Source organism: Sinorhizobium psoraleae (assembly GCF_013283645.1).
Lineage (GTDB): Bacteria > Pseudomonadota > Alphaproteobacteria > Rhizobiales > Rhizobiaceae > Sinorhizobium > Sinorhizobium psoraleae.
Map to the genome: position 1 here is coordinate 115,506 of NZ_JABEKV010000007.1, position 56,087 is coordinate 171,592.

Sequence of the window (56,087 nt, forward strand, 5' to 3'; positions counted from 1 at the left end):
GATCTCGCCACCTTGTTCGACGAGCAGGACGAAGCCGTGAAATGGATGATCTCCAAGGTCATCACGGACGCTCGGCGGGCCGGCGCCAAGATCGGCCTTTGTGGCCAGGCACCAAGCGATCATCCCGACTTCGCAGCATTTCTTGTCGAATGCGGCATCGACTCGATCTCGGTCACGCCCGACAGCTTTGTCGCTGTGAAGCGGACCGTGGCAGCGGCAGAAAAGGGTGGGGGAGCGATATAAGAGCTGGGCAGAGCTACCGCCTCTCCGTTTTGCTTTCGGCGTCCAGTTGTTCGGCGGCGACAAACAACAGCGCCCGCATCTTTTCCTGAAGCTCTTCCCTGGTCACAGCGATTCCGGCGCTCTCCAAATCCCGGAGGACCTTGCGCAGAATGTCGTCGTCGCCGGCTTCGGCCCGTCCGGCTTCAGCGATCTCCCCCGCGTAGGCGGTCGCGTCGCCTTTATCGAGCGCGTGGGCCGCCCATCCGGCAAGCAGGCGGTCTCGGCGTTCGCGAACTCTCAAGGAGCGCTCGAAATCGAGGATGTACTTTTCTTCGAGCGCTTTCTCTGGCTCCGTCAGTTCCATGTCTTTACCTCCTGTCCCTGGGCTCGACCGGGCCTGCAACTATGGTTGCATCGCGGCTTAGGCCATTGCCTCCTTCGGCGTCTCGGGAAGCTCCGTCATCGTGGCTTCGGTCAGCAACAGCACGCTTGCGACCGAGACCGCATTTTCGAGGCCGACGCGGATCACTTTGGTGGGGTCGATGATGCCGGCCGAAACCAGATCGACATAGACCTTCTGGCCGGCGTCATAGCCGAAATTGCCCTGGCTCTCGAGCATCTTGGCAACCACGACGCCGCCGTCGGTTGCGGAGTTTTCCGCGATCTGCCGCGCCGGCGTCTCCAGTGAACGCTTGAGGATCTGAACGCCGGTGCGCTCATCGCCTTCGCAGGCTTGTTCCTCCTCTGCGAGGGCAGCGATGCACCGCAGGAGGGCCAATCCGCCACCCGGCAGGATGCCCTCGGCCACGGCCGCCTTGGTCGCGCTGATGGCGTCATCAAGCGCTTCTTTCTTCGCTTTGAGTTCCGCTTCCGTGGCTGCACCCACCTTGATCACCGCTACGCCGCCGGAAAGCTTCGCCAGTCGCTCCTGGAGCTTTTCACGGTCATAGTCGCTAGTGGTGGTCGAGATTTCCTTGCGGATCTGCTCCGCCCGGCTGCTGATGGCCTTCTTGTCTCCCGCTCCACCGATGATGGTGGTCGTATCTTTCGTAATGACGATCCGCTCGGCGCGGCCAAGTTGTTCGGGTGTAACCGTTTCGAGCTTTATGCCCAGCTCCTCGGAAATAAGCTGCCCACCCGTGAGTATGGCAATGTCCTGCAAGAGGGCTTTACGGCGGTCTCCGAACCCGGGCGCCTTGACGGCGCAGTTGTGTAGTGTTCCGCGCATCTGGTTGACAATCAAGGTCGCGAGGGCCTCGGTTTCCACATCTTCGGCAATGATTAGCAGCGGTGTCCCGGCCTTGGCGATGGCCTCCAGGAGTCCCACGCAATCCTTGAGAGAGGTGATCTTGCGGTCGAACAGGAGGATCGCGGCGCTCTCGAGAACGACCTCCATTCGTTCGGCATCGGTGACGAAATAGGGAGAAAGATAACCGCGATCGAATTGCATGCCCTCCACAACCTCGAGGACCGTCTCGGTCGTTTTCGATTCCTCGACGCTGATGACTCCGTCGTCGCCGACCTTTTCCATCGCGTCTCCGACCAACGTGCCGATCTGTGCGTCGTTGTGGGCCGAAATCGTCGCCACCTGTTCTTTTTCACGCTTCTCGGAGACGGGCCGTGAGTTTTTCTTGAGCTCGGCGACCGCTCGTTTGACGCCGCGGTCGAGCCCGTGCTTGATGTCGATCGCGCTTGCGCCGGCAACGACATTGCGCAGGCCATCGGCGAAAATGGCGTGGGCAAGAATGGTCGATGTGGTGGTCCCGTCGCCGACGATTTCGCCTGTCTTCTCCGCTGCCTGGCGCAGCATGCGCGCGCCGAGATTTTCTTCGGGATCTTTGAGGTCGAATTCCTTGGCGATCGTCACCCCGTCATTGCAGACGATCGGAGGCCCCCATTTCCTTTCGATCAGAACGGCTTTCGATCGCGGCCCGAGTGTGACCCGAATGGCATCTGCCAATTGCGAAGCGCCCTTCAAGATCTTTTCTCGGGCAGCCGAATGGAAAAGGACCTGCTTGTGAGCCATAGCTTCATCCTCCGTTCTTTGCTTTTGTAGCACAGGGCGGAAGGGACGCTTTGACGCGCATCAAACGACATCTGCAGGGCCGCTCAAGCGTCAGGCGATCATCTTTGATGCCGGTCAAGGCGAGGCGGTCGATCGATGGTTAAGTTCTCCAAAGAGAGGCTAAACCGAGGTCGCGGCCATGATTTACAACACGATACTGGTACACTTGGACATAGGCGATGGTGCAGCATCGCAGTTAAATTTTGCGCGCGACCTCGCCGCACGCTTTGAGGCAAACCTCATCGGCTTTGCCGCCGGCGACATACGCCCGATTGCGGCGCCTCCGCCCGGGGTGATCGTCGATGCCGAGTTCATGCGGCTTGAGGCGAGGGAGATCGAACGCCGCCTGGAAGCGCTCAGAAGCGATCTCGATGCCAGCGGCGAGATGGGAGGGGCCGATTCGCTGCGCACTACCGTCGGCGATCCGACAAGAGGGCTGGCAACCGCCGCGAGAGCAGCGGACCTTGTGATCGCGGGGTCGGGTGGCGACGCGGGTGGACGCGACGCCCACACCGCCATAGACCTGGGCGCGTTGATACATGCGGCGGGCCGTCCGGTCCTCATACCGCGAGATGATCTCGCACCTCTCAAGGCGAGAAGCGTCATCGTTGCCTGGAAGGATGGCCGTGAGGCAAGACGGGCGGTCGCAGACGCGATGCCCTTCCTTGTCCATGCGCGCGAAGTCCTGGTGGCGACCGTCGCGGAGCACGAACCGGATCGGGCGATGGCCAGTGCCACCGACGTTGTCCGCTATCTGATCAATCATGGTGCAAAAGCCCGCGCCGAGATCGTGGACCATCGCGAAGGCGAGGCTGGGGAGGCGCTCGTTGGCATCACCAAGCAGATGGGAGCGGATCTGATCGTCTCGGGTGGCTATGGGCATGGCCGCCTCCGCGAATGGCTGCTTGGCGGCGTCACCCGATCGCTGCTGCGCGAAGGATCCCTTCACCGCCTGATGTCGGCCTGATGATGCCTCGCGATTGCCGCTCACCGGGACTGACCACTGGAAAGCGGAATGTTGAGATGCGCCCGGATTTCAGGGTGGCACTCGCGCAGAAGGTGCGATTCCTCTCCAATCCGGCTTCCTACCCGCAGCCACCAAGCAGTATCGAGGCCAAGGAGACCCATATGTCCTGGGTCTTCATCGCGGATGATTGGGTGCTCAAGCTCAAGAAGCCGGTCTTGCGATCCCACCTCGATTTCAGCACGATCGAGGCGCGGAAATTCTTCTGCGAGGAGGAGCTTCGCCTCAACCGCCGGCTGGCACGCGAGACCTATCGCGCCGTCAAGGCGCTCTATTGTGACGACGGGGGAAATTTGACCTTCGAGAAATCCGCACACGTCGTCGATTGGCTCGTCGAGATGCGGCGATTGCCGGCGGACGACTTCCTGGATGCCCGCATCGCTGCGAACCGGGTAAGCACGGCGGAGATGGCCGCGATACCCGATCGGCTTGCCCGTTTCTATATCGGCTGACCGCCGGAGATTGCCGATGGCTCAGCATATATCCGGCACCTTCTTGAGGAACACGAAATCAACCGCGAGCTGCTGGTGCGCTCCGAATTCGAGCTCTCGGCATCGGGCGTGGCCGCCTTGCTCGACGGTGTCGGTGTCGGTCTGGGCAAGATGCGTGGTGTCATCGAATCCCGCATCGCACGTGGAAAGATCGTCGAGGGCCACGGCGACCTGCGGCCGGAGCATGTCTGCCTCGTCACCCCGCCGCAGATCATCGATTGTCTCGAATTCAACCGCTCGATGCGGATCATCGATCCCTACGACGAAATCGGTTACCTCGGGCTCGAATGCGAGGTGCTCGGGGCCGGTTGGATCCGGCCGCTGCTTCTGACTGCTCTGGAAAAAGCGCTTGGCGATCGTCCGGACGACCGCTTGCTTGCGCTTTATAGCGGCTTTCGCGGCTTGCTGCGGGCAAGGCTGTGCCTGGTTCATCTCCTTGGAGCATCCGGTTCGGGAACCGAAGAAATGGCGTCCTTTGGCGCTTGCCTATCTGACACAAGCCCGGCGGCATCTGTCAGTCATCGTCGGCTAGAAGCTCTGTTATCGAGCCACCGAAGGCGAGCCGGCGAATGGCCTCGGCGACAAGCGGCGCACTCGGGACGACGTCGACGCACGATCGCAAGCGATGTTCAGGCAACCGGAATGGCGCAATGGAATCCGTTACGATCGTCCCGTCGACGGCGGGATGGGCGAGAATTGCTTCGGCGCCCTTGCTGAAAAGGCCGTGCGTCGCCATCGCATAGACCGCCTTGGCGCCGCGCTGCCGGCAGGCTTCCGCTGCTCTCAGCATGGTGCCGCCGGTGCTGATCATGTCGTCGACAATGAAGACCGTCGCGTCTTTAACCTCTCCCGCAAAGAGCTCGCCCGAAACAACGCCGCGGCTGCGGCGCTTTTCCATGAATCCGAACCCTGCAGGCTCGCCAGACAGTCGTTCATAGGCCTCCTTCAGAAGCTGGGCTCGCTTGATACCGCCGCCATCCGGGGAGAGAATCGTAGCGGGCCTGCCTGCAGTTTTTCGGGCAATCAAGTCGGCGAGTAGCTCCTTTGCACTCAGATGAATCGTACGGCAGCGGAAGGCGTTCTGGAAAGCGGCAATGTTATGCACGTCAAGCGTCATCACCTGATCGGTGCCTGCTGCTTCGAAGAGCTGCGTCGATCGCCACCTCCAAGGCTGAACAACTCACGTCGCTACAAAGTGCCGCGAGGGGGCACGTGCGGCCCGTCGATCAGCATCAAGAACGAGTGCAGTTGCCCTTTAGGATGCTCCCATGCGCATCTTTGCACTGAATGCATCACGGGATTTTGGCGGAAAGCTTGCTTTCGCTCTCGGTGTGCCGATCGACGAACACGAGGAACGCGATTTCGAGGACGGTGAGCACAAGGCCAGACCGCTTGTCAGCGTGCGTGGCGAGGATGTCTACGTCCTGCAGCAACTGCATGGAAGTGCTCGGGAGTCTGTCAACGACAAGCTTTGCAAATTGCTGTTTTTCCGCCACGTAGCGCGTGGTCACCGGGTCCCGCGCCTTCGTCTGCCGGTCCTTGCGCGCATAGGCGAGGTAAGGAACGACAGCCGTCACGCGTGAAGCGCCTCCTTCCCGACAGCAAGCGATGATTGCTCGTGCCTTTGTAAGCGCTTCCTCCTGAGTATCTGCCAAGACGTGGTCAGGGTCAGTTGGGAGGGAGCGCGGGCCGGGTATTATGTGCACTCGCCATGCCGAAGCATAGTGACTGGCCTCCAAACCGTAGCCGCGATAGTCGATATGGTGACTCGCAATCAACTGTGACATGTGAAAAACCCCATCTGTCTGTCAAATGTCGTATTACCTGGATTAGCCTGCATTGACGCAAATCAAGGATGTGGGTGAGGTCCAGCTGTGCGTTGCGGCCTTCACGATCGCGCCAGCAGAATGTTACGGGTCTTCGCACGGAGCACACTAGACGCGGACCAGACTGAGGTGAGCACGACCTGACGCAAGCAAGCCGAACGGTTCTAGCGGCGCGGGGAGTATGGCGGCCTTGCCGCTCCCCTTATTGACCGACGTCAATCTACGCGGTCGACAAGTGAGCTATGTTTTAGGCGCCATAATTCATGGGGAGCCTCAGATGAAAGCCGCGGACATCATGGCCCGGAAGGTCATCGCCATAAGTCCCGAGCATAGCGTAAAGCATGCCGCGTGCGTAATGCTGGAAAACCACATAAGCGGCCTGCCAGTCCTTGACGACAATGGGAGTCTTGTCGGTATTCTGACCGAGGGAGATCTGTTGCGGCGCGCAGAATTGGGACCAGCCGCGTGGTGGGGTACGGGCAGCACGCACGAAGAGGCGCCGGAGATTTTCATCAAGGGAAACAGCTGGCGTATTGGTGATGTCATGACGCCAGGTGTCGTGACGGTGGGTGAAGACACTCCGGTTGACCGTATTGCTGCAGCTATGAAGACGCACGACATCAAACGTGTCCCTGTTGTACGCGCCGGCCAGATGGTGGGCATCGTCAGCCGCGGCGATATTTTGCAGGTGATCGCTGCGGCCGTGCCTGACATAACGGCTGCGGGCGACGAGGCCACGCGACGCGCTGTCCTGGCGAGGCTTTGTTCCGACGTCGGGCTCGACAAGGCGGCTATCGACGTGACAATCGAGGATGGCACAGTTTCCCTATGGGGGGAGGTCGCCAGTGAGGTCCAGCCCGAGGCGGCTCGCGTTGCCGCAGAAGCCGTGAGCGGCGTTGGGAGCGTCAAGAACAAGCTGCGTGTCGGAGCAGGCGCGACCTTATCAGAACGATCTTGAAGCACCCTGGTGGAGTGAACCATGCCTATCCTTGCAGTGGCTCTCAACCCCACCATCGACGTATGGAGTCAGGCTGAGCGGGTGCGTCCGACCGTCAAGACCCGTACGCACAGCGAGCGGCAAAGACCGGGCGGCGGCGGCGTCAATGTCGCACGCGTCATCGCCGAGCTCGGCGGCGAGCCGGAGCTCCTCGTCCTTGCGGGCGGAGCGACTGGAGCCATGCTTAGAGAGGCCCTTGCGACATCAGCCATTCGAACTCACGCCGTACAGATAGCAGGGCTGACGCGAATTTCCTTTATGGTTCGGGAAGAGGAAACGGGGCTCGAATATCGCTTCGTTCCCGAAGGGCCGGAAGTCGCGCCGGGCGACATCGCGAAGGCCCTTGCGATCTTTGAAAGCTTCAGGGGCGACTTCGTCGTTGCCAGCGGAAGTCTGCCGCGCAACGCTCCCGAAGACATCTATGCTGAAATTGGCCGCATAGCCGCGAAAACCGGCGCCAGGTTCATTCTCGACTGCCCGGGCGCGACATTGCGCAGCACCTTGGGCAAGGCACCGGTTTTCCTCGTCAAACCGAGCATTGAAGAGTTGGAAACACTGGCCGGCCGGCGTCTGGACGAGAATGGGGTCGCGCAAGCCGCATCGGCTTTGGTGAAGGAAACTGCAGCAGAGTTCGTTGCAGTCACTATGGGCCGCGAGGGTGCCCTCTTGGCTGGAGCCTTCGGCGTTTTACGCGTCCCGTCTAAGCACGTCGTCGCCAAGTCCACCGTAGGTGCCGGCGACAGCTTCATCGGCGCTCTCACATGGTTGCTGGCGGAAGGCAGGCCAATTGAGGAGGCGTTCCAGTTTGGTGTCGCCGCGGGAGCAGCCGCCGTCATCGCATCCGGAACCGAGCTGTGCCGGCGCGAGGACGTCTTTGAGATTTACAAGGGGACCGAACCGCCTCCACGCGTGCCGTCGACCTCCATGGAAAGCTCGGTTCATGAATGAATTCCTGTCCAGAGCGCGGCGGCTGTTTGTGACGACGATTGCGGTGGGATTCTGTGCGTTTGGAACGGCCGGCGTTCGGGCGCAAGATCTCAAGATTCGGATTGGCCATTTCCCGAACGTGACACATGCGCAGGCGCTGGTTGCCAGAAACCTCGAACGGCAGGGCCGGAATTGGTACGCCGATCGGCTCGGTCCGAAGATCAAGGTCGAATGGTACGCCTATAATGCCGGTCCGAGTGCCATGGAAGCGATCTTCGCTGAGAGCATTGACCTTACCTATGTCGGACCGAATCCGGCGATTAATGCCTATGCCCGTTCGGGAGGACGAGAGATTCGCATCGTCGCCGGCTCGGTCAACGGTGGTTCTGCGCTCGTCGTGCAGCCGTATGAAAGCCTTGCGGCCGCCGCGGATTTCCGCGGTAAGCGGATCGCAACTCCCCAATTCGGAAATACTCAGGACGTGGCAGCACGCGCCTGGCTCTCAGCAGGAGGCTTGCGGATAACGCAGGCAGGCGGAGACGCCCAGGTTGTTCCGACTGCCAATCCGGAGCAGCTGTCACTCTTCAAAACAGGACAGCTCGATGCCGTCTGGACTGTCGAACCCTGGGTTTCGCGGCTCGAAATGGAGGCGGGTGGAAAGATCCTCGTCGAAGAAAAGGAAGCGGTCACCACAGTGCTCGTTGCGCGTGCAGCCTTTCTTTCGGAACACCGCGATCTCGTTCGACGCTTTGTTGACGGCCATCGCGACCTTAGTGATTGGATCAAGCGTCACCCGTCCGACGCGCAGCGGATGATCCTGGACGAACTCAAGGCGTCGTTTCGGGTCAGCATGTCGCCGGAGCTCATTGCGCGCGCATGGGCGCGCATGGCGGTTACCAGCGAGATTTCACCCTCCGCATTGCAGACCTTCGTCACCAAGGCTCAGCAGGTCGGCTTCCTGCGGGAGATGCCGGAGCTTTCGAGACTGATCGAGGTGCCCTGATGCTTGATCAAGTCACCAACCAGTCGACATCGGCTCCGGTTGCCACGGCAACGAGCAAGCTCGTCGTCGAACAAGTGTCGAAATGGTTTCGCACACCACATGCGACCGTGCACGCGCTCGACAATGTTTCGATGCAGGTTGCGGCAGGCGAAGTTGTCTGTGTCGTTGGCCCGAGCGGCTGCGGGAAGTCGACCCTCCTCGACATCATAGCGGGGTTGACCGAGCCCGATGCCGGTCATGTGCTTGCCGACGGTCAGCCGGTGACCGGCCCGGGTCGGCAGCGTCTGGTCGTGTTCCAGGAGCCGTCGCTATTTCCCTGGCTCAACGTTTTCGGCAACGTCATGTTCGGCCTGAGGCTTTGTCCCGAGCTTAGCAACGGCGAGCGGCGCGAGATCGCGCACCGATATCTCGCCTTGGTCGGCCTCGAAAAATTTGAAGGCGCGCATGTGCATGAGCTATCGGGTGGGATGAAGCAGCGGGTAGCCTTGGCGCGCGCGCTGGCCCCCGATCCGCAGGTGCTGCTGATGGACGAACCCTTCGGCGCACTCGACGCGATGACCCGAGAGCACCTCTATGACGATATCCAGCGCATCTGGAGCGACAGCCGCAAGACGATCGTGTTCGTCACCCACAATATGCGTGAGGCGGCCTGCTTGGGAGATCGCGTGCTACTGATGTCGAAGGCGCCGGGGCGGATCGTTCAGCATTTCGAGATTCCGCTGCCCGCGAAACATCTACGATGCGGAACTCATCGGCCACGCCGGACGCGTTGCTGATGCGCTTCGCGGCACTATCGGAGGCGGGGTGACAGAATGAAGCGTTTCGCGATCGTGTCGAGCTTCCTCGTTATGCTGCTGGTCGGCTGGGAGTTGGCGTCTGAGAGCGGACGCTGGTCACCGGTACTCTTTCCCTCTGTCTTGAGCGTCGCGCGATATCTCTGGGGTGCCATGATGGATGGCACACTTTTTGAAGCGATCAGGGTTACCATGCAGCGGCTTCTGGTTGCCAATGGCTTGCGCGCGATAATTCGCCGACCTCCCGTCATAACGGGCTCCAGAAGCCGTCGTCCGCCAAGTCCTCATAGCTGCGGCCAATGGTGTCTCCAACCGCGGCGCCGCTACGCATGTGACGAAAGGTCTGCTTGCGCCCGGGGAGCGTGACCTTGTTCGCAGAAAGCTTCATGCGGCCAATGCCGGCGTATTTCGTCAACTTGTAGGCGATATCGAGGGCGGCCGCGTCCGGGCGACACCATCATATCCGTGCCGACGCCAAACGCGTCGATCGGCGCGCCAGCTCGCAGGAGGCTTTCGATACTCCATTCATCGAGGCCGCCGCTGGCGAAGATCTGCATGTGTTGCAGCCCGCCCTCGTCCAGGAGTTGTCTTGATTGTCGGCCGTTCGAGCAGGTCGCCGGAATCCAGTCTTATGGCTCGCTGACGGTGGTGTCGTAGGTGTCAACGAGCAACGCCGTCTGAGGAAAGAGCTCGGCCAAACACCGAAACGACTCCATCTCGTTTGGAAAAGCCTGAACGAAGTTGTGGGCGACCGTTCCAGCGACCGGAATGCCGTAGCGCCGGCCTGCCTCCACATTCGATGTCGCCGACACTCCCGCAAGATAGGCGGCCTTGACGATCCGTGCCGCTTTCGACGCGATCACGGTTTGAAAACCGATCTGAATGAGGATGAGTGTTTCGAGCAACTGTCCCTCTGCGATCGGCGCGATGACCTCCAAGATCGGCTCGTTGGCAAATACGGGGGTGCCCTCAGCTACCGCGAAAATCTCGCCGCTGAAGCGAAAGGACCTTAGCCAATCCAGGAACTCCGTCCTAAATCTGCCAAGCGAAGCGAGATGGGCGATATCATCCTCGCGGAAGTGCAACTCCTCGATGTCATCCAGGAGCTCGTCGACTCCGCAGGCGATAAGGAAATTTCTCTCCGGCGGAAGCTTTCGCACGAACAGGCTGAAGACGGCGATGTCGTCCATGCTGAGCGAATGATAGGCATCCAGCATCGTCAGTTCATAGAGATCGGTGAAGAGCGCGGTTGCGGTCATGATCTCAAGCTCGTCCTGGCGTCGCTGTCAGTTGTTCTCCGCAAAGCTGCTGTGGCCTCGTGCCGTTTCCAACTCGCCGGGGGGGGCGTCGCGAGATGTTCAGCGTACCACCAGCACGGAGCAATGTGCATGCTGTATGATCTTTTGCGACGCGCTTCCGACCAGCATACCCCTCAACCGCCCGAGCCCGCGGCTTCCAACGACGATCAAGTCCGCACCGATTTCCTCAGCGACCTTAAGAATCGTTTCAGCGTAGGCGCCGGGCTCGACGCGCGTCTCCACGCTACCGACGCCGATGCTTCGGGCAACATCGGCAGCGTCCTCGGCAATCCGGTCACCCAAGACCGAAACCATTTCTCCGATGTCGCCTTGCGAGGCACGGAACAACTCGCCCATCGAGTTGGGAACACGTTCCAACTGTGGCAGGGTCACGGCCGATACACGGCGGACGAGGTGCTCCGGCTCAGCGAGGCGGCTCGCCTCCTCAGCCCTCAGCCCATGCAGGATGATTGAAGGATCGTAAGCCTTGCTCCGAGTGCTGTGGCTATGTTCGCCGCCATCGTCACGGCTTCTCGGGCTTTGTCGGATCCATCGGTTGCGACAAGAATGCGCTTGGTCATCGCACTTCCTCCATTCGGCAAAGTATCAGGCAACTCCGGCCGAAGGCATTGACTCGCGTCAAAGGCCACGGCGGCTTCCGTCACTTTGAGCCGAGCTCTCCGAGTTTGACACGGGTCAAGGCGGCGGGCGGTGAGACATGAAAGGCTCGTTCGCAGCAAACGAACCGGAAGCCGGCCTATGAATACGAAATGGGTTTTCACTCTCGGCTATTTGCTCGCCGCACTCCTGTTGATCGGAATCTTTGAATTCTGGCTGGGCTATCGCGACGTCGCGCAGCTCAGTTATTCGGACGCTTTGCAGGCGGCGCAGGACGGCAGGCTCGCGTCCGTCGTCGTGACAGAGTCCTTGATCGAAGGAGAGTTCAAGCAGCCGCAGGACGGAAAGAAGTACTTCGTCGCGCATCGTGTCGATCCCTCGCTGGCCGAGGTCTTTGAGAAGGCAGGTGCAAAGGTGTCAGGCGGGACCGACAGGAATTGGGCGATGACGCTCCTTTCCTGGATCTTCCCGTTGCTGGTCTTCCTGGGACTTTGGTTCGTGCTCTTTCAGGGCGTCGCCGAGCGCGGCGGCCTCGTCAATATCGCAAAGTCAAAGGCGAAGGTCTATCTCGAGCGCCAAACGGGTGTGACCTTTGACGATGTGGCTGGCGTGGACGAGGCGAAGGCTGAGTTGCAGGAGGTGGTCGCCTTTCTGAAAGACCAGGCGAAATACAGTCGCCTCGGCGCGCATATTCCCAAAGGGATCCTCCTCGTCGGGCCGCCCGGTACGGGCAAGACGCTGATGGCGCGCGCGGTTGCAGGCGAGGCCGGCGTGCCTTTCTTCTCGATTTCCGGCTCGGAATTCGTCGAACTCTTCGTTGGCGTCGGCGCCGCCCGCGTCCGGGATCTTTTCGATCAGGCGCGACAGGCCGCTCCCTGCATCATCTTCATCGACGAACTCGACGCGCTCGGCCGCGCCCGCAGCCCCTTCGCCGGCTATGGCGGCGGCGACGAGAAGGAGCAGACGCTCAATCAATTGCTGGCCGAACTTGACGGCTTCGATCCGCGCGTCGGCATCGTCCTCCTGGCTGCCACCAATCGTCCGGAGATCCTTGATCCAGCCCTTCTGCGCGCAGGCCGCTTCGACCGCCAGGTCGTCATTGACCGCCCGGATCGAAACGGCAGGGCAGCAATCCTCAAGGTCCACATGGCAAATGTCGCGATCGCGGAGGGGGTGCATGCGGAGGAGATCGCAGACATGACGCCGGGATTCACCGGCGCCGATCTTGCCAACCTGGTGAACGAAGCCGCGATCGTCGCAACGCGCCGTGGTGCCGAGCGGGTGGCGATCGAGGACTTCAACAACGCGGTCGAGCGCATCGTCGCCGGTTCGGAACGCAAGAGCCGCCTGCTGAAGCCCGACGAACGCGAACGGGTAGCCTATCACGAAATGGGTCACGCGTTGGTCGCCTCGAAACTCTCGAAGACCGATCCGGTGCAGAAGGTGTCGATCATTCCCCGCTCAATCGGGGCGCTTGGCTACACGTTGCAGCGCCCCACCGATGATCGCTTCCTCATCACGTCGAGTGAACTCAAGGAACGCATGACAGCACTGCTCGCCGGTCGGGCGGCTGAAGAGCTTATTTATGGTGAAGTCTCGACCGGTGCGGCGGACGATCTTGCCAAGGCCACCGATGTGGCGCGGCAAAGCGTCGTACGCTTCGGCATGAGCCCGCAGGTTGGCCAAGCTGTCCTCGAAGAGCAAAGGCTGCAATGGCTCGGCGATGGTCCAGCTGCGCCACGGCAGAAGGATTATTCGGAAACGACCGCGCGCGAAATCGATCTTGCGGTGCGCATGATGATCGACGACGCCTACCAAGGCGCCAAGGCGATACTGCAGGGGTGCATGCGCGAGCTCAAGGCAGGAGCAGAACTGCTGCTCGAGCGCGAGACGATCACTCCACAGGACTTTCCCCCGTTACTCCGGGTGAGCGACAGGACGGCCACGGGCGGCGAAACTGTGCCTCGCGCCCGGACGGCTGGATCGAAAGCCGGCGAGCGAATGCTCGATCCCCGTTGACGCACATCAATGCGGCGCGGCGGCATTCGTTGCATCCTGACCCTTGTCGCTCCGAAAATCGCAGGGGCATATGATCCGAGCCATTGTTTGGACCGGCCCGATGACAGCACACCCATCCTGGGGCAAAGGAGGAACTCATGCCAAGCGGACATCCGAGCTTCGACCATACGACTCAGGAAGGCAATATGTGGCTGAAGGCAGTGGCTGAACGCCTGCATTTCGAAGGACGGCGACACGCTTACAGCGCGCTCAGGGCTACGCTTCACGCGTTGCGCGACAGGCTGGCCCCAGGGGATGCAGTCCATTTCGGCGCGCAGTTCCCGATGGTCATTCGTGGGCTCTATTTCGAAGGCTGGCGGCTGGCGGGAAAGCCGACAGACGAGCACTCCATTGACGAATTTTGAGAGCACGTAGCCCGGGAGCTTCCTCCTAAGTTCGGGATGGATGCCAAAACCGTCGCGACGGGCGTTTTCGACGTGATCTTCAAGGAACTTGACCCCGGCGCGGTTGCAAAGGTGATCGATCAATTGCCAGTACCCGTGAGGAGCCTGTGGCCGCAAGTCGCACGTCGCGATTAGGGTGCGATTTTCAGGCAGCATGTCGCACTGGCTCAATCGGGTAATTGGCGCCGCATTTTTTCACCTGCTGCCAGCATTATCTACCGGCGGAGCGGAACAATGTTGACAGTCTTAAACCTTTCCAAGGTGCAGTTCATCGCCCTGCTTGCCAAAGCCGCTCGCATGGAGCGTGACGCGTTGCTTGGCAACGTCCCCGAGGAGGATTTTGCTGAGCCAAAGCCGTCGCGCGGCGACCATAACGTATTGGCGAGCCTTGGCATGGAGGATATTCCCGTTGCTACGTCGCAACGCGATTTAAAACCGCGATCAATCGGCTTCCGGGGGCGGCGCTCTACGAGCTCTACGCGCTGATGCGCGTCGGGCAGGGGAGCCTCTCGGCGAAGACCTTCGAGCACGGCCTGTCGGAAGCTGAATCGCTCGACATCGCCGAATTGGTCGCAATGATCGTGGAAAATCCGGATCTACATGATCAGCTCGTCAAGGCCCTCTAGGAATGCCTCGAAAGCTGAGGATTTGAGGTCCGACGAGCCGGAGCCGTGGGACGCGGCCGCTGAAGCGGGAGGAAGCCATGGAACACTCGGAGTTTGGTTCAGCAAAAGTGCCCCGGGGTTTGCGATTAGACCCTGCGGCAAACAAACGAATCCAAACCGCCGACAAGCGCTAACGCGCTTCGCTGCGCAAGGCGGCAAGGGCGCGCCGGACCAAGGTTCGTATTCGGTGTCGATGACGTCATCAACGAGATCGAGGTCGGATCGACGCTCAGATTTGAGCCGCACCAATGATGCCTTCGAGGCCTGCTACCGTTTTGAAGATCTCTCATAGGGGAGGTGGCAACTGCTGCGGAGTTGCGAGCTACGCAGCACCCCCCCCCGCTTAAATTGGAGGATGTCGGAGATGGAACCCCATGTCGTCGACATTGACCCGAAGCAGATCGTGCCGGCTGCCGGCGGCTGGGTCTTGACTGTGACCGTCGAGGATGAAATCGGGCTTCGGCCGGCCAGGGGAGGCATGCTCGAGATCGATTTGGCGTCATTTTACGATCAGTTCGTTCGTACCGGGCGAGGGACCGCCAGCGTGGCCGCCGAGGTTGACGGGCCGGAAGGGGAGGTGCGGCTCTCGCGCCTGCTCGATGCCGTCAAACGTCGCCACCGCGGTTCTGGAAAAGAGTACACCCTGTCCATTGCCCCGTAAATTGCGCACGATCCCAGAGTCTGTCGGCATCACATTGAAGCATGCCTCGCATTACTGATAATTCGCGGGCGTCACCAATGAACGGCGGCTTCGTCCCACCTAGCGGACGCGCAGGGGCCTTCTCCCGGACGTCTGTTCACCACCCGCTACCGCCGTCGAGAGCAGCGCAGCTAAAGGTCGTCTTTGGCGCCAATTTCAGCCCTTGGCATCGGGCGGCCATGTATCCGGTTTCGTGTTGCACCTCCTAGCAGCGGACGGTCGGCAGTCGTGAAGGGTTTCGGGCGCCGGCAGGCGTACGAAAGTCACCGAGGAAGGAACCCGCGGGCGGCAGGCGATGCGATAGCTATGGGAATTTCGGACTTCCGCCTGTTTCGTCGATGGCGCGACCGTCGTCAGGAAGCGCCGTCGCTGAGGATCTTCTCGTTCGTTCTGTTCATGCACTGGATCGTTGCCGGGGTTGACCGTGGCCGTTTCCATTGGAGCGACAACGTGCCCGATTGGCTTCGGGGCGTTTGCCTGTTCACGGTCGCGGCCGGCTACGCCCTTGCACTATGGGCTATGCGTGTGAACCGATTTTTCTCCTCAGTCATTCGCATCCAGGCCGACCGCGGCCAGCACGTCGTCAGCACGGGACCTTATGCCTTCATCCGCCACCCTGGCTACACCGCTGGATTTCTGATCATAGCGGCAAGCGGACCCGCGCTCGGATCGTGGCTTGCGGCTGCGCTTGTTGTGCTCTTTAGCCTGCCGTTTCTGCTCTACCGCACCATCACGGAGGACCGAATTCTTCGCGCGGAGCTTGCGGGCTACTCGGATTACGCCACGCGGGTCCGATGGCGGCTTCTGCCGGGTATTTGGTGAGACCAAGCCTCCTTAGGAAGCGGAAGCGTGCTTCGAAGGTCGTCGCGGCCTGCCAATGCAGCTAATTTAGCCGTGGTCGCTTAGGCTCTCGTTTTGGTTCGGATTTCTGAATTGGGGCTTTTGAGACCTTGGTCTAAAGCTCAAAAATGGCGGGAAGTTGCCGTTCGTGGCCAATTCCGAAAGCGATGGCTCTTGGCAGTTGATGACAGATTAATAGGTCCTGCCCCCTAGCCAAGGGAGAACTTATATCATTCGCCGAGAGCACCCGGAATCTCCGGTCTTGACCCTTGCACGACGCCGTCCACGGTGCCGGCCGAGAGGTCACAGGCAACCTGACCCTGATCGAGCTGGGCTGGCTGTGGCTGCGCCACCAACCCTGCACTCGACACTGACGCGCTGGGTTTAAGGAGCGCATCGCCCGCAATGGCGGCCGGTTCAACAAGGCGATGATCGTCGCGCTCGCCCGAAAGCTGCTAGTCGCACTCTCGAAGTAAGTGACCGCCGGCGTCGTCATCGAGGGCGCGGACATGGAAAATGTCTGGCCCCTATAATCGTCAGTCACGAGTTGCAAACCTCCCCTTGGAAGATCGTGATCGTCCATTCTACCGCCACCGTCATCCTTGAGTAAAGCGACGGTCATGGACCAATTGGGACCTAACAGTACGTGCTCAACTCCGGAAAGTTACCGGGCTCCTGCTGCGGCTCGACATTCCGGCTTATATGCCAACGCCCGGCTCGCCGGCATGTCTTCCGTCCGGACCATAATCTCTAAATCGGCGCTCCGCGAAGACGCCGATCATTGCCAGGCCGTGTAGGATCACTTGCAGGCCGAGAGCGACCTGAGTGACGCCAAGAACAACGGCAAATACCTGAAGCGCCGTTCCAACAAATCTCAGGATGGTTTCGGCAAACAGCATCGCCGTCCAGTCCACTGCCAGGATGAGCAGCACAATGCCGCCCACCGTCAACTCGGCGTCGTATCGATTCCCGGCCAGCGTTGCGAACACGATCACCGCTGCAATCCCATAGGGCGTGACTATCGTCGGGAACGCCAGCGGCGTGAAGGCCAGTTTGAGATCGGGCAGTTGGCTGACCGGTTTCGGGGGATTTGCGGTGCCTGCAGATTGCTGCAGCACTGTTTGCAGAGCCACAAGAAACAGAATCACGCCGCCGGTCAGGGCGAGCACCGGCAATGAGATCTCGAAATTCTCGAGCATGCTGCGTCCGAGCAACCCGGCAAGAGCAAGCGCGGCTGCGGAAAACAGCATCGCTCGTCTCGCCAAAGTACGACGAAAGACTGGATCGGAATCCTGCGTCATGCCCACGAACGGAACCAGAATCTTGATCGGGCCAAGCATCAGGAACAGCATGAGAAAAATTTTGCGTGCACCAAATTCCGGTCCCTCGGGCACCGTTTTAGATGGCACTTGCGCGAATGCAGGCATCGCGAGGAGCACCGAGAGCGCCGCCATCAGGCAAAGTGACGTCAGGCGGTATCGGCCGAACCGTCGCGGCACGAAAACTTTGGATCACCGTTGCAGTCGCAGGTGGCAATCGCCATTGCTTTCACCAGAATCCATGCATCCACTGTCCGGGTAGACGGACGCCGTCACAAGCGGAACAGCCAGTAGAGAGCACTCGGTCGTGATCGCTAGCCAATCGCGATACGAACGTCGTGCGTCAGCCCGTCGTCACTGAGTGGTATGATCGCGTCAGTAAAGACGGTTCCGTCCAGCGTAACGGAGCGCACTCCCCGGCCGGCTTTCTCTGAGTTATCGAAACGGATGCGGTATGTCGCCGATCCATGCTTGTAGCTCAACTCGTAACCTGACCAACTTGCCGGAACACAGGGCTCAAACCGGAGGGTCTGGCCTTGTCGGCGCAGTCCAAGGATGGCTTCCAGCGCCACTCGATACAACCAGGCGGCTGATCCGGTGTACCAGGTCCAGCCACCACGTCCGGTGTGCGGTGGTGCGCCGTAAACGTCGGCGCTGACGACATAGGGCTCGACCATATAGTGCTCGGCTTCATGCTTTGTCGAAGCGTGATTGATCGGATTGATCAGGCTCCAAAGCTCCAGGGCGCGATCGCCGTCTCCTTGCAGTGCCGACGCGAGCACGAGCCACGCGGCCGCATGGGTGTACTGTCCGCCATTTTCTCGTATGCCGGGAACATAGCCCTTGATGTAGCCCGGCTGCAGGGACCCCCTGTCGAACGGCGGGTCGAACAACTGGATCAGCTTGTCTTGTCGGCGCACGAGCCTTTGATAGGCGGCGCTCATCGCCTTCGACGCACGCTCCTCGTCGGCCGAGCCAGAGATGACGGCCCAAGCCTGCGGAATGGCATCGATCTGGCACTCGTCGTTGGCGGATGAACCGAGAGGCGTGCCGTCGTCAAAATAGGCGCGGCGATACCAGGCGCCATCCCAAGCGTGTGCTTCCAGCGCGGCGCGCAGTTCCTCGGCCCGTTCGCGGCACCATCGGGCACGGCCTTCGTCGCCGTGCGAAGACGCGGTCGTCGCGAATGACTTCAGTACCGTTAGGAAGAACCAGCCGTTCCAGACGCTTTCGCCTATGCCGCCGGCACCGACCTTGTTCATGCCATCGTTCCAGTCGCCTGTTCCCATGAGCGGCAAGCCGTGTAGGCCGAGCCGGAACCCGTGCTCCAATGCCCGGACACAGTGCTCGTAGACGGTACCGGCCTCTTCGCTGAGTACAGGAACGCCGAAATCCTCTTCCTGATCCTCCTTCAATACTGGTGATGCGATGAAGGGCACCCGCTCCTCCAGCAGGTGGGCATCGCCAGTAATCGAAACATAGTGGTGAACCACGAAAGGCAGAAAATACAGGTCATCGGTCATGCGCGTGCGCACCCCGACGCCGGACGGAGGATGCCACCAGTGTTGAACGTCACCCTCCGTGAATTGGCGGCCGGCTGCCCGCAGAATCTGCGAACGAGTCTCATTCGGCGCACTGTGGACCAACGCCATCACATCCTGGAGCTGATCCCTGAAGCCGAACGCGCCTCCGGACTGATAGAACGCAGAGCGCGCCCAGACGCGACAAGCGAGCACCTGGTACAACAGCCAACGATTCATCATCACGTTTAAGCCGACGTCCGGCGTTGAAACCTGAACTGCATTCAGAATGTCGTCCCAATCACGGGATATTGCGGCGAAGCTTTCACGAGCACGGCCGGCTTCGGCATGCTCGTGAACAAGCCTACGCACCTCCTCGAGCCCACCAGCCTGCCCAAGGACAAAGATAACCTCCTGGCTCTCGCCGGGTGCCAATGAAATACTTACCATCAGGGCACCGCAGGGATCTTGCAGAGGACCGAAAGTCTCCGCCAGGCTGGTCCGCTCCAAGGCCGCCGGCCGAAAAACAGAACCGTATTTGCCCAGAAACGCCGTGCGATCGGACGTGGCTGAACTCGCAGCGGGACTGGCGGCCACAAATGCCAGTCTTCCAGCGAAGTCGTTGGCCCACGGGTTCCACGCCACGATGGCTCCCGAAGGGGCATCGCGTTCGCAAACGAGCTGCATCGCAGCGTCTTCACGGTGTGTCCCCAGAACCCACTCGACGAAATAGGTCGCCGACAGATGGCGGCTCTTGGAGTCATTGTTGGTCAATCCGAGACGAACGATCTTGATCTCATCGTTCGGCGGAACATGCACGGTTAACGTCTGATGGAGCTTTCGACTGTCGCTTTCATAACGGCTGTAGCCCTGGCCATGCCGAACGGTCACGAACGCTCGCTCTCCGAGTGGCAAGGGCGTCGGAGACCAGAACCCTCCGGTCTCTTCGTCCCGCAGGTAAACGACCTCGCCAGGCGTGTCTGAAACCGGGTCGTTCGACCAAGGCGTCAGCCGGTTCATCTGGCTGTTGCCGGCCCAGGAATAGCCAAGCCCGGCTTCGGTCGCCAGGCAGCCAAAACTCGGGCTTGCGATGACGTTGCTCCACGGAGCCGGGGGCAGTGCCGGCGGTTGCAAATTGACCCCGTCCACCGCAACGACGTATTCGCGCCCGTCAGGGGTGAAGCCTCCGAATCCGTTATAAAACAGCAGATCCTTCACCGGGGCGGACGCAGGTTCCTTGAGTACATCGCTTGATCGAGGCGCCCTCGCCTGGGAAGAAAGCGATGCAACCGGGTCTTGCCGATCAAACTGCTTGGCAAGTGAGCCCGATCTGCTCAACAAGACGACGCGCGCGGCGGCGGTGATCGTTTCCACTTGATCGTCCGAGACGGTAGCTGCCGACAAGACAAAGATTCCTCCTGCCTTGCCCAGCATCTCGGCTTCCGAGCCGGCTTGCAGTTTCTTGATCAAGCGCTTGGCGCTTGTGGGGCCCCGCTCATCGAACAAGACAAGGTCGAATTGCAGACCTCGGCGGCGGCTGAAGTCGTGCGCCATCGTGATCTCACGAACAAGTGCCTTGGCGCCGTCGCTATCGATGCGAACCAACACGATCGGAAGATCGCCGGAAATTCCGTGAGCCCATAGAGCCGCTCGGTCCAATCGGTTTTTGTTGAATGGACCCGCCTGCCGCATGGTCGGATTGGCAAACACGATACAGCCGGCGAGCCGGTTGAATAGGGCCACCTCGTCGGCAGTCAGCTTCAAGTCCCGATGTTCGGTTTGATGTTTCCCCAGCGCGGCGGCGAATGCCTCATCGACCGCGTCGATGCTCGCGTATTGCTTGGCGATTGCCCGGACTGCCAATTCGTCGTCGGCGGCTCCCGTCACGAAAGCCACGCGCGCCGTAGCGCCAGGCTCCAGATGGACCGTCCGTCGCAGACAGAAGACCGGATCGAGAACGGGGCCCGTCGTTCTGGAAAGTGTTGTGCCCGCGTCAAATGCTGCGGGATTTGACGGCGTGCGGCCGCGTCCAAGGAATCTCAATCGATCGGTCTCATACTCGAGTACGTCGCCGACCTGTTCGCTAGACGACGAAACATGAACTGCCCAGACTGGTCTTTCTTCTGCATGACGCGGCCTGCGACGCGCAAACAGCGCGCCCGTCACATGATCGTAGTCTGTCTCCACGAAGAGCTTGGCAAACGCCGGGTGCGCCCGGTCCGCGCGGCGATCGTTCAGGCAGACCTCGGAATAGCTGGTGAATTCGAGGCTTCGTTCCGTCTTGCCATGGTTCACGACCGTAAGCACCCGCACCTCCGCGTCGGCATTCGGCGGGACGCAGACTTTCCCGAAAATATCAATATCTTCGGCGCGACAGCGGAACTCGGCCCTGTCGCCATGGAAAGCGTGCTCGTAGATGTTCGAAGGTCGGAAGACTGGTTGCTTCCCGATGGACCACAGCGTGTTGTCTGCCAGGTCTCGAACGTAGCAAAACTGCCCCCAGCAATCTCGCGTCAGGTCCTCACGCCACCGAGTAACGTCAAGGTCCCGCCACCTGCCGCAACCGGCGCCTGCTGCAGTGACCATAAGGCTGTAGCGACCGTTGGAGAGCAATGCGATCGCATGCCCGGAGTCCATCACCTCGGGAGCGCTACTGTGTCTCGCCTTAGACACGTCCTGGCCGTCGACCGATTTTGCCATCAACGTTTTCCTACCTTAACGACAAGTCGGATCGCCGAGTCAGCCTGCGCAGAGGCGATGTCACCGGTCTGCGCACGGCGCTCCGCGGGATGCTAGCCAGCGAGGTGTCCATTCCAGATCCTCACTGCGGGTATCTCGTGGTAGTAGGCGAGAACGCTCAACGTGCCCGTATTCAGGAGAAAATGCTGTCCTGCACGCGCTGGCAGTCCGATCCACCTTGCCGCGAGCACGCGCAGCACGTGCCCATGTGCGAAGAGGGCAACATCGCCGTCAGCAGCTCGCGCCCGGGCCACGACCTGATCCACACGAGCACCAACTTGCGACGGTGTCTCGCCGCCCGGGCATCCATCCCGGAAAATCAACCAGTCCGCTCTTTTTGCCTCGATTTGCTGAGGCGTCAGGCCCTCGTATTCGCCGTAATTCCATTCCATCAAGCCCGAATCGACGATGGCCCTCTCGCCGAGGCCCGCCAAGTCACAAGTCTCCCGGGCACGCTGCAGCGGGCTTACGAGAACGAGCGCAAACGTCTGCCTGGCCAGCACTGGCCGCATCCTTTCCGCCTGTCGTCGTCCTTTATCGGTCAAGGCGACGTCTGTTGTGCCGGTGTGCTGTCCGCTCAGGCTCCACTCAGTCTCCCCGTGCCTGATCACGAATACGTTCACGTCCAGCCCTCCTGGCTCAGACGTTGCAGGGTACCGACCAGTCGGCACCGGCATGCGCGGCCAGCGGAATCACTCGTCGCACGACTGGCCGTGATACTGGTGCACTACCCGCCGGCTGATACCGCCTCCATCTGATCGGTGTACGTCCCGAGACTGGCCGCCCCGTTGCAGCGAGCCCGGTGGTAAAGAGCCTGCTGACCCAGCTTCAGGTTCTCGTCGCGCCCATGCCACGCCGTCAACGCCGGATCCTGGAGTGCGCGCCCATAGGAAAAACTAATCTTCCAGGGCTTGGGGCCGGGCAGTCGGTTGATCGCGTTGAGGTGAGTGGTGGCAGTCCGGTCGTCCTGGCCGCCCGACAGGAACACGATGCCGGGAACCGCCGCGGGGACGTGCCGACGCAAACAGCGGAGTGTGGCGACTGCAACCTCCTGCACCTTAGCCGGACGAGAGCACGCCTCGCCCGCGATCACCATGTTGGGCTTGAGCAGCATGTGCTCCAGCACGACACGCTGCTCGAAGAGAGCCTGGAACACGGCGTGAAGGACCACGCCAGTGACCTCCTCGCAGCGCTCGATTGTGTGCGATCCGTCCATCAACACTTCCGGTTCGACGATCGGCACGAGATGCTGCTCTTGACAGAGCGCAGCGTATCGGCCGAGCGCGTGTGCATTGGCACTGACGCATGCGGTGCTCGGCAGGCCGTCCGCAATGCGGATAACTGCACGCCACTTCGCGAAGCATGCCCCCATACCGCGGTACTCGGAAAGGCGGTCCCGGAGTCCGTCGAGCCCTTCGGTGATCTTCTCATCGGAGGAGCCGGCGAGAGGCTTCGCGCCGGTATCGACCTTGATGCCAGGAAGGATTTCCTGGTCGGAAAGGAGCTGAGCGAGCGGTACTCCACCCGAGCTCTTCTGGCGGATAGTCTCGTCGTACATGATGACTCCGCTGATGAACTCTGCCGCGCCCACGAAGAGCATTTCACGGTAGGTGCGTCGGCTTTGCTCGGTGGATTGGATTCCAAGCGCGTCGAACCGCTTGGTCAAAGTGGGGACGGTTTCATCCGCCGCCAGAATGCCCTTCCCCTTTGCGACTAGCGCCGTCGCGATGCTCCCCAGATCGTGGTTCATCGTACATCCTCTGGTCTTTCAAATAATATCAGTCGAGATCAGAACTGGCTATGATTTCGATCAAGAGGACGCGACTTTCGCGTGGCCAGGTCAAACGCATGCCGCGCGAGCATCAGTTCTTCGTCAGTCGGGAAATGAGCAAGACGATGCGGCTTTTCGTTCGACATCGGCAGCTCTGCCGCTGAATTGGCGGGTGGATGGATCTGGCTTCGGCATGCCAGCTTCTTTCTTCGAGCTCCGAACGCGTCTGGACGCCGCGCTTCGCGGTCCGGGTCTTGGGCATTTATGTCCGAACTGGGCAGCCGAATTGATTCAACGCAGTGCCCAGTCGATGAAATTGAAGTAAAATTCTCTTTTCGCTCCATGGCTGCCCAGCCGCAGCATGGAACGGCGCACGCTTGTCTCAGGAGGAGAGACCCATGTCTTCGACCAAGACTGCAACCGGCAAGGATCACGGCACTGTCGAGAATTCAGCGGCGACTCGTCCTCTCTCGACTGAGGAACTGCGGGCGATCGACGCTTACTGGCGGGCTTCCAACTATCTCTCGGTCGGCCAGATATACCTGCTCGACAATCCGCTGCTCAAAGAACCGCTGAAGCGCGAGCACATCAAGCCACGATTGCTCGGCCACTGGGGAACCTCCCCGGGCCTCAACATGCTCTATGTGCACCTGAACCGGGTCATCAAGCGCGACGACCTCAACATGATCTACGTCATCGGCCCCGGCCACGGCGGACCGTCACTCGTCGCTCACGCTTACCTCGAAGGCACCTACAGCGAGGTCTATCCCAATATCAGCCAGGATGCGGCGGGCCTGAAGCGGCTGTTCAAGCAGTTCAGCTTCCCCGGCGGCATACCGAGCCACGTTGCGCCCGAGACGCCTGGCAGCATCCATGAGGGCGGCGAACTCGGATACGCGCTCAGCCACGCCTATGGCGCGGCATTCGACAACCCCGACCTGATCGTCGCCTGTGTCGTCGGCGACGGGGAAGCCGAAACCGGGCCGCTTGCCACCGGATGGCAGGGCAACAAGTTCCTCAATCCGGCTCGCGATGGCTGCGTGCTGCCGATCCTCCACCTGAACGGCTACAAGATCGCCAACCCCTGCTTCCTCGCCCGCATCCCCAGGGAGGAGTTGCAGAAATTCTTCGAGGGCATGGGCTACAAGCCCTATTTCGTCGAGGGGCGCGAGCCCGAGGACGTCCACCAGAAACTCGCCGGCGTGCTCGACACCGCCATCGGCGAAATCCGGGGAATCTGGGCCGACGCGCGAACCAACGGCAATCTCAAGCGACCGGCATGGCCGATGATCGTCTTCCGGACGCCAAAGGGCTGGACATGCCCGCCGGAGATCGACGGCAAGAAATGCGAGGACTACTGGCGCTCGCACCAGGTGCCGATGGGCGAGATGGACAAGGTGGAGCATATCCAGATCCTCGAACAATGGATGAAGAGCTATCGGCCGGAGGAGCTTTTCGACGACGACGGCCGGTTCAAGGCGGAGATCGCAGCGCTCGCTCCGGCGGGCAATCGCCGCATGAGCGACAATCCGCACGCCAATGGCGGACTGCTCCTGCGTGATCTGAAGATGCCGGATTTCCGCGACTATGCCGTCGAGTTTTCCGGCCACGGTGCGACGGTCGCGGAGTCGGCCCGCGTCATGGGCATGTTCCTGCGCGACGTGATGAAGGCGAACATGGAGAGCAAGAACTTCCGGCTGTTCAGCCCGGACGAGAACAACTCCAATCGCTGGCAGGATGTGCTGCAGGTCACCAACCGCTGCTACATGGCGGAGATCTATCCGGAGGACGACCATCTCTCACCGGACGGCCGTATCATGGAAGTGCTGAGCGAGCACCAGTGCCAGGGATGGCTGGAGGGCTACCTGCTGACCGGCCGCCACGGCTTCTTCTCCTGCTACGAAGCCTTCATCCACATCATCGACTCGATGTTCAACCAGCATGCCAAATGGCTCAAGGTGTGCAACGAGATCCCATGGCGCAGACCCATCGGCTCACTGAACTACTTCCTCAGTTCCCATGTCTGGCGGCAGGACCACAACGGCTTCAGCCACCAGGACCCCGGCTTCATCGACCACGTCGTCAACAAGAAGGCGGACGTGATCCGCGTCTACCTGCCGCCGGATGCCAACACGCTGCTCTGCGTGACGGACCACTGCCTGCGCAGCCGCGACTACGTCAACGTCGTCGTCGCCGGCAAGCAGCCGGCGCCGCAATGGCTGACGATGTCGGAGGCGGTGCGGCACTGCGCCATGGGCATCAGCATATGGGACTGGGCGAGCAGCGACCAGGGCAGCGAACCGGATGTCGTCATGGCCTGCTGCGGCGACGTTCCGACGCTCGAAACGCTGGCGGCGGTGCAGCTGCTCCGCGAGCACCTGCCGGAGTTGAAGGTCCGGGTCATCAATGTCGTGAACCTGATGAAGCTGCAGCCAGAGAGAGAGCATCCGCATGGGCTGTCGGACCGCGATTTCGACGGCCTGTTTACGCGGGACAAGCCGATCATCTTCGCCTTCCACGGCTATCCGTGGCTGATCCACCGGCTCACCTATCGCAGGGCGAACCACAATAACCTCCACGTGCGCGGCTACAAGGAAGAAGGCACGACGACGACCCCGTTCGACATGGTGGTGCTGAACGAGCTCGATCGCTTCCACCTCGTCGAGGACGTCATCGACCGGCTGCCGCAACTCGGCGCGCGTGCGGCCTATTTCAAGCAGGCGATTCACGCGAAGCTGATCGAGCACCGCGAGCATATCGAAAAATACGGCGACGACATGCCTCAGATCAGCGGATGGAAGTGGGGCCCGAAAAGTGAAGCCGGCAAATTTCGGGGAACGTCTACTGAAGGGGACAATGTTTAAGGACAACTCGTGTCCGAGATTCACGCGTGATTATACCAGATAGTTTAGGCTTCCATGGACATCGACCGCATTGTCCTCAGGAGACCGCCTGACGGAGCAGAAGCCATGCCCGAGATGCTCTCGACCGACGCCGATCTCCACGGGCAGCCGACCGAGGAGAACCTTGGGCGATTACAGTTCACGACATTGCTCTATTACCTGCAAGTCACAAATCCGGACAACGGCCTGGTTCGTGACAAAACGGACCCGAGGGCCCCGGCAAGCATCGCGGCAATCGGCATGGCGCTGGCCACAATTCCCGTTGTCGTGGAACGCGGCGTCATCATCCGCGAATTCGCGGCCAAGATCACTCGCAAGCGATTGCGGTTCTTGATCGAGCTTCCACAGGGACCGGAGCCCGACTCGTCCGGCTACAAGGGCTTCTTCTATCATTTCCTCGACATCGAGACCGGCCGCCGGGTCTGGCAATGCGAATTATCGACCATCGATTCGGCCTTCCTCTTCGCCGGCGCACTGACCGTTGCCACCTATTTCGACCAGGACACGGCGGACGAAGCGGAGATTCGGGAACTTGCCACGGCGCTTTACGAGCGCGCCGACTGGAACTGGGCTCGCGATCACGGCCCCACCCTCACTCACGGCTGGCGGCCGGAAAGCGGGTTCATTCCTTACCGGTGGCGCGGATATGATGAGGGAATGCTTCTCTATATCCTCGGCTTGGGGTCGCCGACCTATCCCTTGCCCGCAGTATCCTACACCGCCTATACGGAAAGCTACGAATGGAGGAATATGTTCGGCCGCGAGCTGCTCTATTCGGGCCCACTCTTTACGCACCAGCTTTCCCATATGTGGATCGACTTCCGCGGCATCCGTGACGCCTTCATGCGCGAGCACGATAGCGACTACTTCCAAAACAGCCGACAGGCGACGTTCGTGCAGCAGGAATATGCGATTCGCAATCCGATGGATTTCGTCGGTTACGGCGAGCACTGCTGGGGGTTCACCGCAAGTGACGGGCCTGGTTGGGTCACGCGAGTGGTCAATGGCGTCAAGCGCGAGTTCTTTGATTACATCGCGCGCGGTGCGCCATTCGGGCCTGATGACGGGACGGTTTCGCCATGGGTTGTCATCGCTTCGCTGCCATTCGCTCCTGAAATCGTCATTCCGACAGCCCGCAACTTTGCCCGAATGAACCTCGGCATGACACGACTGTACGGTTTCAAGCCGTCTTTCAATCAGTCGTTTGTTGTGGAAGACAGTCCCACCGGATGGTGGGTCACTCCCTACCACTTTGGCATCGACCAGGGCCCGGTTGTGCTAATGGTTGAAAACTACCGGACGGGCTTGCTCTGGGACATCATGCGCCGATGCGGCCCCATTGTGACGGGGCTGCGCACGGCCGGATTCACCGGGGGCTGGCTGTAGGAGGCACGCTCGTGGAAGGGCGGAAGGTCTGCCGGTCGCCTTTCGTTACCCGTCCAGGAGCTGCCCGGCCGTTGCCGCTCCCGGACTTGATCATAGCGCCGGCTTTCATAAGAGGAGACATCGAGTTCGGTGTCGTCACCCAGTCCGGCGCAGCCTTCGCAATGCTGGCGGGAGCGTTCTCGCTGATCGTCAGACAGTTCAATTCGATCTCGAATTTCGCTGCCGTGGTGTCTCGGCTGAGTTCGCTGCACGAGGAGGTCGCAAGATCACACACGACGAATTCAGGCATCGAAATTGTCGAGCGGGACGGGCCTTTGACCTGCGAGGGACTGACCCTGGCCTCGTCGACGGGCGCCGAAGAGCCGCTTCTCAAGGAACTGTCGGTATCGGTCCCACCCGCCACGCGAGTATTGGTCACGGGACCCGGTGACGCGCCAGGGGCGGCGTTGTTCAGGTCGGTCGCGCATATTCCGACGCCGGGTAAGGGGCGCATCGTCCGCCCTGCCGGCACCCTGTTTCTTCCACAGCGCCCCTATCTTCCGTCAGGCGCCCTTCGCCAGGTATTGGTCGGCCCGGAACAAGAAAGCGAAGTTCCGGATCAACTCATGCTCAGCGTCTTGCATGAACTCGGCCTCGAACGGATCGTGAGCCAGGTCGGTGGACTCGATGCGGAGCATGACTGGGGAAAAGGAATTGTCCCTGAGAGAACAGCAACTCCTGGCGCTTGCGAATGTTTTCTCGCAGCACCGCGTTTCGTCATTCTGGACCGGGCCGAGATGACATTGGGTTCCGAACTGCTCAAGAAGATAATGATCCTGCTCTGCGAGCGTTCCATCGCCTGCGTCCATATCGGAAGAACCGAAGGCGAGCGCGATGTCTATCAAGCCGTCCTTGAATTCGGTGAAGATGGTCGGTGGACCTGGTCAGCGAAGCAAACATGAGCTCGACTTCGGCGATGACGGAAAGCACTCGCCATGCCGATTTGCCGAATACCGGCATGGCCTTGCCTTGAGGTTCGGCAGCAGAGACAACTGTATGGCGCTTTTGTCTGAGCAAACCCGCTTGCTCAGCGTCCCCGGCCACCACCACGCCCGCCTCCGCCGCCGCGGAAGGCTGGCCCGCCGCCCCGACCGCCACCACCGTGGAAACCGCCACGGCTGCCGCCCTGAAAACCGCCGCCGCGATAGCCACCCCGATCAAAGTTCTGGAAGTTGCCGCCAGACTCCTGATAGAGCCGGCCATAATTGCGGCTCAACTCGTTCTGATTGCCGAGCTGTCGTCCGGCCCGGTCGATGGTGAGATGATCAGGTGCCCGCTGACGGACCTGTTGATTGCGGCGTGGCGCTGGTCTCGTCTCGGCTCGATTCGGAATACGTTGCGTCGCTTGTGGCCTGTCGGATGCTGCACGCTGACCGGCATTCCTGAGGGTTTCCCCGTCCGGACGCTGAACAGGCTGCCAGCCATCCGGCGTGTGCTTCTGCCACTGCCCATCCTGGCGACGATAGACGTTGCCATCGCGACCGGCATAGACGTCACCGCCCTTGCTGCCGACGATGAAGCCTTTGTCGCCTTCCGTGTTGCGCCAGCGCAGACCGGCCGCACTTCCGGTCGTTCCTCCGCTGATGCGCGCGAACTCTCCCCCGTGCTTAACGGAAACACTGCCCCAGGAGCCGTAAACGCTCTGCCCGCCACGTGCGAGAACTGCGTTGCCGGTGCGCGGGTTGTAAGCGGAGATGAAACCTCTTTCACCGCTCGGTCCTGCTGCCGCACCGCCCCGGAACCGGGTCCCGGTAGCGGGATTGTACGCTTCGCCGAACACCAAGCCTCTCTCAGGCCCGTAGGCGTACCCATAGCGGCCAAACGTTCCATAGGCCGGGTTATATGAGGCGCCAAATCCATAGCTTATCGGAGGCGGGTAGTAGGGCCAATCGTCGTCATAGTAGTCCCAATACGGCGGGTAATACCATCCCGAACCCCAAACCACTGAGTCCCATGCAAGATAGGTATAGAGATATCCGAGGGTGTACCCGTACCAGACAGCATCGGGCTCGGTGTCATAAACGCGGACATAGGTGGCGTTGTAGACCGAAGACGACGGTGGAATCTCATAGATCTCATCCGCGACTGCCCGCGCAACAGCGAAAGGCCCGGTCGGCGTATCTCCGACGAACCAGATGCCTGCCTTGAGGACGAAGTATTTGTCGGCGACCTTTATGACCTGTTCACTCGCGTTGACGGCATAAAACAGTGAAGTGCCGTCAATCGCTTCGAATTTCGGCTCGTCGTTGTAGCTCACGTCCACCTTCAATGAGCCGTCGGTCGATACGCGCGCCAGCTTTGGGATGCTGGCCCTCAGCCGCGCCATCGCGCTCTCGGATGTGCCAGGTATCGAAGCACGCACCGCGGAGTATGGCGCTCCGTCGGGTATGTTCAGGAAGTCGTCCGGCAAGTCGGGAGTAGCGAAATTCCAGGGGCCTTCGAGAGAGGTTGATGAAAACCACCTTCCTGAGACAAGGGTGTACCAGTTCTTATTCGCCCGGTGGAAAAAGACCGAACTCGTCGTATTGGATACCCAGTCAAGGCCTGTATCGGTCACTGGTTCGAGGACCGGCTTTCCTTCAAAAATCAGAAGCTCCGCTGGCTTTTCCGAATAGAAAACTGTTGGGATCGCGTTCTCGTCAAAGCGAGACGGTGGAAGCGAGGCCTTAATCCCTTTCCAGTTCTCAATCTCCGCCAGTTTGGAAAACAGGCCCGGAACCGCTTCTGCTTCAACCCAATTTGCCTCTATCGTCTTCGACGTAAGCCAGTTCTTCTCGCTTCTAAGATAGTAAGTGCTCGAATCCTCCACTTTGAAGAGATCCCAGTTCGTATTGACCACGAATGATAGACCCGATACGCCTTTGACCGGGGCCAACACTGCTCTGCCGTCCGTCTGCAACAGGATCGCTGGCGTTTCACTTATGAAGATCGGCGGCGGATCAGCTTTGATGTCTGGAACGTCAGCGAGCCGTTCGAAATCCCCGAGGCTTGCTGCCAAACGTTGCTGGGACACAACGATCGGATCGGTAGGAATGAGCTTTCCTATGGCGAGCGCCAGATCCGCGAGTTGCTTGCGATCCAGGGAGGAGAAGTCAAGTCGTGTGGTCTTTATCTCCGTCAGCGTGACGTTTTCAGTTTCATCGTCAGCCACGGTTTTGCCAGAAAACCCGACGACCCCATAGATCGGCTTCGCGTCGGCGGAAGGTTTGAGTTCGGTGGCAACGAGTGCCTCGAGTTCCCTGAAATCCTTCCACGCCGTTATCTGCGGCTGGAAGAGAGTTATAGTCGCGCCCGCGTCGGTGGTGAAGATCCTTGGCCAGGCTGGCGCGCTGGAATCGGACTGGTTGAGATACTTACCGGCAATGAAACCATTCTCCCCGGAGTAACTCACGGCGCACCAGGAGGCTTCCGCGTCGCACTCTTTGATGTCGACTTCCTCGCCCTGAGGGATAACGCGCATCGCCTCAAATCTGGTGCCCGGACCTACCCTGAAATTCACATTTGCCGTCAGGACGGCAGGATCTGCGAAGGCAGTGGTCGAGAAGAACGAAGTGATCGTAAGGCACGCAAGAATTCTACGCATGACCACATTCTTTCATTGGATGTCTAAGGCGTCTTCAAGTGCTGTTAGCTGGAAGTTCCACTGAATTGCCGCGACACAGGCGTTTTAAGTTCACAGTAATATGTGTCGTCAATTTCAGGATCATTGCATATTCAATGACGAGTGCAACTGGCCGGCTGCCATCTTCTACCTAAGCGACGCGTTGATCGATGCCTCGGCGATCGCCAGGCGGACTGGCATCGCCCTTAATGCCGTGCGCAAATATATCGCGCGTGGACTGGATGCCTCGTACTCGAGCGTCGGATTGAAATCCGAAGCGGCCGCCATTCTTACGATTAACTGCCACGCGAAAGCAGCATTTCAAAATTCTGCAGCGAGCCGTGTGCGTTCTAATAGGACGCGCGGCGTGTAGTGAAGTCAAGGTATGGGGCAAGGTCTCGCGTCCCAGATTTCGGCCGCATATTCGGCGATCGTGCGGTCGCTTGAGAACCTTCCCGAATTCGCGACATTGAGCAGCGCTTTGCGGGTCCATGCTCGAGAATCGCCATAAAGCGACTGCAACCGCTGGTCCGCTTCCAGATACGAGGTGAGGTCCGCCAAGTGCCTGAAGACATCGCCGCTCGTCAGAAGGACATTGCGGAGCGCATCGACGACATCGGGATCATAGCGGCAAAAATGCCCGGACAGGATCAGGTCCAACACCGCGCGGGTTTCGGGTTCGTTGTCGTAGTGCCAACGCGGATTGTACCAGCCGCGGCTACCCGCGACCTCATCCGCCGTCAGCCCGAACAGGAAGAAATTCTCCTGGCCCGCCGCCTCGGCCATTTCGATCGTCGCTCCATCGCGGGTACCGATCGTCAGTGCGCCATTCATCATGAACTTCATGTTGCTGGTGCCACTCGCTTCATATCCAGCCGTCGAAATCTGGTTGGAGACATCGCTGGCGGGGATGAGACGCTCCGCCAGCGATACGCCGTAATCCGGCAGGAAGACAACCTTGAGACGCACGCGCACGACGGGGTCGGCGTCTATCGTGGCGGCGAGATTGTTGAGGAATTTGATGATGATCTTCGCCACATGGTAGGCCGGCGCCGCCTTTCCCGAGAAGAAGAAGGTGCGCGGCGCTATATCGACGCCGGGATCTTCACGGATACGGTTGTAGAACGCCACGATCCTCAGCGCGTTCAGTAATTGCCGCTTGTATTCATGTATGCGTTTGACCTGGCTGTCGAAGATCGCCTCGGGATCGACAATGATCCCGGCGCTTGCTCTCAGCCATTCGGCAAAGCTGCGCTTCGCCATCCGCTTGGCCTCACGCGCGGCATCGAGAAAACCGCTGTCGTCGACGAGCGGCTTCATCTTTTCGAGTTCCGCAAGATTTGTGATCCATCCATCGCCGATGGATTCGCTTATGCAACGGGCAAGGTCAGGATTCGACATCAGCAGCCAACGTCGGGGCGTCACGCCATTCGTCTTGTTGTTGAACCGGCCGGGGAATATCTCCGCGAGGTCTTTGACGGTCGTTTCGCGCAGCAGCCTCGAATGGATCTCGGCAACCCCGTTGGTGCTGTGCGAGCCGACAATGGCAAGATTGGCCATGCGAACCAGGCGCTCGCCACCCGGCTCGATCAGGCTCGCCCGGTCGACGCGGCCCTGGTCCCCGGGGAAACGGGCGAGGATCTCGTCCCGTAGCCGCCGGTCGATCTCGTGAATGATCTCTAGGTGGCGCGGCAGCATCAATTCAAACCAGCGCAGCGGCCATTTCTCCAGCGCCTCGGGCAGAAGCGTGTGGTTGGTGTAGGCGAGACAACGCCGCGTGAGATCCCAGGCGTCATCCCAGCCCAGGTCCGCCTCATCGAGCAAGATACGCATCAGCTCCGCAACCGCGAGGCTCGGATGCGTGTCGTTGAGTTGGATGGCGACCTTGTCGGGCAGCAGATGCCAATCGGAGTTATTCACGCGAAAGCGCCGGATGAGGTCGGCCAGCGAACATGCGACCAGGAAGTATTCCTGAACGAAACGCAGCCCCTGTCCCATGCTGGTCGAATCGTCGGGGTAAAGGACCCGCGTGACGGTCTCGGCCGTCAGCCTCCGCGCCAGCGCGCTGACGAACTCCCCGGCGCTGAAGGCCTGGAAGTCCAAGCTTTCCGGCGTTGCCGCGGCCCAAAGCCGCAGCGTGTTGATAGTGCTGCCGCCAAATCCCACGATCGGCCGGTCGTACGGTATGCCGAGCAGGTGGGACGGCGTACCGACAGACGCCCGCAAATTCCCGCCGCGAACCTCGAAGGAGCAGCCAAGCCTGATCTCCACCGCATCCTGCGGCCGGGCGACCTCCCAGGGATCGGGCCGGCGCAACCAGTTGTCCGGCTGCTCGCGCTGCCAGCCATCGACAATCGTCTGCTTGAAAATCCCAAATTCGTAGCGCAGCCCGTAGCCCATCGCCGGCAGTTGCATGGTCGCCATCGAGTCCAGGAAACAGGCCGCGAGCCGGCCAAGCCCGCCATTGCCCAGACCGGCGTCGGGCTCCTCGGCGAGGATGGCCAATTCGTCTATATGCTCCTGATCGAACAGCCGTCTGGCGAGGGGGCCGAGACCGAGATTGAGAATGTTGTTGCTGAGAGATCGCCCGATCAGGAACTCCATGGACAGATAATAGACCCGCTTGGGGTTCTCTCTGCCATAGGTGTGCTCCGTGTGGTGCCAGCGCTGCGAGAGCACATCTCTGACCGATCGGGCAATCGCCTCGTAACGCTCGCGGCTGCCTGCGTCCTCCGGGGCGATAACGTTGTCGAAGAGCAAATGACGCTCATAGAGCCCGTCGTGGCTTCCCCTGAATTTGATCGGCCCGCAGCCATAGTGTGTAGGCAGCTCGTGCGAGGTGGGAGACTTGGAGCTTTGCGGCCGGGCCTCTGCTTTCTCGTTGCTCATGGGGATGCTCCCTTAACGTCTGTAGCGGGACCGATGGTCCCGGCGGCCTCAAGTGATTGGAATTGCTTTCGGTATCACGAAGATGGTGGCGCGCTCGTCAGGAAAGCAGTGCCCAGCCCACAGGCTTCTGAGGAAAGGTAAGTGGGCGGATCCGGTGAGATCCGTGACTGCCTTCGGTCCTCTACGACTCGTGCTTTGGAAAATGATCCACAACGCCAACGACGCCGCGGACGCTTTCGGCTGCAACGCGCGCCGCCTTCCGGCACTCCTCCGTCGAGACATTGCCCCACAAATGTACCACGCCGCTAGCTACCGTCACCGTTACATCCTGCCCATCGAGACCGGTGTTCTCGCTTAGGCGGATCATGATGCTGCGACGGATGGCTTCGTCACCGGGCGCCGTTCCATCTGGCTTGGCGGAGATGATCGCCTCGAGAAGATCCGCGCGGCTCACAATGCCGACCACGGCACCAGCTCTCGTCACCGGAAGGCGCTTGATGCCGTGCTCCTCCATCAGGTAAGCGACGCGCGCCAGGGACGTGTCCTCGTCGACAGAGACCGGATTACGGCTCATCACATCGGCGACTTTCCACGCGTTGCTCTTGATGTATAGGTTGGCCCTCTCCTCCGGAGATAAGGACTCGTCGACGAGTGTCGCGATGGCTCGATGCCCTAACTCGGTCCTTCGCAACAGGTCACCCTCGGTGATGAGGCCAACGAGTTGTCCTTCATCGTCGATGACCGGGATACCACTGATATGATTGGCGATCATCACTTCTGCGGCCTGCTTGACGCTGTTGTCCGGCGAGACCTTGATAACTCTTATCTTCATCACGTCTCTGACCAGCATCGCGCGCCAACTCCCAAGTAGAATAGGGCCACAGCCTTGCCTTCCACAAAATAGCTCTCCGGCAATGCTTAGACAACTCAGGCACTCGGCGGGTTGCGTAAGCTTCTTTTGGGCCAGCCCTCGCAGGTGGCTCCGTGGCAGCGAGGTTGAATTTCCGCTGGCCAAGAGCCGTCGCCGCGCCGTCGCGGAACGCAAGCCTGGAACAGGCCCTGACATCGCTGACTGGGGTCTGATCGAAGGGTCGGCTAAAATAGACGTCTGGTCTCCATTCAAAGGAGGGACACGGGATGAAAGTCGGTATTGTCGGAACCGGCATGGTCGGCAGTGCGACTGCCTACGCTCTCGGCCTGCGAGGCGTGGCAAGCGAGATTGTGATGGTTGATCTCGATCCAGCACTCGCCGGAGGCACATGCCCTTGATATCGCACATGCGATGCCATTTGCGTCGGCGACGTCGATCGTCCACGGAGACTACGCTCACCTCCGAGATGCCGGTGTCGTCATCATCGCCGCGGGGGTCGCCCAGCGACCCGGCGAAACGCGGACCGACCTGCTGGATCGCAACGCCGCTGTCTTCCGCACCGTGGTCGGCGAGATCATTCGATTTTGCCCAAATGCAATTCTGCTCGTCGCATCCAATCCGGTCGACATCATGACCCAAATCGCCACGATTTATTCGGGGCTGCCGACCCAGCGGGTAATCGGCTCGGGTACGATCCTCGACACCGCGCGCTTTCGCAGCCTGCTCGGGGCTCACCTTCGCGTGTCGCCCCGATCCATTCACGCCTACGTGCTAGGCGAACACGGTGACAGCCAGGTTCTGGCCTGGTCCGGTGCTAGGGTCGGCACCGTTCCGATTGCTCTCTTCAGTGCACGGGTCGGCGCGCCAATTACGGACTCTGTCCGGGCAGACATAGACAGCAAGACCCGTAATGCAGCCTACACAATCATTAAGGGCAAAGGCTCTACCTACTACGGGATTGGAGCGGGTCTTGCCCGAATTGTCGGGGCGATAAGACAGGACGAGCAGGCGGTGCTATCGGTCTCGAGTGTCACCGCAGTGGTCGCGAGAGTGCAGGATGTAGCCTTATCGATACCCCGTGTCGTGGGTCGTGAAGGCATTACAACCGAACTGCTCCCTGACCTCGACGCACAGGAGCGCACAGCACTTCAACGAAGCGCTTCTCTCCTTCGAGGACTATTCGAGTCGGTGGCGGTTTGAAAGCGAAGGATTCTGGTGGCGCGCGAAGCTGTTATGCGGCGAAAGAATGACGGGCAATTTGGCAAAATCGGAACGGTGTTGTCGAGCACCGGGATTATCCTGATCTAATCGATGAGGGGGAAGAAAGCAGCGCGCTTTTTGAGAAGCAGGACAGGCAACCTGCGCCCGTCCAGCTCTTGCTCGGCCAAGAGAAGCTGGAGAGCACCAAGCAATGCCTCGGGATCAAGATCGCCGACACCTGGGCCAAATGTGAGTTGAATTGTGGCGTTGAATCACGCCGATTTGACGAGGCGACATTTCTCAGGTCCTGCCTGCAACCCTCTTTCTTTCTCTGATCAGGCGGTCGCGCTCGCGAATATGCGACGCGAGGCTCAGCTCAAAATTGACCAATAATATGCGAGCTGTTGTGACGTTTCGGCCGTCTCTCTCGAGTTTGGCAACGAGTTCGCGTTGAAGTGTTGCGCGCCTGGTAGCATCTTCAACATCGCGCTCCGCCGCCGCTAGATACTTCTCAATCAGAGGCAGTTCGTCCATGCCAGAGAATAGCACAGATCCTTGGTCTTCGCCTCTTTTAGGCGGCTTCTTCGACAAAGCACCACGCAGGCATCAACGCATACATCGCCAAAACGCCGTATCGCAGATTTAAGCAGAAGCTTATCGGTGTCGAAATTCTGCAAACCTAGGCGAACAAGACGTAAGCCGAGGGGCCGCTTAGCTTCCGCTATCCACCCCTGTTGAGAAGTTCAGGGAGCTTCTGGATGAGAATGGCGCCCTGGCACGGACCATATTGCCTCTGCTTGAGGCGTGGCGCGACATACGCAGACGCGCGGCCGATCTTGGTCGCCAGTTGCTCGCAGCGGCGCGGGAGAGCCAGGCTACGCGGCTGTTGCCGACAATCCCGGGTGTCGGCGCAGTCACGGCCGTTTCCTACGTCGCAGCAATAGAAGATCCAGGCAACTTCCGAACGTCGCGCTCGGTCGGCGCCTGGCTCGGGCTGACAACGCGGCGCTACCAGTCTGGCGAGATCGATTATGACGGTCACATCTCGCGAAAAGGCGACAACCGTCTGCGGGGACTGCTTTATGAAGCGGCGACGGTGATCCTCACGAGAACCAGTGCCAGGTACGAGAGCAGTCTCAGAAGCTGGGCGCTCAAACTGCGTGAGCGGGTGGGCTTCAAGCGCGCTGCGGTGGCGGTTGCCCGAAAGCTCGCGGTGATCATGCATAGCATGCTCAAGACAGGAGAGGTGTTCAACACATCGGCCGGCGCCACCGTTTAGGTGAAGCGTCAGCCTTTTCCCTCAGCGCGTCAATCTGATTTGAGGCACTGAGCGTCCCTGCTGTGGACGTGGGTTGGATCATTCCGTGCCGCGGAGGCTGCGGCTCGTTCGAGACTGCGGGCTAAACAGAGGAAGGTCCTACCTGCGAAGAACCATTATGCGGCGACTACTTGTCGACCGCGGAGACAACCCTGCTCCCCGGCACCGGACAGCTCTGAAGAAAACCTGGCCGCTGAGCCGATTGGAGCGCTGCGATGATAATGGGCCTCGCCCAGCACCATAAGCCGCGCACCACCCAAAACGTTATCGCTTTGCCCGTAAAAATCGCCACGCCAAAGGTCAGCCATATCTTCTCCGTAAACCATGGACGGCAAGAATCCTTTGAAAGCGCCAATCGATGCATACGGATACAAAAAAATCTGCACCCGGCGATGATTATCGGTTCGTCTCCTTAAGTTGCGTGCGAACCGGCTCCGGCGCTTGTCAGCGTGTGATCGATGCGCTTGTCCGAACTGCGTCCTGGTCTGCACCTGGCTGTTATACTAGATCTGCGAGGATGTTATAATTGCGTTCGGGAAATGGCGATCTAAGAGATGGAGGCTGTCTCGTGATGGCCTTGGTTGAAAACCCGGCTTCCCCTGGAATTGCCGATGAGATTGAGAGCAGGCCGCCCTCGATCGTTTCCCAATTGCCAAGGACATCGATCTCGTTGATCTATCGTTCGGGGCTCGTTATACTATAGTAGCAATTCCAGTATAACGCAGAGCTTCCATGCTGAAAACTGTCGACATGATATACCAGACAATGTTCGCTGAGATCGGCCAGCGCGCCATAGATGACGCCTGGACACTCGACTTCCCGCCGACCGGCCGATTCGTGAAAGTCAAGGTCAGGGATCGCCAATACTGGTATTTCGATCAGTCTGACGGCGAAGGCGGCCAGAAGCGCAAATATGTTGGTCCTGCTGAGGATCCCGAGATTTCGAAACGTGTTGAAGACTTCTCCCGCACGAAAACCGACTACAGGATACGTCGACGCCTGGTCTCAAGTCTGACGCGGGATGGAGGCCTTCTGGCGGCCGACCGAACCTCAGGATCGATCGTCGAAACTCTGGCCGCCGCAGGGCTTTTTCGACTTCGGGCTGTCCTGGTCGGCACTCTCGCCTTCGGAACGTACTCTGGCCTCCTGGGTGTCCGCATTCCCTCTGCTGCCATCATGACGGGGGATGCCGATTTCGCGCAAGATTATGCGATCTCGGCAGAAGTGATGGATAGCCTGCCGCCAATCCTCGAACTGCTGCAATCAGCCGATCCGACTTTCCGTGCTGTCCCAACGCTCGACAGGGCAGAGACGACCGCATTCGCCAATGGGGAAGGCTATCGCGTCGAATTCCTGACCACGAATCGCGGCAAGGATGAGTATCTGGACAAGCCGGCCGACATGCCCGCCCTTGGCGGGGCAAGCGCACAGCCGCTGCGGTTCATGGATTTCCTGATCCGTGAACCTGTTAGAACGGTACTCCTCTATGGAGCCGGTGTCTCAGTGCTTGTCCCCGATCCAGCTCGCTACGCTGTTCACAAGCTGATCATCGCGTCCCGACGCCACGCGCACAGCGCGCTCAAGCGCGACAAGGACATAATGCAGGCCGGAATCCTTGTCGAAGCCCTGCTGCAAACGAAACGATCTCCCGATCTGGCGATCGCCTATATCGAAGCGTGGGAACGCGGGCCCGCATGGGAGGAAGCCATCAAGATTGGAGCCGCCATGTTACCGGGTGAGCGGAAGGACAGTCTTAGGGAATGTCTCGAGGCCGGGGGGCGGGCAACAGGAGAGAAGGCAGTCTTGCCGTTCTGAGGATCGGAATGGTCTTGACGTCGGCGTTGAAGAACTTCTCCCGCCGTGCCTGAGCGAGGTCCTTGTCGGTCTGCTCCGTTTGGAGCCAGGTTCCCATCATCGTCATCTGCTGCGACACGAGCCCGCGGAGCTTCTGCATTTGCGCGACCTGCTGCGCCGCGATCTGATGGCCGACCTGCAGGGCCTTCATCTGCCCGTCGGCCGTCTCTGACATCGACCGTAACGAGGACATTGTGGTTTCCTCGCTGTCGAACTGATCGGCCGTGAGGCTTGCCGCGTTCAGCGTGCTGCCAATCGTATCGCGGTTGGTGTCCGACCAGGTTTGATAGGTGAGGAGAATGTCTCATTGGTCGGCAGGTTGGTCTTGAAGGTGGCATAGCTCTGGAACCGCTGCTGCAGCACGTCGTCGGCGTTGCCCATGGAAAAAGCGATGCTCTGGCTCTGATCGACGATGTTGCGAAGCTGATTGAGATCGCTCTCGACTTGCCCCCACATGTGGGACGGGAGAGTGGCCGTGTTCTGCAGCAGGTTCTGATAGATGTTCAACTGAGTTTCGATCTGTTGCGCGAGCTGGCTAATCTGCGTGAGCTGGTTCTGGATCTGCTCTCCAGATTTTCCGACGAGCGATATCAGTTCGCCATTATTGAGAACCTGCGTCCACTCGGTCGCCGCACCTGTGGCGGTGCCGGCATCGGCCCGCGTGATAGTGCCGATCGTTACGGCGACGACCGCCAGACCGGCGAGCAAACTCTTCGACCTTGAGCAGCGATGCGGCATCGTGAATTCCTCTCATCTGAAGCCAGTGGATCGGCCAATCGCGGCCGTGTTCGGAATGAAGGTGCGCGAATGCGCTTCAAGTCTTCCTTGCCGGATGCGCCGACGAAGCTGAGCGCCACGGGACCAAGCGCCATGTCGAAGTGACGCCGGCCTTCAGGGGTGACGACGTAGTATTCGCGCTTGGGTATTGCGTTCGAAACGATCTCGATCTGTCGCGCGTTGAAGCCGATCCGTTCGTAGAACTCGCGCGTCCCCGGCTCGCGCGCGGCGCCGTTCGGAAGGCAGATTTTGGTCGGGCAGGATTCCTTCAGCACATCAATGATGCCGGAGCGCTCGGCGTCCGAGATTGACTGTGTTGCGAGGACGACAGTGCAATTTGCCTTGTGCAGCACCTTCAGCCATTCGCGGATCTTGGCTAGGAACACCGGGTGGCCGAGCATCAACCATGCCTCGTCCAGCACGAGCAGACTCGGCGAACCGTCGAGGCGCTTCTCAATGCGACGGAACAGATAGGTGAGCACGGGGACGAGGTTGCGCTCGCCCATGTTCATGAGTTGCTCGATCTCGAAGCACTGGAAGGCGCCGAGCGTCAAGCCGTCCTCTTCCGCGTCGAGAAGCTGCCCCATAGGCCCGTCGACAGTATAGTGATGCAGCGCGTCCTTGATCTCGCGCACCTGAACGCCGCTCACGAAATCCAACAGCGATCGACCAGGTGCTCTCGCCATCAAAGCCGATCTGGCGCGAGACGGCGTTGCGATGATCGGGCGTGATGGTTATACTTTGCAGCGCGACCAGCATTTCGATCCACTCGGTCGCCCAGGCGCGGTCGCCGTCAGTGGAAAGCTCCGAGAGCGGGCAGAAGGCGAGCGCCCTCCCCTCTTCCTCGCCGCTGATCGCGTAGAGATCCCCTCCGGTCGCGAGGGTCAGCGGTAACAGCGAGTTCCCTTTGTCGAAGGCGAAGATCTGAGCGCGTTCGTAGCGCCGAAACTGTGCCGCAATCAGCGCCAGCAGCGTGGATTTGCCCGACCCGGTCGGCCCGAAGATCAGCGTATGTCCCACATCATCGACGTGCAGGTTCACTCGGAACGGCGTCGAGCCGCTCGCAACCTGCATGAGGGGCGGCGAATTCGGCGGATAGAAGGGGCACGGCGCCACAGGCGAGCCGGACCAGACCGAATTGAGAGGCATGAGATCGGCAAGGTTGCTGGTGTTGATCAGTGGATCGCGCACATTGCAATACCAGTTGCCCGGCAGGCTCCCAAGATACGCGTCCGTCGCGTTGAGAGTCTCGATCCTCGCCACAAATCCCTCGGCCTGGATCAGCCGGCGGATCGTCTCAGCTTTTTCCCGCAATGCCTCCCGATCATTATCGAAGAGAATGATCACCGGCGTGTAATAGCCGTAGGCGACAAGCTGCGACGATGCTTGCATCCTCAGTCTCGGCCACCATCGCCATGGCATTCTGATCGACCGACCGGCTTTGTGTCTGGAATAGCTGGTCGAAGAACGGACGGACTTTCTGCTGCCACTTCTTGCGCGTCCGCTCCAGCCTTTGACGCGCCTCCTCAGTGTCGAGGAAAATGAAGCGCGACGACCAGCGATAGGTGAGCGGCATCAGATCAAGACTGTTGAGGATCCCGGCCCAGCTTTCCGCCGGCAGCCCGTCGATCGCCACGACACCGAGGAATCGGTTCTCGACCTTCGGCGTCAGACCATGCTCGAGTTCGGCGGTCGCGATCCAGTCGAGATACATGGGAGCAGCCGGCAATCGGATCGGGTGGTTCTCGCCGGTAATGCAGAATCGGATGAACTGGAGCAGTTCGTCATATCGGGCGACACGCTCCCCTCCCCTTTCGGCCGCCTCGCGCGTTTCCATGCGCCGGATCGAAAGGGTGTTGGCGAAATATTGCTCAATCTCGCGGATGGCGTTCTTGAAGATGAAGAGCACCGTGTCCGCATAGGTCTTCTTACGGCTCTCCTCGTCCGATAGATGTATTTGCTGAGAGCTGTCTTTTTAGCCTCCGACGGCCGATAGGTCAGGATAAGCGCATGCTTGCTCTCGAAATGTCGCCGCTCGCGCGCGAAATGAGCCCGGCGCTCCCCGTCGATTGCCCGGGTGACAGCATCGGGGAAATGGCAGCGGTCTTCCGAGGGATAATCGTACGTCGGGATACGGACGGCCTCGACCCGGATCATCCAGCCGCTTCCGAGCCGCGACAGGATGGCGTTGATCTGGCGCGCGAGTTCGTTGCGCTCGACGTCGGTGGCGCTTTCGGAATCCGGCCCAGCAAAATACCAGCCGGCCATCAGGCTTCCGTCCTTCAACAGGAGGACGCCATTGCCGACTAGGCCGGCATAGGGAACGAGATCCGCGAAGGATGGGCCAATGGTCCGAAAACGTTTGAGCGCGGCCATGCCAGTCCCCTCAATACCGGCGCCACGGAGAGGTGGTCGACTTGTAGTAGGGCTTGTAGGAAATGTGGCGGATGTAGACCTGCCGCATCAACGGATCGGACTTCGCCATCATCCGGAGCAAGCCGACGATCACGATCCACATGGCGACGCCGAAGAGCGCCGAGTAGACCGTCAGCACTACGAAAATCAGGATAACGGCGGCAAGCCCGGTGATCAGAACCAGTTCCCGATCCGCGCCCATCAGGAGGTTCGGCCGGGAGAGAGCACGGTGGATGCGATTGCGGTGAAGTTGGGACAGCGACTCAGCCATGAGCCTCCTCCCATCTTCCACTCGGGCGTGTCGACGTGACGTGATCATCGGTCAGACCGATTGAAGCGCCGGTCGCACCGAACAGACCGACAATCGTCGTGGCGCCGAGCAGAATGCCGGCAACAAGCACGACGTACATCAGCCGCCGCGCAAAGTCGTTCAGCTCACCGCCGAAGATCAGCATGCCGCCTGCGATCGCCACCGCTGCAAGTGCGATGTAGCCCGCGACTGGCCCCGTGATGGACTCCTGGATCTGCTCGAGCGGTCCTTCCCAGGGCAGACTACCGCCTGAACTGGCCAGCGCCGGTGCGACCGACGCCAGAATGACTGGCGCAGCAAGAAGCGCGATGGAGGCAAACTCATTCTTACGCGACATGCCGCGCCTCCTGTTCTTCGGTGAGTTGGTCGGATTCGATCTCGTATTGGCCGTTGGCGAAGCGCTCGACCTGGATGATGTCGCGCACACGCCGGCCTCGCGGCGTACGCTCGATGGAAACGATGAGATCGACAGCCTCCCCGATCACCTCGTGCATCGGCTGTTGGCTTGCCTCGGCCGTCAGCTGCTCCAGTCGGCGGAGCGCGGAGGTCGCCGTGTTCGAGTGGATTGTTGCCACGCCGCCAGGGTGACCTGTGTTCCAGGCCTTTAGAAGCGTCAGCGCCGCGCCGTCGCGGACCTCGCCGACAACGATGCGGTCGGGGCGCAAGCGCATCGTGCTCTTTAGAAGGCGAGCCATATCGATTACTTCGGTCGTGTGCAGGAGAACCGCGTTCTCGGCCGTGCATTGGATTTCGGCGGTGTCTTCGAGGATGACGAGCCGATCTTCTGGTGCGCTCTTCACGATTTCATCGATTAGAGCATTCGCGAGCGTCGTCTTGCCGGAGCCGGTTCCACCGGAAATGATGATGTTGAGGCGTGAGCCAATGGCACTGCGGATCGTCGCAGCCTGGGCCTCAGTCATCACACCGGAGCGGACATAGTCGTCGAGCGGGATCAGGCGAGATGCCCGACGACGAATTGTGAAGGCGGGCTTGGCGACCACTGGCGGCAATAGACCCTCGAAACGATGCCCGCCGATCGGAAGCTCACCGGAAATAATGGGTTGGTCGGTGTCCACCTGGGATTGGAGTGCGTGAGCAACCGTCCCAATCACCATTTCCGCCGCAGCCGACGACATCTCGCCAACGGGCGCGACTCCGTGCCCGAGCCGCTCTATGAACAGCTTACCATCGGGATTCAGCATGATCTCGACGACGTTGCGATCGTCCAAAGCAACGCAGAGCTGGTCGCCAAGCGCCTCCTGAAGCTTGCGGATGAGGCGAGGATGAGAGCGAAGCTGTGTCACTGACTTCTCCTTACGCAGATTGCCCAGAAGGGCTGGTGATTTGAGATCGGTAGTTGGCGGGGCGGAGCTTCATGAATGTGTCCGCGTTTGCCGGTAGAGTGCCCGCCACGGCCACGGTCGCTCCGATTGTCCTTGGCTCGCCGATGCGCTGAAGTGGCCAACCAACGCGGGCGAGGATCCTTTCGAACCGAAGATCCGTCACGGTGACGATGTCGGTGAAGCGGTTTGCCACCGACCATTCGATAATCCCCGCAAACATGGTGAGCGTCGCCTCATGAATGGAGCCGTCCCCCCTGCCCTCAACAAGGGAGGTGTCCACGCAGAAGCGCGAGCTCTCGACCATGGAGGAATGAGCGTTGAGGTGACCGGCACAAAGGAGCGAGGGGAAAACGTTGGCCACCATCGTGGGGCCGAATGCAGGAAGCAGACGCGCGCATCCAACCACTCGGCCGTTGCTCGACACGGCCAGGATGTAGGTCGGGTGAAGATCGTCGAAAGCATCCGACTCACAGCCTCCGGCGACATTGACTTCCCAGCCCAAACGATCGGAAAAGATGCGGGCGCGCAGTTAGTGATGGCTATGGAGAAGCTGGGCTTCTTCGATATTTCGCGGCTTTGAGATCGCGAGAATCTGCATGAATTTCTCCGTCGTTGTTGGGCGGCGGGGAAATCAGCACGAATCGGAATCGGGCGGCAGTTGTAGGATTCGACAAGGTCGACTGGAGCGAGCGGCGCAAATTGGAGTGGAAAACTGGGGACAGGGCAGAGTGATTGTAGGATTCACAGGAGAACAATCAGAGATCAAGGGGTAGCGGCGAAATCGGCTAAGCCTCTGTGTACAAACGGAAAAAGGCCAAGAACTCTCCTCTGGTTTCTTGGTCGCCGTTAAACCTTTGTTAACCCTAAACTTCTGGACGGGTCTGGAGAATCGTGTTCTATCTCTGGCGGGTAATGGTCGGTAAACCGGCAGTAGACCGCCAAGAGGAACAGATGGCGATAGCGAACCGAGTGGAATCAGTTGTTGGCACTAAGGAAGATGCGGGCAGCAAAATCACGCGCCACGCAGGGCTCCTGTCAGCGCAGTTGCAGCAGCTCAGAACTCGCATGTATCCTCCGAAGTCGGAGAAAACACTTCGTCCGTTTTTGACGAACGAAGTGTCGAAGCTGACGTCTATACCCGATTCCACGCTGAAGCTCATGTCCATCGAAGGGCGTGGACCGGTCCCGAGCAGGCTCGAGAATAATCATCGCGTCTACACGCTGGCTCAGATTAATGAGTTGCGCGAGCTCTTCGCTAAGCAGAAGCCGGCGGAAGCCTTGCGGTTTTTCCCCCGCCGACGTGCCGGCGAGCATCTCCAGGTGCTTGCCATTGCCAATTTCAAGGGTGGCAGCGCAAAGACAACGACCTGCGTCCACCTCTCTCACTATCTGGCCCTTCAGGGCTATCGCGTTCTCGCACTCGACTTGGACCCACAGGCATCCCTGTCAGCCATGTTCGGCGCCCAGCCAGAGGTAGACGTTGGTTCGAATGAAACCATCTACGCTGCCTTGCGCTACGACGAAGCCGAGCGGCGCCCGATCCGCGACATCATTCGCAAGACCTACTTCGAGGGGATCGACCTAATCCCCGGCAACCTCGAAGTGATGGAGTATGAGCATGAAACTCCCCGCGTCTTGGCGAACAAGTCGAGCTCCGGCGCGATCTTCTTCGAGCGGTTGAAGCTCGCCCTTTCGGAAGTCGAGGCTGACTATGACGTCGTAATCCTGGACACGCCGCCGTCGCTCGGTTTTCTGACGCTGAGCGCAATATATGCGGCGACCAGCATGATCATAACAGTGCATCCGGCCATGCTTGACGTGGCTTCGATGAGCCAGTTCCTTCTCATGATGGGCGATCTGATTAGCGTTCTGAATGAGAGCGGAGCTCAACTGGATCAGGACTTCATCCGATATCTCGTGACGCGGCATGATCCCAATGATGCGCCACAGTCGCAGGTCGTTGCTATGCTCCGGCACATGTTCGGGACCGATGTCCTATTGCCCACTGCCATCGAAAGCACAGCCGTCGAAGCAGCTGGCCTAGCGAAACGTTCGATATACGAGATGGAAATGGGTCAGATCGGCCGCGATACCCACAAGCGTGCCCGTGAAGCCGTTGACGCGGTCAATGAAGCGATCATCCGCCTTATCAACGACAGCTGGGGGCGGACATGAGCAAGTCTTCTCGCAAATCGATTGTGGCCAGTTTTGGTCTGCTGTCTGCAGAACTGGAGAGCAAGCTTGCAGACGACCAGCAACCTGCCGCCTCCCCTGCCCCGTCGCCGCGCGTCGGTGCCGGCGTTATAGGTGCAACACACCGGGCAATCGAGGAGATCCGAACGGAGCGAGATCTGTTGAAGGCGCTGGTCGAGTCAGGCGGCGGCTCGATTCGAGAGCTGGATCCCTCTCTGATGGACCCCTCCCCTTACCCGGACAGACTGCCGGACGATGACGCGGCAGGCTTTGAGCTATTCAAGCGTTCGATTGAGACCGAGGGACAAAAGGTTCCGGTCCAGGTTCGAAAACACCCCTCCTCCCCTGGTCGCTATCAGATCGTCTACGGCCACCGACGCTGGCTTGCTGCCAAGCAGCTCGGCAGGCCCGTTCGTGCGCTTGAGGTGGAAATTTCCGACGCTGATCTCATTCTGGCGCAGGGCATAGAAAACGCGAGCCGCCAGGACCTGACTTGGATCGAGCGTGCGCTGTTCGCGTCGCGGCTGGATGATGCGGGGATCAAGCCACGCTATATCTACGCGGCGCTTTCGATCGAGGACGCCGAACTTGCACGTATGCGGAATGTCTACCGGGTCGTTCCGGCCGATATCATCGAGGCGATAGGCCGGGCACCAAAGATCGGGCGGCCACGCTGGCTCGATCTTGCCAAGGCAGTTGCCGGCAACCCAGGTACGCTCGATTCCATTCGGGCGGCGTTGAGCATAAAACGCCACGGCACCGAGACCTCCGACCAGAGGTTCCAGCGTGTCCTCAATGCCATCAAACCGGCCGTCAAAAAGAACGTTAAACCGACGCCGATTTCGGATGGCAACGGCACAAAACTTGGCGCTTTGGTGGCGTCCCCGAAAGAGGTTCGGATTTCGGCCGAGGGATCACTCGGGATCGAGTTCTTGAAGTTTGTTGAGGCGGAGCTGCCAAGCCTTGCTGAGCGTTTTGCCCGTCATCGAGAACAATAAGAACCCTGACAGCTGTCAGGGTTCAGAGCAATTGAGGAAAGGAAGCGTAGCAAAAGAAAAAGGCCCCCAAACGTTGCCGTCGTGGAAGCCTCTCTCTGTGTGTGACAACTAGAGAATCGCATTTCCCCGAATCCCAGTCAAGAGTCTATGGCGCCGTTTTTTTGGTGAGCGGATTTCTTTTGCCTCTTAGAAGGTGAAGAAAAATGCAGCGTGGGAATGTGACGACGCCCTTCGGGCGGCGGCCGATGACGCTTGCCTTGGTGCGGCGACAGATTGCGACGACCGAGATCAAGCCCGGCAAATCGGCCGACAAGTGGAAAGTTTTTCGGGATGTATCAGAAGCACGGGAAGCGCTTCGATTACAAGACCGCAGCCTTGCAGTGCTTGATGCGTTGCTAACCTTCTATCCTGACAATGAACTACGCCAGGACAAGCAGCTCATTGTCTTTCCATCCAATGCTCAGCTGACACTCCGTGCGCATGGCATAGCCGGTGCTACTCTTCGGAGACACCTGGCCCTTCTCGTCGAAGCAGGCCTAATCGTGCGGAAGGATAGTGCCAATGGCAAGCGCTACGCCAGGAAGGACAAAGCAGGTGAGATCGAAAGTGCATTTGGCTTCGATATTTCACCACTCCTTTTGCGTGCCGAAGAGCTCGCGCACATGGCGCAGCAGATCGCGGCCGATCGAGCAACCTTCCGCCGCGCCAAGGAGAATCTGACGATTTGCCGTCGCGACGTCCGAAAACTCATTTCCGCTGCGATTGAGGAGGGCGCGTCGGGGGACTGGCAAGCCATCGAAGAGATTTACACAGGCCTCGTAAGCAGGATTCCGCGCTCACCCACGCTCGGTGACATCACGTCGATCCTGGACAAGATGGAGCTCCTGCAGGGGGAGGTCGTCAACATCCTGGAAATGCAGAACAAAGACGAGAATATTAGCACCAATGATGCTCATGATGAGCGCCACATACAGAATTCAAAATCCGACTCTATCTATGAATTTGAACCTCGCTCTGGAAAAGAGCTGGGTGCGAAGCCGGTGGGTGATGATCGGCCGAAGCGGGAGCCGATCCGGAATTACCCACTTGGCATGATACTGCGAGCCTGCCCCGAGATTACGATGTACGGGCCAGGCGGCACGATCAGCAACTCGCGCGACATGATGGCCGCCGCGGTCGTCGTGCGGTCGATGCTGGGGGTCAGCCCGTCGGCCTACCAGGAGGCCTGCGAGGTCATGGGGCCAGATAATGCTGCCGCAGCGATCGCCTGTATCCTCGAGCGGGAAGCGCACATCAAGTCGCCCGGCGGATATCTCAGAGATCTGACACGCAGGGCCGGACGGGGGGAGTTTTCGCTCGGGCCGGTGCTCATGGCGCTTCTGAGAGCTCATGGGCAAAATGACAAAAAGGCCGGGTGATGGGGAACCGCAATGGCGAAACCCTGACAGCTGTCAGGGTTTTAGCTCCGGCAAGCGACGCCGGCAGGGAAACGCGGCAGGCGCGATCGCCTGCATCCCTGATGCAAGGAGAGAAAATCAACCTCGGCTCGCGGCTATCTCCGCGACCTCATCCAGCAGGCTTAGAATGGGCGGGTTTTCGCTCTGTGCGATGCTTATGGCGGTGTTCGGGTCGAACGGTGCGGCAATCCAGAGGACGTCATGATCGTCGTCATCGACGGAACCAGCGCGGCGGCTAAACCGACGGCTGCTGCGGACATGCTTCCGAATTCTTGGTCAGTCAGGCCCACCAACTGCGACAAGACTTAAACACGTACGCCATGCCGGGCGCATACCAATGGACGGATTGGAAGGGCGTTTTGGGGCAGGGCTGACGAAGTTGTTTGGCTGGTCTGAATGGTGTCCAGCTGTCAGATTTCAGCCCATTTGGGCTGCGAGGAAACTAAATGCCGTCTGAAATTCGGTCACCGCGCCTAGCGGTCCTGATTGATGCCGATAACACGTCGGCAAAGATTGTCGACGGTTTGTTCGAAGAGGTCGCCAAGATCGGTGAAGCGAGCGTGCGGCGTATCTATGGCGATTTCTCGGGCGGCCGTTCGAAAGGGTGGGCGGATGTACTGGCTAAACACGATACCGCAAGAACAGTTTGCCTTTACGACGGGCAAGAATGCCTCCGATATCACCCTGGTGATTGACGCAATGGACTTGCTGCACAGCGGCCGCTTCGATGGCCTCTGCCTTGTCTCCTACGACAGCGACTTCACGCGGCTGGCCGCCGGGATACGCGAGCAGCGAGTCGATGTGTTCCGCTTCGGCGAGCAGAAGACGCCGGAGAGTTTTCGCCAAGCCTGCCGGCGGTTCGTCTACACCGAGAACCTGCTTCCCGGGGCGATCAAGGACTAGCAGAACACAGCATCCGTCGGCAAGCAGCTCCTGAACCTGGCGCCGGATTTCGACCCTCGGCTTCCGAAAACTCAGCGATCTTATCCGCAAGACGAACCAATTCGAAGTTCGCCAGGCCGAGGGCGGTCCCATCAGCATCCGGGTGAAACAACGAAACAAAAAACAGCGCCACCGTCGCGGCGATTTGGGAGGGCCGGGAGTGTCGGGACGCGGCGACCGATCGTTCGGCTTTCCCCTGAAGACAGAAGCGTCTATCAGTGGTGGCGCAAAGTGAAGCGTCAGCCGAGCTCCGACCTCGGCAAGACAATGATCAAAGGAAGACGTCATGGCGACCGGTACGGTAAAGTGGTTCAACGCAACGAAGGGATTCGGTTTCATCCAGCCGGACGACGGCAGCGCCGATGTCTTCGTTCACATCTCCGCGGTGGAGCGGGCAGGGATGCGTGGTCTGAACGACGGCCAGAAGATCAGCTATGAGCTGGTGAAGGATCGCAAGTCCGGCAAGATGTCGGCGGACAACCTCCAGGCCTGAGCCTGATTGCATGCGATCGCGGGAGGGCCGGGTTCGCCCGGCCGTTTGCAGCGCAAGATGTACGCGAGCGGTGCAGCCGCGCTGCTTGATTGGCTGCATCGCAACATTATCTTTTTGAGTACCGATGCGATTCACCTCCTCTCGAGCCGCTTCGGTCCGACGGACAGCTCTCCTCCGCCAGGCTGTCGTGGGCCAGTGACCGCGAGCTTATCGCGGTGATGAGACAGTATTTTGCGGCTAAAGCCGAGCTGGAGAGCTTGAAAGAACAATTGGAGGCGGCACGACAGGCAGCCGGGGAGGCGATCGGCGTGTTCTACGATCCCCGCCAGAACGCCGAGCACGCCGCCGCCCTACAACGCTCGCATCGCTTGAGGGGCGAGATGGCGTCGCTGATGCAGCGTGCCGAAGCCTGGGGCAGGGCAGCATTGGCCGCTGACCGGCACGATAGATCGGCGGCGGAAGCGGGACCGGAAGAATGGCAGTCGTTTGAGAAGCGAGCCGATTCACTCTTCGGCGTGTAGTCACGCTTAGATGATCAGCCGGGCCGCTCGTCCTTTCTTTCGTTCCGCGTTGTTGTAATAGCTCGCCGCCTGCGCCACCGACTTGTGCAGTGATTGCTGCATCGCCTCCGGCAGCGGAATGTCGCGGTTGGCCGCCTCGGTCAAATAGCCAGATCTCAAGCCATGCGCCGAAAACAGCGCCGCATCGAGACCGGCCTGTTTGCAACGGCGCTTCAGGATCAGGTTGACCGATTGCGGCGTGAGCGCCCGACGGTCGACATTGCCCCACTGATCGATGCGGCGGAAAACGGGCCCATCCTTGATTTGCGCTTCTGCCAGCCACCTTTTCAAGGCGGTCACGGGGCGGCCGATCAACAGCACATGTTCGTCATCGTCGGCGGTGGTCGTCTTGGTGCGGCCGAGACGCATCGACAGGCAGGGCAGGGGAGGGGAGGCCTTGTCGGAGGGATCAGCGCGCACCGGTTCCTCGTCAACGAGATCCCCGACGCGCAACCCCGCCACTTCCGAGCGGCGACGGCCGCCGGAGGCAAAGGCGGCCAAGAACAGTGCCCGGTCGCGCACATCGACCAGCCGATCGCCTGCACAAGCTTGAAGCACCTTCACCAGGATATCGACGGTCACTGCCTTTTTGCTTTTGCGCTGGCGCGGCCGGTTACTTGCCTTGACCGCCAGCCTCAGCGCGCTCCTCAGCGATGGCGCACCGAAGGCACCGGTGAGACCGCGCCAGCGGGTGAGGATCGACCACGAAGTCAACCGCCGCCGGACCGTGCCGGGCGCATGTGGTCCGTCGGTCCTGAGCAGGCGCTCAGCGCGCAATCCCGCCTCGACCTCCGCCGGCATGCCGTGCGCCGGGTCCTCGACGCGCTTGGCCGGATCCCAGAGGTGATGCGCGACGAATTTCAACAGCAGCGATTCCGGCGCCGGCCAGGGGAGGGGGGAACCGGCGGCAAGCTGGCACCAGGCCTCGAGGTAGCCGAGATCAGAGGCGAGTGCCCGAAGCGTATTCTCGCCCATGCCTTCGCTGGCCAGGTGTTTCAGGGTCGCGACGTCGTCATCGGTCAGCAGCGCGGCGAGCTGGTCGCGCCGGTCGAATGGCAGGATGGCGTCAAGTGCGTCGAGCTGTTCGGCGCGGTGGTGGATCGCTTGGCTGTCTGAACCCGCCACGTTATGTTTGTCGATCATGGGTTCAGCCTCCGACGCTCTTGTGGGGCATTCCGGAAAATCCGTGTGTTTCGGAAAAGAGAGCATTGAAATGGCGTCGACCGTCACCGTTGCGGCGGTTTCCAGAAATTTCGCGGCCTATCAGGATGCCGCCGTGCGCGAGCCTGTGATCATCACCGAGAATGGCCGGCCGCGCATGGTGCTCATCGCGTATGAGGATTATCTGCGGCTGTCGCGCCGTGACCGTCGCGTCGAAGCGACGGCGAGCTTGAGCGACGATGACCTCGCCGCGGTCGAAAAGGCGGAAATGGAGTCGGGTCGCGATCATCTCAATGCCGAACTGCTGACGGACAAGCATGCTGCCGACTGAAATCGCAGGTCATCACGCTGCTTGCGCCGGCTGCCGGGTGCAAAGGATGCGATCTCATGCCGCCTCGATGTCCGTGCGCGCGAAATCATTGCCCTTGTAGAGCAGCGGTTCGTTGCGTGTCCTGGCCAGCGCATAGGAGAAACAGTCGCCATAGTTCAGACCTGCCGGATGTCGGCCCTTGCCATAGCTGCGCCAGGCTCGCCTTGCCACCGCGATCTGCTCCGCGTCGACGGCGACGACTTCGACGCCCGCCTTAAAGAGCCACAGATCAAGCTCTGTGGCACCTGCCTCGCCGAGGCGCGCCTCGATTACGATGGCGAGTTCGAGGACTGTCGCGGCGGAGATGAAGCGCCGTGGAGCGTCGACGACCTTTTGTTCGTAGGCTTCGGCTTCCGGCTCATTGAATGCGATCGCGACGATGGCGGAGGTGTCGATGACCATCAGCTGGGGAGCCCGTTTTCGTCATACCCCAAAATCTCGTCGGCGGAACGGTTATCGAGCACCGGCAGCTTCGCCCAGCGTCTGCGGCTAGCGGCAAGCTCCTCAAGGAGAACATCGCGATTTCCCGCGTTTGCGAGGCGCCGCAGCCGCTCCTCCAGTGCCCGGCGGGTCGCCATGGTAATGGTTTCACCGGTTTTCTCGGCCAGTGCCTTTGCGAGGCGTTCCGTCTCTAGATCTTTAATGCTGAGCGCCATTTCTGGTTCCTTGGTTCCTAATTATCTATATTCTACCTCGTTCCGGCGTCGGCGCAAGCGCCTGGATGGCGTAGGACCGGCTCACGTTTGCGCGCGGAATTGCCCCGATCGGCAGCGAGCTTAGGCGATTTGCGACTCGAATCCATCACTATCGATACTTGATCCCTATCGATAGTGATGGAGGCCGGAAATCGACGTCCGAGTGACGGAAAAATTTTTGTATTTAGCTTCCGTTTATTGAAATAAGCACTTTAATTCACATGGTTAATTGTTCGTAAAGGCTGCTGCGGCTACCTCACCGAGAGGCGCACGTGGGACAGATCGGGTGTGGCTTTGATTTCCTATAGGTGCAAACCTGCAGCTCGGCCGCATGTATGCATGTCCGCTTCTGGGATACCACCGTGCTCTGCTCAGTGTCCGACTTCGGGGGCGCAACAGCGGTCGTCCGCGAAGCGTGGCGGGACGACTGGACCGGGCTCGACCAAGGCGTTCATCGCGCCCTTCACCGATGATCGCAGAGGATCGTTCTTCCCGTGAACAGGTGTGGACGCAGCTCACCACCGCCTTGTTATTGGGCAAGCAGCAAGCGAAAACCTAATCCCGCAGTTTGAATTCCGCAACGAACTCGGCACCGTCGGGATGGAGCGTCAATTCGGACGTGCCCTCCAGAGAATGGCTAAACACGCCCTCCAAGACTTGCGAGCCGTAGCCCTTGCGAGCGGGGGCGGTATTGATCTCGCGGCGGTTCTCTCGCCAGCGAAAACTGATGTGTGTTCCATTGCCCTTTCTTCGGTGTGCTGTCCAAGTTACCTTCAGCCGGCCTTCGGGCGAGGCCCAGGCGCCGTGCTTTACGGCATTGGTGGCCAGTTCATGGATCGCCATGGCGAACGCTTGCGTGGTTTCACGCGACAGGGTGACGTCTGGACCGTTAAGTTGATAGTTTTCTCCCTCATGGCCGCCCTGGGCCTCCAACTCCAAGCGCAGAACCTCAGCCATGAGGACATCGTGCGCGGGTGCCCGCATCAGCAGGTCCTGGGTTCTGGCGAGGGCAGTCAGGCGAGTTGTAAAACTGTCGCGAAACGCATCGAGCGATTGGCTTTCCTGCAAGCTGCGCTTTGCCAGCGCGTTCACGCTTGCCAGGACGTTCTTCACCCGGTGATGCAGCTCGCCCATCATTGTCCGCTGCTGCGCTTCCATTCGACGTTGTTCGGTGATGTCGCGTATCGCCAGCAGGATCAGGTCGAGATGATCGAGACGGCGGCCATTGAGGAGCATAATGCGCCGTCCGATCGTTTCGAAGTCGTGCTCTACCTCGACATCATCAAAGGCATTGTTGTCGGGAAGAACGTCCTCCAGGAGCTCCCTCAGTTTCGGAATGTCCCATTGCCGATTTCCAAGTTCGTACACCAGCCGCCCTTCGGTGTCGGCCGGGGAGACCTGAAACAGATCATAGAAGGTCTGGTTCGCCCTGATGACTCTCAGATCCCAGCCGAGCACCAGCAGTCCTTCGCGAACGCTGTCAATCAGCTTTTCCAAGAACTCCCGATGGCCTTCGAGTTCGAACCGGGCTTGCTCGGCTGCCGTTCGATCAGAGACTGTGAGCAGGATCAGTGCCGGCCGCCCATCATTCGCCTCTATTCTTCGGGCGTTCAGGATCATGACTCGCCGCCCGATATCGGGAAACTTGTGCTCGATCCGGTAGCCTTTCACTAGCGTGCGCTCGGGCAGGACCTGTTCCAGAAGCCGGCGTAGCTCGGGAATGTCCCATTGCCCATTGCCCAGCCGGTATATCGGCTGACCGCGCGCTTCCTCGGCTGTGACCCCGAACGTTTCGCAGTATGCGGAGTTGACGTCGGCGGAGGTGAGATTGGAAGTGAGGATCAGCAGCGGCTGGTCAAGCGTCTCGACGATCGCTTCGGCAAGCCCCGCCAAACCGAAGCGCTGCCCTGCGTCACCCGCATTCCCCGCGCTGTCGTTCCCGCCGCTCATGCTTACAATGTGGCACCTATTTTGCGAGAGTCTAGATAATTGTGGGAGCATTACGATCCCTCCGAACCTGCCTGAGCTCGTGCGCTGCTTTGGCAGTCAGGACCGGAAATTCCGACCTCTACCTGTGAATGGCAGCACTGGGTCGAAGGGAGCCCTTCTTCACAAGCCTTGCGCCTGGCTGTTCTGCGGATGTTCACGTTCTGGGCCAAGAATATCGCATAATGTATCAACAGGAACCGCTATGAATCACAGGGGGGTCGCAACCGCCGCCGACGCGACGGAGCTTCGATTGCCTTTAGGCCGTGCCGGTCCACCACTGCCGGAAAGATGGCTTTATCGCTGATGCACATAAGTGCCGGGCGCATCATCGATCGGGGGATAGACTCTTTTGGGAGCGCCGATGACAGGGGATTCCACCCGTTTCGCCGCTGAGTGGCCGGCGAGCCACTCGACCTTGTCCGGCCACCAGGAGCCGCCCTTCGATGTGGCTGCCGCGGCCCCTTCGTCTGCGCTGACGCTGGGATCGCCCTCGCGGGTCAATGCGATGCGAAGACCTCTGCCAGGATGGTTTGGTTCGGAAACGATGCCGTCATTGTGGCCCCGCTTGTCAGCACAAAGTGACGTCGGTGTCGGTGAATTTCTGGCAGCGCATACGAGAGCGGCGGGGCAGTTGCTCTTAGCGCGACCTAAGCGCAACATAATCCACGCCGTTGGGTTGAAGGAGCACTGGCGTGGACGACGAAAACAGAAATGAAGTTGTAGTAAGGAGCGGGCGGACGCTCCAGATGGGTACAGAGAGCTGGGAAATCCGGGACAACGGCACACCAGTCCAGTACGTGGACCTGATCACCGAGGCTCGGGAAGTAAACAAAGTATTCTACGTGTCTTTTGCGTCGGCCATCATCGACGGGCAGAACCCAGGTATAGCCTCCATAGCGACACGCTTGCGGATCGACATAGGCACGGCCCAGTATCTGCACGATCTGCTTGAGAAGCTGATTCAGAATGCGCTGATGCCCACTGACATCACCAAAGCGAACTGACGGATGCGGGACCGCAATGCAGAAGCGCTTTTCGGATG

Annotated in this window: 48 protein-coding genes and 8 pseudogenes (1 of these 56 only partly in view); 30 read left to right on the forward strand and 26 right to left on the reverse strand. The window is 60.1% G+C overall.

Annotated elements, in window-relative coordinates; all coding sequences use genetic code 11:
• A protein-coding gene (gene ppsA, locus ILFOPFJJ_RS28370) for a phosphoenolpyruvate synthase (RefSeq protein ID WP_173513888.1) crosses the window boundary here: on the forward strand, window positions 1–243 show its end. The gene continues 2,142 nt to the left of window position 1, outside the view; the window shows 243 of its 2,385 coding nt (coding positions 2,143–2,385); its start codon lies off the left edge, out of view; the stop codon is at window positions 241–243.
• A 13-nt stretch (window positions 244–256) separates the two neighbouring features.
• Here ppsA and ILFOPFJJ_RS28375 read toward each other — a convergent pair whose 3' ends face one another.
• Together ILFOPFJJ_RS28375 and groL are read right to left on the reverse strand one after the other, a co-directional pair.
• Entirely contained in the window at window positions 257–586 is a 330-nt protein-coding gene (locus tag ILFOPFJJ_RS28375; RefSeq protein ID WP_173513889.1) for an ATPase inhibitor subunit zeta, read from the reverse strand.
• A 57-nt stretch (window positions 587–643) separates the two neighbouring features.
• Window positions 644–2,248, reverse strand: coding sequence for a chaperonin GroEL (gene groL / locus ILFOPFJJ_RS28380; RefSeq protein WP_173513890.1), 1,605 nt, complete (start codon window positions 2,246–2,248; stop codon window positions 644–646).
• 178 nt (window positions 2,249–2,426) lie between these two features.
• Between groL and ILFOPFJJ_RS28385 the strand changes: the two genes are divergently transcribed.
• Together ILFOPFJJ_RS28385 and ILFOPFJJ_RS35280 are read left to right on the forward strand one after the other, a co-directional pair.
• Complete coding sequence (locus tag ILFOPFJJ_RS28385) at window positions 2,427–3,254, forward strand: universal stress protein (RefSeq protein ID WP_173513891.1); 828 nt, start codon at window positions 2,427–2,429, stop codon at window positions 3,252–3,254.
• A 56-nt stretch (window positions 3,255–3,310) separates the two neighbouring features.
• On the forward strand, window positions 3,311–3,763 hold the full coding sequence (locus ILFOPFJJ_RS35280) for a hypothetical protein (protein ID WP_246299857.1): 453 nt from the start codon (window positions 3,311–3,313) through the stop codon (window positions 3,761–3,763).
• Window positions 3,764–3,784: 21 nt separating this feature from the next.
• On the opposite strand, the gene ILFOPFJJ_RS35285 is transcribed toward ILFOPFJJ_RS35280, so the two are convergent.
• A complete protein-coding gene (locus ILFOPFJJ_RS35285) occupies window positions 3,785–4,234 on the reverse strand; it encodes a hypothetical protein (RefSeq protein WP_246299858.1) in 450 nt (149 codons plus the stop codon).
• Window positions 4,235–4,316: 82 nt separating this feature from the next.
• A pseudogene (prs, locus tag ILFOPFJJ_RS28395) lies at window positions 4,317–4,940 on the reverse strand (ribose-phosphate diphosphokinase); the annotation flags it as partial.
• 130 nt (window positions 4,941–5,070) lie between these two features.
• Here prs and ILFOPFJJ_RS28400 point away from each other — a divergent pair.
• Window positions 5,071–5,385: a ribose-phosphate pyrophosphokinase-like domain-containing protein gene (locus ILFOPFJJ_RS28400; RefSeq protein ID WP_246299860.1), complete on the forward strand. Its 315-nt coding sequence runs from the start codon at window positions 5,071–5,073 to the stop codon at window positions 5,383–5,385.
• On the opposite strand, the pseudogene ILFOPFJJ_RS35290 reads toward ILFOPFJJ_RS28400, so the two are convergent.
• Window positions 5,350–5,589, reverse strand: a pseudogene (locus tag ILFOPFJJ_RS35290) (hypothetical protein); the annotation flags it as partial. The gene ILFOPFJJ_RS28400 and the pseudogene ILFOPFJJ_RS35290 sit on opposite strands and share 36 nt — an antisense overlap.
• Before the next feature lie 316 nt (window positions 5,590–5,905).
• On the opposite strand from ILFOPFJJ_RS35290, the gene ILFOPFJJ_RS28410 reads away from it, so the two are divergent.
• The 4 genes from ILFOPFJJ_RS28410 to ILFOPFJJ_RS28425 are packed head-to-tail and all read left to right on the forward strand — an operon-like array spanning window position 5,906 to window position 9,331.
• Complete coding sequence (locus tag ILFOPFJJ_RS28410; RefSeq protein ID WP_173513892.1) at window positions 5,906–6,586, forward strand: CBS domain-containing protein; 681 nt, start codon at window positions 5,906–5,908, stop codon at window positions 6,584–6,586.
• Window positions 6,587–6,607: 21 nt separating this feature from the next.
• Window positions 6,608–7,573: a 1-phosphofructokinase family hexose kinase gene (locus tag ILFOPFJJ_RS28415; protein ID WP_173513893.1), complete on the forward strand. Its 966-nt coding sequence runs from the start codon at window positions 6,608–6,610 to the stop codon at window positions 7,571–7,573.
• Window positions 7,566–8,555, forward strand: a complete 990-nt coding sequence (locus tag ILFOPFJJ_RS28420) for an ABC transporter substrate-binding protein (RefSeq protein WP_173513894.1) — start codon at window positions 7,566–7,568, stop codon at window positions 8,553–8,555. Before ILFOPFJJ_RS28415 ends, ILFOPFJJ_RS28420 begins: the two co-directional genes overlap by 8 nt.
• Complete coding sequence (locus ILFOPFJJ_RS28425) at window positions 8,555–9,331, forward strand: ABC transporter ATP-binding protein (RefSeq protein ID WP_246299861.1); 777 nt, start codon at window positions 8,555–8,557, stop codon at window positions 9,329–9,331. Before ILFOPFJJ_RS28420 ends, ILFOPFJJ_RS28425 begins: the two co-directional genes overlap by 1 nt.
• A gap of 265 nt (window positions 9,332–9,596) precedes the next feature.
• Here ILFOPFJJ_RS28425 and ILFOPFJJ_RS35295 read toward each other — a convergent pair whose 3' ends face one another.
• From ILFOPFJJ_RS35295 to ILFOPFJJ_RS35310, 4 genes are all read right to left on the reverse strand, one after another.
• Entirely contained in the window at window positions 9,597–9,737 is a 141-nt protein-coding gene (locus ILFOPFJJ_RS35295; protein WP_246299862.1) for a hypothetical protein, read from the reverse strand.
• 241 nt (window positions 9,738–9,978) lie between these two features.
• Window positions 9,979–10,608 (reverse strand): beta/alpha barrel domain-containing protein, encoded by a 630-nt coding sequence (locus ILFOPFJJ_RS35300; protein ID WP_246299863.1) that lies wholly within the window; start codon window positions 10,606–10,608, stop codon window positions 9,979–9,981.
• 99 nt (window positions 10,609–10,707) lie between these two features.
• Complete coding sequence (locus tag ILFOPFJJ_RS35305) at window positions 10,708–10,962, reverse strand: universal stress protein (RefSeq protein WP_246299864.1); 255 nt, start codon at window positions 10,960–10,962, stop codon at window positions 10,708–10,710.
• A gap of 137 nt (window positions 10,963–11,099) precedes the next feature.
• A complete protein-coding gene (locus ILFOPFJJ_RS35310; protein WP_246299865.1) occupies window positions 11,100–11,228 on the reverse strand; it encodes a universal stress protein in 129 nt (42 codons plus the stop codon).
• Window positions 11,229–11,406: 178 nt separating this feature from the next.
• Between ILFOPFJJ_RS35310 and ftsH the strand changes: the two genes are divergently transcribed.
• The 7 genes and pseudogenes from ftsH to ILFOPFJJ_RS35330 all read left to right on the forward strand — a co-directional run.
• Window positions 11,407–13,284, forward strand: a complete 1,878-nt coding sequence (gene ftsH / locus ILFOPFJJ_RS28440) for an ATP-dependent zinc metalloprotease FtsH (protein WP_246299867.1) — start codon at window positions 11,407–11,409, stop codon at window positions 13,282–13,284.
• Between the two features lie 137 nt (window positions 13,285–13,421).
• Window positions 13,422–13,688, forward strand: coding sequence for a DUF2267 domain-containing protein (locus ILFOPFJJ_RS35315; RefSeq protein ID WP_246299868.1), 267 nt, complete (start codon window positions 13,422–13,424; stop codon window positions 13,686–13,688).
• Window positions 13,689–13,961: 273 nt separating this feature from the next.
• Window positions 13,962–14,213 (forward strand): hypothetical protein, encoded by a 252-nt coding sequence (locus ILFOPFJJ_RS35320; RefSeq protein WP_246299869.1) that lies wholly within the window; start codon window positions 13,962–13,964, stop codon window positions 14,211–14,213.
• The gene (locus tag ILFOPFJJ_RS35325; RefSeq protein WP_246299870.1) at window positions 14,213–14,353 is read left to right on the forward strand and encodes a hypothetical protein; all 141 of its coding nucleotides are present in this window, start codon (window positions 14,213–14,215) and stop codon (window positions 14,351–14,353) included. The genes ILFOPFJJ_RS35320 and ILFOPFJJ_RS35325 overlap by 1 nt, the downstream gene beginning before the upstream one ends.
• A 403-nt stretch (window positions 14,354–14,756) precedes the next feature.
• On the forward strand, window positions 14,757–15,053 hold the full coding sequence (locus ILFOPFJJ_RS28455) for a hypothetical protein (RefSeq protein ID WP_246299871.1): 297 nt from the start codon (window positions 14,757–14,759) through the stop codon (window positions 15,051–15,053).
• A 345-nt stretch (window positions 15,054–15,398) separates the two neighbouring features.
• Window positions 15,399–15,914, forward strand: a complete 516-nt coding sequence (locus ILFOPFJJ_RS28460; RefSeq protein WP_173513895.1) for a methyltransferase family protein — start codon at window positions 15,399–15,401, stop codon at window positions 15,912–15,914.
• 335 nt (window positions 15,915–16,249) lie between these two features.
• Window positions 16,250–16,408 (forward strand): annotated as a pseudogene (locus ILFOPFJJ_RS35330) (IS110 family transposase); the annotation flags it as partial.
• Between the two features lie 222 nt (window positions 16,409–16,630).
• On the opposite strand, the gene ILFOPFJJ_RS28465 reads toward ILFOPFJJ_RS35330, so the two are convergent.
• The 4 genes from ILFOPFJJ_RS28465 to ILFOPFJJ_RS28480 form a co-directional block, all read right to left on the reverse strand.
• Window positions 16,631–17,386, reverse strand: a complete 756-nt coding sequence (locus tag ILFOPFJJ_RS28465) for a MarC family protein (RefSeq protein ID WP_173513896.1) — start codon at window positions 17,384–17,386, stop codon at window positions 16,631–16,633.
• A gap of 179 nt (window positions 17,387–17,565) precedes the next feature.
• Window positions 17,566–21,471, reverse strand: coding sequence for a GH36-type glycosyl hydrolase domain-containing protein (locus tag ILFOPFJJ_RS28470; protein ID WP_173513897.1), 3,906 nt, complete (start codon window positions 21,469–21,471; stop codon window positions 17,566–17,568).
• Window positions 21,472–21,563: 92 nt separating this feature from the next.
• Window positions 21,564–22,133, reverse strand: a complete 570-nt coding sequence (locus ILFOPFJJ_RS28475) for a histidine phosphatase family protein (protein WP_173513898.1) — start codon at window positions 22,131–22,133, stop codon at window positions 21,564–21,566.
• Window positions 22,134–22,237: 104 nt separating this feature from the next.
• Window positions 22,238–23,260, reverse strand: coding sequence for a class I fructose-bisphosphate aldolase (locus ILFOPFJJ_RS28480; RefSeq protein WP_173513899.1), 1,023 nt, complete (start codon window positions 23,258–23,260; stop codon window positions 22,238–22,240).
• A 419-nt stretch (window positions 23,261–23,679) separates the two neighbouring features.
• Between ILFOPFJJ_RS28480 and ILFOPFJJ_RS28485 the strand changes: the two genes are divergently transcribed.
• The 3 genes from ILFOPFJJ_RS28485 (at window position 23,680) to ILFOPFJJ_RS28495 (ending at window position 28,511) form a co-directional block, all read left to right on the forward strand.
• A complete protein-coding gene (locus tag ILFOPFJJ_RS28485) occupies window positions 23,680–26,145 on the forward strand; it encodes a phosphoketolase family protein (RefSeq protein WP_173513900.1) in 2,466 nt (821 codons plus the stop codon).
• 105 nt (window positions 26,146–26,250) lie between these two features.
• The gene (locus tag ILFOPFJJ_RS28490) at window positions 26,251–27,570 is read left to right on the forward strand and encodes a glucoamylase family protein (protein WP_173513901.1); all 1,320 of its coding nucleotides are present in this window, start codon (window positions 26,251–26,253) and stop codon (window positions 27,568–27,570) included.
• 11 nt (window positions 27,571–27,581) lie between these two features.
• Window positions 27,582–28,511, forward strand: coding sequence for an ABC transporter family protein (locus tag ILFOPFJJ_RS28495; protein ID WP_173513902.1), 930 nt, complete (start codon window positions 27,582–27,584; stop codon window positions 28,509–28,511).
• A gap of 125 nt (window positions 28,512–28,636) precedes the next feature.
• On the opposite strand, the gene ILFOPFJJ_RS28500 is transcribed toward ILFOPFJJ_RS28495, so the two are convergent.
• The 3 genes from ILFOPFJJ_RS28500 to ILFOPFJJ_RS28510 all read right to left on the reverse strand — a co-directional run bounded on the left by ILFOPFJJ_RS28500 (window position 28,637) and on the right by ILFOPFJJ_RS28510 (window position 34,949).
• Complete coding sequence (locus ILFOPFJJ_RS28500) at window positions 28,637–31,192, reverse strand: SH3 domain-containing protein (protein ID WP_210267623.1); 2,556 nt, start codon at window positions 31,190–31,192, stop codon at window positions 28,637–28,639.
• Window positions 31,193–31,588: 396 nt separating this feature from the next.
• Window positions 31,589–34,099 (reverse strand): glycogen/starch/alpha-glucan phosphorylase, encoded by a 2,511-nt coding sequence (locus ILFOPFJJ_RS28505; RefSeq protein WP_173513903.1) that lies wholly within the window; start codon window positions 34,097–34,099, stop codon window positions 31,589–31,591.
• Between the two features lie 181 nt (window positions 34,100–34,280).
• A complete protein-coding gene (locus ILFOPFJJ_RS28510; protein ID WP_173513904.1) occupies window positions 34,281–34,949 on the reverse strand; it encodes a CBS domain-containing protein in 669 nt (222 codons plus the stop codon).
• Between the two features lie 287 nt (window positions 34,950–35,236).
• Here ILFOPFJJ_RS28510 and ILFOPFJJ_RS36060 point away from each other — a divergent pair, with 287 nt between their 5' ends.
• The 4 genes and pseudogenes from ILFOPFJJ_RS36060 (at window position 35,237) to ILFOPFJJ_RS28525 (ending at window position 39,303) form a co-directional block, all read left to right on the forward strand.
• Window positions 35,237–35,368: a lactate/malate family dehydrogenase gene (locus ILFOPFJJ_RS36060; RefSeq protein ID WP_282438705.1), complete on the forward strand. Its 132-nt coding sequence runs from the start codon at window positions 35,237–35,239 to the stop codon at window positions 35,366–35,368.
• Complete coding sequence (locus ILFOPFJJ_RS35340) at window positions 35,328–36,170, forward strand: lactate/malate family dehydrogenase (protein ID WP_282438706.1); 843 nt, start codon at window positions 35,328–35,330, stop codon at window positions 36,168–36,170. Before ILFOPFJJ_RS36060 ends, ILFOPFJJ_RS35340 begins: the two co-directional genes overlap by 41 nt.
• Before the next feature lie 745 nt (window positions 36,171–36,915).
• Window positions 36,916–37,449: pseudogene (locus ILFOPFJJ_RS28520) on the forward strand (transposase); the annotation flags it as partial.
• Between the two features lie 774 nt (window positions 37,450–38,223).
• Complete coding sequence (locus ILFOPFJJ_RS28525; RefSeq protein ID WP_173513946.1) at window positions 38,224–39,303, forward strand: nucleotidyltransferase family protein; 1,080 nt, start codon at window positions 38,224–38,226, stop codon at window positions 39,301–39,303.
• Here the strand turns inward: ILFOPFJJ_RS28525 and trbJ are convergent.
• The 6 genes and pseudogenes from trbJ to traI all read right to left on the reverse strand — a co-directional run bounded on the left by trbJ (window position 39,242) and on the right by traI (window position 44,785).
• Window positions 39,242–40,080: pseudogene (gene trbJ, locus ILFOPFJJ_RS28530) on the reverse strand (P-type conjugative transfer protein TrbJ). The gene ILFOPFJJ_RS28525 and the pseudogene trbJ sit on opposite strands and share 62 nt — an antisense overlap.
• Window positions 40,055–42,495, reverse strand: a pseudogene (locus tag ILFOPFJJ_RS28535) (conjugal transfer protein TrbE); the annotation flags it as partial. The pseudogenes trbJ and ILFOPFJJ_RS28535, both read right to left, overlap by 26 nt.
• A gap of 10 nt (window positions 42,496–42,505) precedes the next feature.
• Entirely contained in the window at window positions 42,506–42,805 is a 300-nt protein-coding gene (locus ILFOPFJJ_RS28540) for a conjugal transfer protein TrbD (protein ID WP_173513905.1), read from the reverse strand.
• The gene (locus ILFOPFJJ_RS28545; RefSeq protein WP_173513906.1) at window positions 42,798–43,181 is read right to left on the reverse strand and encodes a TrbC/VirB2 family protein; all 384 of its coding nucleotides are present in this window, start codon (window positions 43,179–43,181) and stop codon (window positions 42,798–42,800) included. Before ILFOPFJJ_RS28545 ends, ILFOPFJJ_RS28540 begins: the two co-directional genes overlap by 8 nt.
• On the reverse strand, window positions 43,171–44,148 hold the full coding sequence (trbB, locus tag ILFOPFJJ_RS28550; RefSeq protein ID WP_173513907.1) for a P-type conjugative transfer ATPase TrbB: 978 nt from the start codon (window positions 44,146–44,148) through the stop codon (window positions 43,171–43,173). The genes ILFOPFJJ_RS28545 and trbB overlap by 11 nt, the downstream gene beginning before the upstream one ends.
• A 10-nt stretch (window positions 44,149–44,158) precedes the next feature.
• Window positions 44,159–44,785: pseudogene (gene traI / locus ILFOPFJJ_RS28555) on the reverse strand (acyl-homoserine-lactone synthase).
• Window positions 44,786–45,099: 314 nt separating this feature from the next.
• Here traI and repA point away from each other — a divergent pair.
• The 6 genes and pseudogenes from repA (at window position 45,100) to ILFOPFJJ_RS28585 (ending at window position 50,791) form a co-directional block, all read left to right on the forward strand.
• On the forward strand, window positions 45,100–46,362 hold the full coding sequence (repA, locus tag ILFOPFJJ_RS28560; RefSeq protein ID WP_173513947.1) for a plasmid partitioning protein RepA: 1,263 nt from the start codon (window positions 45,100–45,102) through the stop codon (window positions 46,360–46,362).
• Complete coding sequence (repB, locus tag ILFOPFJJ_RS28565) at window positions 46,359–47,378, forward strand: plasmid partitioning protein RepB (protein ID WP_173513908.1); 1,020 nt, start codon at window positions 46,359–46,361, stop codon at window positions 47,376–47,378. The genes repA and repB overlap by 4 nt, the downstream gene beginning before the upstream one ends.
• Window positions 47,379–47,581: 203 nt before the next feature.
• Window positions 47,582–48,796, forward strand: coding sequence for a plasmid replication protein RepC (gene repC / locus ILFOPFJJ_RS28570; RefSeq protein WP_173513909.1), 1,215 nt, complete (start codon window positions 47,582–47,584; stop codon window positions 48,794–48,796).
• 485 nt (window positions 48,797–49,281) lie between these two features.
• Window positions 49,282–50,012: pseudogene (locus tag ILFOPFJJ_RS28575) on the forward strand (NYN domain-containing protein).
• Window positions 50,013–50,063: 51 nt separating this feature from the next.
• Window positions 50,064–50,270: a cold-shock protein gene (locus tag ILFOPFJJ_RS28580; protein ID WP_173513910.1), complete on the forward strand. Its 207-nt coding sequence runs from the start codon at window positions 50,064–50,066 to the stop codon at window positions 50,268–50,270.
• Between the two features lie 218 nt (window positions 50,271–50,488).
• Window positions 50,489–50,791 (forward strand): hypothetical protein, encoded by a 303-nt coding sequence (locus ILFOPFJJ_RS28585; protein WP_173513911.1) that lies wholly within the window; start codon window positions 50,489–50,491, stop codon window positions 50,789–50,791.
• A 6-nt stretch (window positions 50,792–50,797) separates the two neighbouring features.
• On the opposite strand, the gene ILFOPFJJ_RS28590 is transcribed toward ILFOPFJJ_RS28585, so the two are convergent.
• Complete coding sequence (locus ILFOPFJJ_RS28590) at window positions 50,798–51,973, reverse strand: tyrosine-type recombinase/integrase (protein WP_173513912.1); 1,176 nt, start codon at window positions 51,971–51,973, stop codon at window positions 50,798–50,800.
• A 70-nt stretch (window positions 51,974–52,043) separates the two neighbouring features.
• On the opposite strand from ILFOPFJJ_RS28590, the gene ILFOPFJJ_RS28595 reads away from it, so the two are divergent.
• Window positions 52,044–52,322 (forward strand): type II toxin-antitoxin system Phd/YefM family antitoxin, encoded by a 279-nt coding sequence (locus ILFOPFJJ_RS28595; protein ID WP_173513913.1) that lies wholly within the window; start codon window positions 52,044–52,046, stop codon window positions 52,320–52,322.
• 54 nt (window positions 52,323–52,376) lie between these two features.
• Here the strand turns inward: ILFOPFJJ_RS28595 and ILFOPFJJ_RS28600 are convergent, their stop codons facing one another.
• The 3 genes from ILFOPFJJ_RS28600 to ILFOPFJJ_RS28610 all read right to left on the reverse strand — a co-directional run bounded on the left by ILFOPFJJ_RS28600 (window position 52,377) and on the right by ILFOPFJJ_RS28610 (window position 55,057).
• Entirely contained in the window at window positions 52,377–52,763 is a 387-nt protein-coding gene (locus ILFOPFJJ_RS28600) for a type II toxin-antitoxin system VapC family toxin (RefSeq protein ID WP_173513914.1), read from the reverse strand.
• Window positions 52,763–53,017 (reverse strand): type II toxin-antitoxin system VapB family antitoxin, encoded by a 255-nt coding sequence (locus tag ILFOPFJJ_RS28605; protein ID WP_173513915.1) that lies wholly within the window; start codon window positions 53,015–53,017, stop codon window positions 52,763–52,765. The genes ILFOPFJJ_RS28600 and ILFOPFJJ_RS28605 overlap by 1 nt, the downstream gene beginning before the upstream one ends.
• 594 nt (window positions 53,018–53,611) lie before the next feature.
• Complete coding sequence (locus ILFOPFJJ_RS28610) at window positions 53,612–55,057, reverse strand: sensor histidine kinase (protein WP_246299874.1); 1,446 nt, start codon at window positions 55,055–55,057, stop codon at window positions 53,612–53,614.
• Between the two features lie 680 nt (window positions 55,058–55,737).
• Between ILFOPFJJ_RS28610 and ILFOPFJJ_RS28615 the strand changes: the two genes are divergently transcribed.
• Window positions 55,738–56,049, forward strand: coding sequence for a hypothetical protein (locus ILFOPFJJ_RS28615; RefSeq protein WP_173513917.1), 312 nt, complete (start codon window positions 55,738–55,740; stop codon window positions 56,047–56,049).
• The last annotated feature ends 38 nt before the right edge of the window (window positions 56,050–56,087 follow it).

Coding starts and splice junctions, on each gene's coding strand:
- ILFOPFJJ_RS28375 (WP_173513889.1), bottom strand. CDS start 586: ATGGAACTGACGGAGCCAGAGAAAGCGCTCGAAGAAAAGTACATCCTC.
- groL (WP_173513890.1), bottom strand. CDS start 2,248: ATGGCTCACAAGCAGGTCCTTTTCCATTCGGCTGCCCGAGAAAAGATC.
- ILFOPFJJ_RS28385 (WP_173513891.1), top strand. CDS start 2,427: ATGATTTACAACACGATACTGGTACACTTGGACATAGGCGATGGTGCA.
- ILFOPFJJ_RS35280 (WP_246299857.1), top strand. CDS start 3,311: ATGCGCCCGGATTTCAGGGTGGCACTCGCGCAGAAGGTGCGATTCCTC.
- ILFOPFJJ_RS35285 (WP_246299858.1), bottom strand. CDS start 4,234: ATGAACCAGGCACAGCCTTGCCCGCAGCAAGCCGCGAAAGCCGCTATA.
- ILFOPFJJ_RS28400 (WP_246299860.1), top strand. CDS start 5,071: ATGCGCATCTTTGCACTGAATGCATCACGGGATTTTGGCGGAAAGCTT.
- ILFOPFJJ_RS28410 (WP_173513892.1), top strand. CDS start 5,906: ATGAAAGCCGCGGACATCATGGCCCGGAAGGTCATCGCCATAAGTCCC.
- ILFOPFJJ_RS28415 (WP_173513893.1), top strand. CDS start 6,608: ATGCCTATCCTTGCAGTGGCTCTCAACCCCACCATCGACGTATGGAGT.
- ILFOPFJJ_RS28420 (WP_173513894.1), top strand. CDS start 7,566: ATGAATGAATTCCTGTCCAGAGCGCGGCGGCTGTTTGTGACGACGATT.
- ILFOPFJJ_RS28425 (WP_246299861.1), top strand. CDS start 8,555: ATGCTTGATCAAGTCACCAACCAGTCGACATCGGCTCCGGTTGCCACG.
- ILFOPFJJ_RS35295 (WP_246299862.1), bottom strand. CDS start 9,737: ATGAAGCTTTCTGCGAACAAGGTCACGCTCCCCGGGCGCAAGCAGACC.
- ILFOPFJJ_RS35300 (WP_246299863.1), bottom strand. CDS start 10,608: ATGACCGCAACCGCGCTCTTCACCGATCTCTATGAACTGACGATGCTG.
- ILFOPFJJ_RS35305 (WP_246299864.1), bottom strand. CDS start 10,962: ATGGTTTCGGTCTTGGGTGACCGGATTGCCGAGGACGCTGCCGATGTT.
- ILFOPFJJ_RS35310 (WP_246299865.1), bottom strand. CDS start 11,228: ATGACCAAGCGCATTCTTGTCGCAACCGATGGATCCGACAAAGCCCGA.
- ftsH (WP_246299867.1), top strand. CDS start 11,407: ATGAATACGAAATGGGTTTTCACTCTCGGCTATTTGCTCGCCGCACTC.
- ILFOPFJJ_RS35315 (WP_246299868.1), top strand. CDS start 13,422: ATGCCAAGCGGACATCCGAGCTTCGACCATACGACTCAGGAAGGCAAT.
- ILFOPFJJ_RS35320 (WP_246299869.1), top strand. CDS start 13,962: ATGTTGACAGTCTTAAACCTTTCCAAGGTGCAGTTCATCGCCCTGCTT.
- ILFOPFJJ_RS35325 (WP_246299870.1), top strand. CDS start 14,213: ATGCGCGTCGGGCAGGGGAGCCTCTCGGCGAAGACCTTCGAGCACGGC.
- ILFOPFJJ_RS28455 (WP_246299871.1), top strand. CDS start 14,757: ATGGAACCCCATGTCGTCGACATTGACCCGAAGCAGATCGTGCCGGCT.
- ILFOPFJJ_RS28460 (WP_173513895.1), top strand. CDS start 15,399: ATGGGAATTTCGGACTTCCGCCTGTTTCGTCGATGGCGCGACCGTCGT.
- ILFOPFJJ_RS28465 (WP_173513896.1), bottom strand. CDS start 17,386: ATGGCGGCGCTCTCGGTGCTCCTCGCGATGCCTGCATTCGCGCAAGTG.
- ILFOPFJJ_RS28470 (WP_173513897.1), bottom strand. CDS start 21,471: ATGGCAAAATCGGTCGACGGCCAGGACGTGTCTAAGGCGAGACACAGT.
- ILFOPFJJ_RS28480 (WP_173513899.1), bottom strand. CDS start 23,260: ATGAACCACGATCTGGGGAGCATCGCGACGGCGCTAGTCGCAAAGGGG.
- ILFOPFJJ_RS28485 (WP_173513900.1), top strand. CDS start 23,680: ATGTCTTCGACCAAGACTGCAACCGGCAAGGATCACGGCACTGTCGAG.
- ILFOPFJJ_RS28490 (WP_173513901.1), top strand. CDS start 26,251: ATGCCCGAGATGCTCTCGACCGACGCCGATCTCCACGGGCAGCCGACC.
- ILFOPFJJ_RS28500 (WP_210267623.1), bottom strand. CDS start 31,192: ATGCGTAGAATTCTTGCGTGCCTTACGATCACTTCGTTCTTCTCGACC.
- ILFOPFJJ_RS28505 (WP_173513903.1), bottom strand. CDS start 34,099: ATGAGCAACGAGAAAGCAGAGGCCCGGCCGCAAAGCTCCAAGTCTCCC.
- ILFOPFJJ_RS28510 (WP_173513904.1), bottom strand. CDS start 34,949: ATGCTGGTCAGAGACGTGATGAAGATAAGAGTTATCAAGGTCTCGCCG.
- ILFOPFJJ_RS36060 (WP_282438705.1), top strand. CDS start 35,237: ATGAAAGTCGGTATTGTCGGAACCGGCATGGTCGGCAGTGCGACTGCC.
- ILFOPFJJ_RS28540 (WP_173513905.1), bottom strand. CDS start 42,805: ATGGCTGAGTCGCTGTCCCAACTTCACCGCAATCGCATCCACCGTGCT.
- ILFOPFJJ_RS28545 (WP_173513906.1), bottom strand. CDS start 43,181: ATGTCGCGTAAGAATGAGTTTGCCTCCATCGCGCTTCTTGCTGCGCCA.
- repA (WP_173513947.1), top strand. CDS start 45,100: ATGGTCGGTAAACCGGCAGTAGACCGCCAAGAGGAACAGATGGCGATA.
- repB (WP_173513908.1), top strand. CDS start 46,359: ATGAGCAAGTCTTCTCGCAAATCGATTGTGGCCAGTTTTGGTCTGCTG.
- repC (WP_173513909.1), top strand. CDS start 47,582: ATGCAGCGTGGGAATGTGACGACGCCCTTCGGGCGGCGGCCGATGACG.
- ILFOPFJJ_RS28580 (WP_173513910.1), top strand. CDS start 50,064: ATGGCGACCGGTACGGTAAAGTGGTTCAACGCAACGAAGGGATTCGGT.
- ILFOPFJJ_RS28585 (WP_173513911.1), top strand. CDS start 50,489: ATGAGACAGTATTTTGCGGCTAAAGCCGAGCTGGAGAGCTTGAAAGAA.
- ILFOPFJJ_RS28590 (WP_173513912.1), bottom strand. CDS start 51,973: ATGATCGACAAACATAACGTGGCGGGTTCAGACAGCCAAGCGATCCAC.
- ILFOPFJJ_RS28595 (WP_173513913.1), top strand. CDS start 52,044: ATGGCGTCGACCGTCACCGTTGCGGCGGTTTCCAGAAATTTCGCGGCC.
- ILFOPFJJ_RS28600 (WP_173513914.1), bottom strand. CDS start 52,763: ATGGTCATCGACACCTCCGCCATCGTCGCGATCGCATTCAATGAGCCG.
- ILFOPFJJ_RS28605 (WP_173513915.1), bottom strand. CDS start 53,017: ATGGCGCTCAGCATTAAAGATCTAGAGACGGAACGCCTCGCAAAGGCA.
- ILFOPFJJ_RS28610 (WP_246299874.1), bottom strand. CDS start 55,057: ATGCTCCCACAATTATCTAGACTCTCGCAAAATAGGTGCCACATTGTA.